This window comes from Massilia scottii (assembly GCF_030846495.1).
In the GTDB taxonomy this organism is placed as follows: Bacteria; Pseudomonadota; Gammaproteobacteria; order Burkholderiales; family Burkholderiaceae_D; genus Telluria_A; species Telluria_A violaceinigra.
Window position 1 is genome coordinate 57672 of record NZ_JAVCWM010000012.1, and the last position, 56529, is coordinate 114200.

The 56529-nt window shown below is 64.5% G+C and carries 52 protein-coding genes (2 of these 52 running past the window's edge); 17 read left to right on the plus strand and 35 right to left on the minus strand.

Annotated elements, in window-relative coordinates:
• Both RBA41_RS17895 and cobA read left to right on the plus strand, forming a co-directional pair.
• A protein-coding gene (locus tag RBA41_RS17895; protein ID WP_306625543.1) for a sulfate adenylyltransferase subunit 1 crosses the window boundary here: on the plus strand, positions 1-1016 show its 3' portion. 337 nt of this gene lie to the left of the window's left edge; 1016 of the gene's 1353 nt are visible here — the last part of the coding sequence; the start codon falls outside the window, past its left edge; it ends in the stop codon at positions 1014-1016.
• A gap of 44 nt (positions 1017-1060) precedes the next feature.
• A complete protein-coding gene (gene cobA, locus RBA41_RS17900; protein WP_306625545.1) occupies positions 1061-1831 on the plus strand; it encodes a uroporphyrinogen-III C-methyltransferase in 771 nt (256 codons plus the stop codon).
• Here cobA and RBA41_RS17905 read toward each other — a convergent pair.
• From RBA41_RS17905 to RBA41_RS17915, 3 genes are all read right to left on the minus strand, one after another.
• Positions 1820-2266 carry a hypothetical protein gene (locus tag RBA41_RS17905; protein WP_306625547.1) on the minus strand — a complete coding sequence of 149 codons (447 nt, stop codon included), beginning with the start codon at positions 2264-2266 and terminating at the stop codon, positions 1820-1822. The genes cobA and RBA41_RS17905 overlap by 12 nt on opposite strands.
• Positions 2267-2407: 141 nt before the next feature.
• The gene (locus tag RBA41_RS17910; protein ID WP_306625549.1) at positions 2408-3967 is read right to left on the minus strand and encodes a phytase; all 1560 of its coding nucleotides are present in this window, start codon (positions 3965-3967) and stop codon (positions 2408-2410) included.
• A gap of 19 nt (positions 3968-3986) precedes the next feature.
• Entirely contained in the window at positions 3987-6563 is a 2577-nt protein-coding gene (locus tag RBA41_RS17915; protein ID WP_306625550.1) for a TonB-dependent receptor, read from the minus strand.
• Between the two features lie 283 nt (positions 6564-6846).
• Between RBA41_RS17915 and RBA41_RS17920 the strand changes: the two genes are divergently transcribed.
• The 5 genes from RBA41_RS17920 (at position 6847) to RBA41_RS17940 (ending at position 10835) form a co-directional block, all read left to right on the plus strand.
• Entirely contained in the window at positions 6847-7773 is a 927-nt protein-coding gene (locus tag RBA41_RS17920) for a GGDEF domain-containing protein (RefSeq protein WP_306625551.1), read from the plus strand.
• Positions 7770-8837: an AraC family transcriptional regulator gene (locus RBA41_RS17925; RefSeq protein ID WP_306625553.1), complete on the plus strand. Its 1068-nt coding sequence runs from the start codon at positions 7770-7772 to the stop codon at positions 8835-8837. The genes RBA41_RS17920 and RBA41_RS17925 overlap by 4 nt, the downstream gene beginning before the upstream one ends.
• A gap of 33 nt (positions 8838-8870) precedes the next feature.
• The gene (gene hemP, locus RBA41_RS17930; protein ID WP_099881501.1) at positions 8871-9047 is read left to right on the plus strand and encodes a hemin uptake protein HemP; all 177 of its coding nucleotides are present in this window, start codon (positions 8871-8873) and stop codon (positions 9045-9047) included.
• Between the two features lie 68 nt (positions 9048-9115).
• On the plus strand, positions 9116-9433 hold the full coding sequence (locus tag RBA41_RS17935; protein ID WP_306625555.1) for a hypothetical protein: 318 nt from the start codon (positions 9116-9118) through the stop codon (positions 9431-9433).
• 382 nt (positions 9434-9815) lie between these two features.
• A complete protein-coding gene (locus tag RBA41_RS17940; protein ID WP_229413729.1) occupies positions 9816-10835 on the plus strand; it encodes a LacI family DNA-binding transcriptional regulator in 1020 nt (339 codons plus the stop codon).
• A gap of 21 nt (positions 10836-10856) precedes the next feature.
• Here RBA41_RS17940 and RBA41_RS17945 read toward each other — a convergent pair whose 3' ends face one another.
• Genes RBA41_RS17945 through lptF form a run of 3 tightly spaced genes read right to left on the minus strand, consistent with a single transcriptional unit; the run spans position 10857 to position 13554 of the window.
• On the minus strand, positions 10857-11222 hold the full coding sequence (locus RBA41_RS17945; RefSeq protein ID WP_306625556.1) for a sirohydrochlorin chelatase: 366 nt from the start codon (positions 11220-11222) through the stop codon (positions 10857-10859).
• A complete protein-coding gene (lptG, locus tag RBA41_RS17950; protein WP_306625557.1) occupies positions 11222-12415 on the minus strand; it encodes an LPS export ABC transporter permease LptG in 1194 nt (397 codons plus the stop codon). The genes RBA41_RS17945 and lptG overlap by 1 nt, the downstream gene beginning before the upstream one ends.
• Positions 12412-13554 carry an LPS export ABC transporter permease LptF gene (gene lptF, locus RBA41_RS17955; protein ID WP_306625558.1) on the minus strand — a complete coding sequence of 381 codons (1143 nt, stop codon included), beginning with the start codon at positions 13552-13554 and terminating at the stop codon, positions 12412-12414. Before lptF ends, lptG begins: the two co-directional genes overlap by 4 nt.
• A 59-nt stretch (positions 13555-13613) precedes the next feature.
• Here lptF and RBA41_RS17960 point away from each other — a divergent pair, with 59 nt between their 5' ends.
• Positions 13614-15107, plus strand: coding sequence for a leucyl aminopeptidase (locus RBA41_RS17960; protein WP_306625560.1), 1494 nt, complete (start codon positions 13614-13616; stop codon positions 15105-15107).
• A gap of 82 nt (positions 15108-15189) precedes the next feature.
• Here the strand turns inward: RBA41_RS17960 and RBA41_RS17965 are convergent, their stop codons facing one another.
• The 4 genes from RBA41_RS17965 to RBA41_RS17980 form a co-directional block, all read right to left on the minus strand.
• Positions 15190-15642 carry a hypothetical protein gene (locus RBA41_RS17965; RefSeq protein ID WP_306625561.1) on the minus strand — a complete coding sequence of 151 codons (453 nt, stop codon included), beginning with the start codon at positions 15640-15642 and terminating at the stop codon, positions 15190-15192.
• A gap of 86 nt (positions 15643-15728) precedes the next feature.
• The gene (locus RBA41_RS17970; protein ID WP_374709568.1) at positions 15729-16196 is read right to left on the minus strand and encodes a CreA family protein; all 468 of its coding nucleotides are present in this window, start codon (positions 16194-16196) and stop codon (positions 15729-15731) included.
• 76 nt (positions 16197-16272) lie between these two features.
• Positions 16273-16461, minus strand: a complete 189-nt coding sequence (locus RBA41_RS17975; protein WP_306625564.1) for a DUF1653 domain-containing protein — start codon at positions 16459-16461, stop codon at positions 16273-16275.
• Positions 16461-16838 (minus strand): phiTE_015 family protein, encoded by a 378-nt coding sequence (locus RBA41_RS17980; RefSeq protein ID WP_099881518.1) that lies wholly within the window; start codon positions 16836-16838, stop codon positions 16461-16463. Before RBA41_RS17980 ends, RBA41_RS17975 begins: the two co-directional genes overlap by 1 nt.
• A gap of 474 nt (positions 16839-17312) precedes the next feature.
• Here RBA41_RS17980 and xth point away from each other — a divergent pair, with 474 nt between their 5' ends.
• Complete coding sequence (gene xth, locus RBA41_RS17985; RefSeq protein ID WP_306625565.1) at positions 17313-18083, plus strand: exodeoxyribonuclease III; 771 nt, start codon at positions 17313-17315, stop codon at positions 18081-18083.
• Positions 18084-18191: 108 nt separating this feature from the next.
• Here the strand turns inward: xth and RBA41_RS17990 are convergent, their stop codons facing one another.
• The 5 genes from RBA41_RS17990 to prpB form a co-directional block, all read right to left on the minus strand.
• Positions 18192-21806 (minus strand): sensor domain-containing protein, encoded by a 3615-nt coding sequence (locus RBA41_RS17990; RefSeq protein WP_306625566.1) that lies wholly within the window; start codon positions 21804-21806, stop codon positions 18192-18194.
• Between the two features lie 177 nt (positions 21807-21983).
• Complete coding sequence (gene prpF, locus RBA41_RS17995) at positions 21984-23174, minus strand: 2-methylaconitate cis-trans isomerase PrpF (RefSeq protein WP_306625567.1); 1191 nt, start codon at positions 23172-23174, stop codon at positions 21984-21986.
• Positions 23174-25771, minus strand: coding sequence for a Fe/S-dependent 2-methylisocitrate dehydratase AcnD (acnD, locus tag RBA41_RS18000; RefSeq protein ID WP_306625568.1), 2598 nt, complete (start codon positions 25769-25771; stop codon positions 23174-23176). Before acnD ends, prpF begins: the two co-directional genes overlap by 1 nt.
• 20 nt (positions 25772-25791) lie before the next feature.
• Entirely contained in the window at positions 25792-26958 is a 1167-nt protein-coding gene (gene prpC / locus RBA41_RS18005; RefSeq protein WP_306625569.1) for a bifunctional 2-methylcitrate synthase/citrate synthase, read from the minus strand.
• Positions 26959-26990: 32 nt separating this feature from the next.
• On the minus strand, positions 26991-27875 hold the full coding sequence (gene prpB / locus RBA41_RS18010; protein ID WP_167085510.1) for a methylisocitrate lyase: 885 nt from the start codon (positions 27873-27875) through the stop codon (positions 26991-26993).
• A 228-nt stretch (positions 27876-28103) separates the two neighbouring features.
• Here prpB and prpR point away from each other — a divergent pair, with 228 nt between their 5' ends.
• The 3 genes from prpR (at position 28104) to RBA41_RS18025 (ending at position 32439) form a co-directional block, all read left to right on the plus strand.
• Entirely contained in the window at positions 28104-29708 is a 1605-nt protein-coding gene (gene prpR, locus RBA41_RS18015) for a propionate catabolism operon regulatory protein PrpR (protein ID WP_306625570.1), read from the plus strand.
• A 155-nt stretch (positions 29709-29863) separates the two neighbouring features.
• Positions 29864-31240: a pyridoxal-phosphate dependent enzyme gene (locus RBA41_RS18020; RefSeq protein ID WP_306625571.1), complete on the plus strand. Its 1377-nt coding sequence runs from the start codon at positions 29864-29866 to the stop codon at positions 31238-31240.
• Entirely contained in the window at positions 31237-32439 is a 1203-nt protein-coding gene (locus tag RBA41_RS18025) for a trans-sulfuration enzyme family protein (protein ID WP_306625573.1), read from the plus strand. Before RBA41_RS18020 ends, RBA41_RS18025 begins: the two co-directional genes overlap by 4 nt.
• Before the next feature lie 59 nt (positions 32440-32498).
• Here RBA41_RS18025 and RBA41_RS18030 read toward each other — a convergent pair whose 3' ends face one another.
• On the minus strand, positions 32499-34091 hold the full coding sequence (locus RBA41_RS18030) for a phage tail sheath family protein (RefSeq protein ID WP_306625575.1): 1593 nt from the start codon (positions 34089-34091) through the stop codon (positions 32499-32501).
• 360 nt (positions 34092-34451) lie between these two features.
• On the opposite strand from RBA41_RS18030, the gene RBA41_RS18035 reads away from it, so the two are divergent.
• Positions 34452-34781 carry a hypothetical protein gene (locus RBA41_RS18035; RefSeq protein WP_306625576.1) on the plus strand — a complete coding sequence of 110 codons (330 nt, stop codon included), beginning with the start codon at positions 34452-34454 and terminating at the stop codon, positions 34779-34781.
• Positions 34782-34825: 44 nt separating this feature from the next.
• Here the strand turns inward: RBA41_RS18035 and clpA are convergent, their stop codons facing one another.
• Both clpA and clpS read right to left on the minus strand, forming a co-directional pair.
• Positions 34826-37126: an ATP-dependent Clp protease ATP-binding subunit ClpA gene (gene clpA, locus RBA41_RS18040; protein WP_306625578.1), complete on the minus strand. Its 2301-nt coding sequence runs from the start codon at positions 37124-37126 to the stop codon at positions 34826-34828.
• On the minus strand, positions 37123-37425 hold the full coding sequence (gene clpS, locus RBA41_RS18045; protein WP_099881541.1) for an ATP-dependent Clp protease adapter ClpS: 303 nt from the start codon (positions 37423-37425) through the stop codon (positions 37123-37125). Before clpS ends, clpA begins: the two co-directional genes overlap by 4 nt.
• Positions 37426-37745: 320 nt before the next feature.
• Between clpS and cspE the strand changes: the two genes are divergently transcribed.
• Both cspE and RBA41_RS18055 read left to right on the plus strand, forming a co-directional pair.
• On the plus strand, positions 37746-37949 hold the full coding sequence (gene cspE / locus RBA41_RS18050) for a transcription antiterminator/RNA stability regulator CspE (protein WP_010395943.1): 204 nt from the start codon (positions 37746-37748) through the stop codon (positions 37947-37949).
• Positions 37950-38023: 74 nt separating this feature from the next.
• Positions 38024-38515, plus strand: coding sequence for a GNAT family N-acetyltransferase (locus RBA41_RS18055; RefSeq protein ID WP_306625579.1), 492 nt, complete (start codon positions 38024-38026; stop codon positions 38513-38515).
• Here the strand turns inward: RBA41_RS18055 and RBA41_RS18060 are convergent, their stop codons facing one another.
• The 3 genes from RBA41_RS18060 to icd form a co-directional block, all read right to left on the minus strand.
• Positions 38516-39154, minus strand: coding sequence for a glutathione S-transferase family protein (locus tag RBA41_RS18060; protein ID WP_306625580.1), 639 nt, complete (start codon positions 39152-39154; stop codon positions 38516-38518). It abuts the gene before it with no gap.
• A 130-nt stretch (positions 39155-39284) separates the two neighbouring features.
• Entirely contained in the window at positions 39285-41348 is a 2064-nt protein-coding gene (locus RBA41_RS18065) for a S8 family serine peptidase (protein WP_306625582.1), read from the minus strand.
• 233 nt (positions 41349-41581) lie between these two features.
• Entirely contained in the window at positions 41582-42835 is a 1254-nt protein-coding gene (gene icd / locus RBA41_RS18070) for an NADP-dependent isocitrate dehydrogenase (protein ID WP_099882967.1), read from the minus strand.
• Positions 42836-43068: 233 nt separating this feature from the next.
• Between icd and RBA41_RS18075 the strand changes: the two genes are divergently transcribed.
• Entirely contained in the window at positions 43069-43632 is a 564-nt protein-coding gene (locus tag RBA41_RS18075) for a pseudouridine synthase (RefSeq protein ID WP_306625584.1), read from the plus strand.
• A gap of 152 nt (positions 43633-43784) precedes the next feature.
• Here RBA41_RS18075 and rpsT read toward each other — a convergent pair whose 3' ends face one another.
• Complete coding sequence (gene rpsT, locus RBA41_RS18080; protein ID WP_054267030.1) at positions 43785-44048, minus strand: 30S ribosomal protein S20; 264 nt, start codon at positions 44046-44048, stop codon at positions 43785-43787.
• Between the two features lie 233 nt (positions 44049-44281).
• Between rpsT and murJ the strand changes: the two genes are divergently transcribed.
• On the plus strand, positions 44282-45832 hold the full coding sequence (gene murJ, locus RBA41_RS18085; RefSeq protein ID WP_306625587.1) for a murein biosynthesis integral membrane protein MurJ: 1551 nt from the start codon (positions 44282-44284) through the stop codon (positions 45830-45832).
• A 1-nt stretch (position 45833) separates the two neighbouring features.
• Here the strand turns inward: murJ and RBA41_RS18090 are convergent, their stop codons facing one another.
• From RBA41_RS18090 to RBA41_RS18150, 13 genes are all read right to left on the minus strand, one after another.
• The gene (locus RBA41_RS18090) at positions 45834-46694 is read right to left on the minus strand and encodes a type II secretion system protein (protein WP_306625589.1); all 861 of its coding nucleotides are present in this window, start codon (positions 46692-46694) and stop codon (positions 45834-45836) included.
• Positions 46660-47049: a type II secretion system protein gene (locus tag RBA41_RS18095; RefSeq protein ID WP_306625591.1), complete on the minus strand. Its 390-nt coding sequence runs from the start codon at positions 47047-47049 to the stop codon at positions 46660-46662. Before RBA41_RS18095 ends, RBA41_RS18090 begins: the two co-directional genes overlap by 35 nt.
• Before the next feature lie 5 nt (positions 47050-47054).
• Entirely contained in the window at positions 47055-47537 is a 483-nt protein-coding gene (locus RBA41_RS18100) for a type II secretion system protein (RefSeq protein WP_306625592.1), read from the minus strand.
• Positions 47534-49441 carry a secretin GspD/PilQ domain-containing protein gene (locus RBA41_RS18105; protein ID WP_306625593.1) on the minus strand — a complete coding sequence of 636 codons (1908 nt, stop codon included), beginning with the start codon at positions 49439-49441 and terminating at the stop codon, positions 47534-47536. Before RBA41_RS18105 ends, RBA41_RS18100 begins: the two co-directional genes overlap by 4 nt.
• A 56-nt stretch (positions 49442-49497) precedes the next feature.
• Positions 49498-50034 carry a hypothetical protein gene (locus tag RBA41_RS18110; RefSeq protein ID WP_306625594.1) on the minus strand — a complete coding sequence of 179 codons (537 nt, stop codon included), beginning with the start codon at positions 50032-50034 and terminating at the stop codon, positions 49498-49500.
• Positions 50031-50597 carry a hypothetical protein gene (locus tag RBA41_RS18115; protein ID WP_306625595.1) on the minus strand — a complete coding sequence of 189 codons (567 nt, stop codon included), beginning with the start codon at positions 50595-50597 and terminating at the stop codon, positions 50031-50033. Before RBA41_RS18115 ends, RBA41_RS18110 begins: the two co-directional genes overlap by 4 nt.
• Positions 50594-51139 (minus strand): hypothetical protein, encoded by a 546-nt coding sequence (locus tag RBA41_RS18120; RefSeq protein WP_306625596.1) that lies wholly within the window; start codon positions 51137-51139, stop codon positions 50594-50596. Before RBA41_RS18120 ends, RBA41_RS18115 begins: the two co-directional genes overlap by 4 nt.
• On the minus strand, positions 51136-51948 hold the full coding sequence (locus RBA41_RS18125; protein ID WP_306625598.1) for a hypothetical protein: 813 nt from the start codon (positions 51946-51948) through the stop codon (positions 51136-51138). Before RBA41_RS18125 ends, RBA41_RS18120 begins: the two co-directional genes overlap by 4 nt.
• Positions 51941-53614, minus strand: coding sequence for a GspE/PulE family protein (locus tag RBA41_RS18130; RefSeq protein WP_306625714.1), 1674 nt, complete (start codon positions 53612-53614; stop codon positions 51941-51943). Before RBA41_RS18130 ends, RBA41_RS18125 begins: the two co-directional genes overlap by 8 nt.
• A gap of 14 nt (positions 53615-53628) precedes the next feature.
• Entirely contained in the window at positions 53629-54816 is a 1188-nt protein-coding gene (locus RBA41_RS18135; RefSeq protein WP_306625600.1) for a type II secretion system F family protein, read from the minus strand.
• Positions 54817-54857: 41 nt separating this feature from the next.
• Positions 54858-55301 (minus strand): type II secretion system major pseudopilin GspG, encoded by a 444-nt coding sequence (gene gspG / locus RBA41_RS18140; protein ID WP_306625602.1) that lies wholly within the window; start codon positions 55299-55301, stop codon positions 54858-54860.
• 238 nt (positions 55302-55539) lie between these two features.
• Positions 55540-56145, minus strand: a complete 606-nt coding sequence (locus RBA41_RS18145; protein WP_306625603.1) for an NF038129 family PEP-CTERM protein — start codon at positions 56143-56145, stop codon at positions 55540-55542.
• A gap of 9 nt (positions 56146-56154) precedes the next feature.
• A protein-coding gene (locus tag RBA41_RS18150) for an ExeM/NucH family extracellular endonuclease (RefSeq protein ID WP_306625605.1) crosses the window boundary here: on the minus strand, positions 56155-56529 show its 3' end. Its footprint extends 2673 nt past the window's final position; 375 of the gene's 3048 nt are visible here — the last part of the coding sequence; its start codon lies off the right edge, out of view — the gene reads right to left on this strand; its stop codon occupies positions 56155-56157.

The window sequence follows — 56529 nt, forward strand, 5'->3', positions numbered from 1 at the left end:
AGCAGTACACCCGCAACATGGTCACCGGTGCCTCGACCGCGGACGCGGTGATCATTTTGATCGACGTCTCCAAGGTCAAGTTGCGTGAAGACGGCGGCGTGGACGGTAATGATGTTGAGCTGCTGATCCAGACCAAGCGCCATTCGACCATCGCCCACCTGCTGCAGATCGAGCACGTGGTCGTCGCCGTCAACAAGATGGACCTGGTGAACTACGACCAGGCCGTGTACGACCGCATCGTCAAGGCGTACAAGGAATTTGCCGCCACCCTGGGGCTGAAAGACATCACGCCGATTCCGCTGTCGGCCCTGACCGGCGACAACGTGGTCGAGCCGAGCGAGAAAATGGGCTGGTACCAGGGTCCAACCTTAATCTCGCTGCTCGAATCGCTGTCGGTCTACGACGAATCGCACGCGGCGCCGTTCCGCTTCCCGGTCCAGCTGGTGGCGCGCCACAACGGCCACGAAGCGAACGACTTCCGTGGCTACATGGGCCGCATCGAAGCGGGCAAGGTCAGCGTGGGCGACAAGCTGGTGGTGCAGCCCTCGGGCCAAAGCGCCACCGTCAAGGATATCCTCACCCTGGAAGGCTCGCACCAGTCGGCCGTGGTGGGCCAGTCGATTACCCTGCTGCTCAATGAATACCTGGACATCTCGCGCGGCGACCTGCTGGCCGGCGCCGACCAGCCAGCGACCCTGCTCAAGACGCTCAAGGCGGACGTGTGCTGGATGTCGGACGAGCCGCTCGACATGCGCCGCAAGTACTGGATCAAGCATGGCACCAAGCAGACCTCGGCCAAGATCACCGGCATCGATACCCTGCTCGACATCAATACCCAGCAGCGCCACGCGGCCGAAGGCCTGAAGCTGAACGACATCGCGCGCATCGGCCTGACCGTGCAGCAGCCGCTGGCCGCCGACGCGTACGCCGACATTCGTGCAACGGGCGCCTTCATCTTGATCGATGAAGTGACTCACCAGACGGTTGCCGCTGGTATGATCCGGCTGGACGCGTAAACAGGTAGCAGCCAGCGATCATCTGCCAGCAAAAGGAAACAGTTATGTCAGCACTCGGAAAAGTCTATCTGATCGGCGCCGGCCCCGGCGCCCAGGACCTCATCACCCTGCGTGGCGCACGCCTGCTGTCGCAGGCCGATGTGGTGCTGCACGATGCACTGGTGACCGACGAGATGCTGGCACTGTGTCCGCAGGCGGTGAAGATCGCGGTGGGCAAACGCTGCGGTCAGTTGTCGACCGCGCAAGCCTTCATCAACAAGCAGCTGGTCGACAGCGCGCATAAATATGCGCTGGTGGTGCGCCTGAAAGGCGGCGACCCGATGCTGTTCGGGCGCGCCGATGAAGAATTGCGTGCGCTGGAAGAAGCGGGCATCGAGGTCGACGTGGTGCCGGGCATTACCACCGCGGTCGCGGCGGCGGCGGCGACCAAGCAGCCGCTGACCAAACGTGGCGTGGCACGCAGCGTGGCGTTTTTCACGTCCAGCACCGCGCCCGAACACGGCGACCTGACGGTCGTTCCCGATTCGGACACGCTGGTGCAGTACATGGGTGGGCGCGAGGCGATCGTGACGGCCCAGCGCCTGCTGGACCAGGGCCGCCGGCCGGACACGCCGGTGGTGGTGATCGAAAACTGCAGTCGTCCGGAACAGCGCATCATGCGCCTGACCCTGGCGACCCTGGCCCACGGCCTCGGACCGGCACATGGCCCGGTGCTGGTGATGCTGGGCGAGGCCATGAGGCTGCGCGACAGCCAGCCGATCGATACCGCGCAAGGCGGCGACGCGGCACCCGACGCGACACAGCTAAGCGCTTAACTGCGCAGCGGACGGCGCCTGTTGCGCGCCGTCCATCTGGTCATGCGCATCGATTTCCCACTGAAGCTTGTCAGCCGCGGCATAGGTTTTTTCCGCGATAGCCGCCAGACGAGCGAACGCACGCTGCAGGCGTGGTGAACTGCGCGGCCCGCTCAGGGCGGACAGCTGGCAGCGCACCGTGCGGATATCTTCCTTCAGTCCCCGCAGTGCCTCACGCAGGCTGGCATCGGCGTCGAGCGGTTCGTCGAGCCGGCCGTCGCTCATGCGCTTGCGCAAGATGTCGATTTTGCATCCCATTCCGGCCAGGCGATCGGCCAGGCGGTCGAGACGCAGCGCGGTGCGGCGTTCTTCGGCCAGCGAGATGAGTGTATTGCGGCCGCGTCTGGCGATTTGGGAAACTTCGCGGAGCAGCAGTTTCAGGGTTGCACTGAGCATGATGGGCACCGGAGAGAGAATAGAGAATCAAGAAATTTTGAGCGCAAACGCCGGCTCAGTCAAACCCCTGCACACGTCTGGAACTGATCCAGAACAAACCAACTGCGAATTCCCTTCTCCCTCGTTGCCGCGCTGGGGTGACTACAACTTCAACGCCCTCGCCACATCCTCCCAACTGACGTACTTGAAGTTCTGCGGCCCATCGGGCATGCGCTTGTACCCATCCTGAATCACCAGCATGCCCTGTGCATAAGGACCACCCAGGTTCTTCGACGTCACATCCAGTCCATCGGTGTCCGACGTGCCATCGATGCCCTCGGCCAGGTTGAAGCCCACCTTGAAGCGCCCGCGCACCTTGTACGGCGCTGCCGCATCGAGCACCACATAACTGCTGTCGCCCTGGCTCGACACGATCAGATACGCGCCCCTGGCGCCTTCGTAGATCGCCATGCCTTCCACATCGGCGTGCAGGTCACGCCCGACAGCGAGCACCATCTTGCGCGCCACCGGCTGATCGGCACGCGCCGCCAGGGTCCACACGCCACGCTTTTCCTCGCCGATGAACAGGCGCTCGTTGCGGTCGTCGGCAACGCAGCCTTCCGGCTGGCTGTCCACCTTGAACTCGCGCGCCAGCTTGCTGCTCCACGCGTCGCCACTCCTCGCGATGCGGAACTGGCGGAACGCCCCACCCTTGTCGTTGACGATCACGTCCAGCCCACCACTGCGTGGCTGGAACAGGCAAATGCCGTACACCTCCGGAAAACCGGTCGCGAAGCGCGTCAATTCAGCCACCTTGCCGTCGGCGTCGAAACCGAACAGCACCACGCTGTTGTCGTCGCGCTGGCTGGCCACGGCCAGGTCGACCGCCTTGCCATCCATGTTCACCCCCTGGCGCACATCGACGTTGTTCAGGCGGCCCACATCGAGGAACTGCTGCTGCTTGCCCTGCAGGTCGTACACCATCAAGCCCTGCTTCTTGTTCGTGCCCAGCACGCGCGAGCGGGCCGCATCCTGCGGGTGAACCCAGATCGCCGGATCGTCCGCCACGTCGCCCAGGCGCGCCACTGGCATCGTCTGCGCGCGCGGTTCGACCACCACCGCCGGAGACGCCGCGGGTCCCACCGGCAGACGCGCACCGGCCTTGAGCAGCCGGCGCGCCGGCGCCGCCTCGCTGTTCGCTTCATACGCCCAGGTACCGATGCCCTCCTCGTTCGCATACAGCGTGTGGCGCGCGTCGTCGACCTTGCACTGGCCGGCGTCGAGCGGCATGCTCAGTTTGCGCACCAGTTGCGGGGTGGCGCCGTGCATCAGCCATTGCTCGGCCTGACCATCCTTGGCGGTGACGAACAGGAAGTCGAGCCCCTGCTGGTCGCGGAACAGGCACAGTCCTTCGACTCCGAAAGGCTGCTGCGGCAGGGGCGCAAGGCGGGTCAGTTCGCCGCGTTTGATATCGACGCGGATCGGCAGCGCGTGCTGGGTGTCCGCATCGAGCACCACGGCGATGCCGCTGCCGCCGGCGCTGCGTACGTCGAGCTGTTTGGCGCGCATCGGCAGGCGGGCCAGTTCCTTGCCGGCGGCGTCGGTCAGCTGCAAGGCGTGCTTGTCGAGCGAAAGCCAGCCACCGCCATCGAGCGCGATGCGCTCCGCGGACTGCGCCGCCGTGCTGGCGAGGATGCACAGCAAGGCGGCTGCGCGGGTCATGTGTTTTTTCATGGTCATATCAGAAGAAGTTCGCTTTCAGACTCAGTTTGAAGGTGCGGCCGTACTGCTCGTACTGCACGTTGTAAGGCTTGGTGCCCTGGTACACATAATAGGTTTCATTATTCAGGTTGATGCCCTCGAAGACCAGCTGCACACGCTTGTTGATCTGGTAAGCGAGCGAAAAATCCACCTGGCGCTGGGCATCGACATAGCGGTCCTGCGACGCATCGAGCAGGTCGCCGCCGACTTCGAGCAGATAGGCCGACTTGTGATTGAGCGCCAGGCGCGTGCTCACGGGACCGTTTTCGTAACCGAGCATCAGATTGACGATCTGCTTCGACTGCCCCGGCAGCCGGATCTCGCGCGTCAGCTGGCCGCCGCTGGCCTTGTCGAAGCGGCCGATGGTGGCCTTGGCATCGTTAAAACTGGCATTGGCGCCGACCAGAATACCGTTCCAGGGCGCCGGCAGCATGCGCAGCGACTGCGAATACGACAGTTCGATGCCGTTCACGCGCGCCTTTTCGCCGTTGGCGTAGCTGGTGGCGGTGGTGTAGCCGGCCCATGCCCCGCTGCCTGCAAGATCGGTGGTGTAGGTGAAGTTCTTGATGTCCTTCGAGTACAGGTAGGCGGACAGCGCGCCGTCGGCGCCCAGCATGCGCTCGATGCCCAGGTCGACGTTCGCCGCCTTCAGCGGTTTGAGGTCCGGATTGCCGATCACCGCTTCCGTATTGCTGGCCAGGCTGATGCCGGGCGCCAGCTGGCTGAAATTGGCGCGTACGACGGCGTTGGTCCAGGCGGCGCGCACGCTGGTATCCTTATCGATATCGAAGCGCGCCTGCAGGTTGGGCAGCCAGTTCGAATAATCGTTGCTGCGCGAGACCGTCTGCAGGCCCGTGCCGGATACCTGTTGGCCGCGCGCCGCAAAGCCGGTGCGCTCGTGGCGAACGCCGGCCAGCAGGCGCCAGTTGCCGATGTCGGCGCCGGCCTGCACGTAGGCGCTGTCGATATCTTCATCCATCGAAAAGTCGTTCAGGTTCGATTCCGGCACCAGCCGCGCGCCGGCACGGTCCAGACCTGCCACGCGTGCGCGGATCAGCGCCGGATCGAGGCCAGGCCCGAGGTTGGCGAACGGGTAGTCCAGCGCACCTTGTGTAAAGCCGCTCATCGACACGCTGCCCGCGCCCCAGTAATTGCCGCTGCCCGCCTTGTTGCTGGTATAGGCCCACTGCTCGGTATCGTTCTCCTTGGTGCGGCGGCTGGCCTTGACGCCGCCCTTGATGTCGGCGGAAGTGTCGCCCAGCGCCAGGCGCCGGCTCAGGTCCAGCTTGACGTGGCGCTCGGCGTCCTTGCTGTCGCGCGCCTGCAAGGTGATGCCCTGCAGCTTGTAGCTGGCCGGGTCGACCAGGCTGGCGGGCCCCGTCAGGCGTGGCACGTCGGTGCCGGCAAAGCGCAGGCCGGCCACGTTGGCGCTGGCGCGAAAGCGCCCGTCGTTGATGCTCTCAGGCGTGTCTTCGCCGGCGCGGCTGGCGCCAGCGGACGCGGCCAGTTTCCAGTCGCCGGCGCGCAGTTCGCCGCCGACGACGGCGGAACTGATCTGCTGCGTGTATTTGCGCTGGCGCAGGCGGCGTTCGGCACGCGCGGTGAACGCCGTGTCGGGCGACGCGGCCCCGCCGGCGATGTTACCGAGCGACAGGCGGTCGCGCACTTCCTCGTCCGAAAAGCGGCTGAGAAAGGTATGCAGATACAGCGACTGGCCGGCCTGCGGACGGTAATCGACGTTCAGCGCCAGCGCATTGCGTTCGCGCTCGGGCAGATAATCGCGCAGTTCGAGGCCGGACAGCTTGCCCTTGTTCCAGGCGCCGCCGGTCTCCACGTTATCCGAGCCAAACTTGCGGCGCTCGCCGCTGATGCCGGCCGCGACACCGAGTTTGCCGTCCAGGAAGCGCTCGGCCCACAAGGCGCCGGCGTTCGGGCTGGTCTTGCCGGTATTCTGATCGCGGCTGGCGCCAGCGTGGAATGACAGCGCCGTGCCCGGCAAATCGAAGGCCGACAGCGACTTGACGTCGACCGAGCCGCCCAGCGAATTGGCATCCTGGTCGGGCATCAAGGTTTTGCTCACCTCCAGCGAACGAATCAGGCCGGCCGGCAGCACGTCGAGTGCGACCGCGCGGCGGCCCGCTTCCGGCGACGGCACCGAAGCGCCGTTGATGGTGACGGCGTTGTAATCGGGTCCCATGCCGCGCACCACGATGTAGCGGCCTTCGCCCTGGTCGCGCTGCACCGCCACGCCGGGCAGGCGGGCCAGCGCCTCGGCGGCGTTCTTGTCGGGCAGGCCGCCGATATCGTCGCTGCTGACGATGCTGACGATATTGTCGGCCTTCTGCTGGGCCGCCAGCGCGCGCTTCATGCTCGAACGGTGGCCGGCGATGACGACGGTGTCCGCCGGGATCGCGCTTGCCTCGCTGCTGCCGGCGGCGTTGTCGGCGCCATGCGCGATGCCGCCGCACAGTTGCAGGATGCCGAACGCAATGAGGGACAGGCGCGGAAGGCCGCCCGCCGCTGCGCGCTGACGCTGTTGTTGTTTGTCGCTGTTCATAGGATCGCCGTGGGATGGGTGAAAAACAGGGCGAAGTCTAGAGACCGAATATGTCCATCTCGTGACACGGCCCCCGCCACCACGGGCGACACGGGCTTTTACGGCGGCACATGAGCTGAAATGACCCGGGGGTTTGCGGGCCGCCGCCCGGCGCGGCGGGCATGGTGAGCCGATCGGACTGGCGCCGCTGCGCTGTTTGCACCCCCGCCTGTCATCGTCCTGTCACGCGTGCAGGCTAGTATCGGCACGTATCACCCTCATGCAAGGCTTTGGCCTTTCGCCCATGCTCCACTCACACCGCACTCCGCTCGTCCTGGCCCTGCTGGCCCTTGTCGCCTGCTGCTTCCTGTTTGCGTTCGCCGGGGTATCCAAGCCGCCCGCCGACTGGAAGTGGATCGATATCGCCAGCGAGGCGAGCATCGCCCTGATGGCCGGCGTGTGGTTCGTGCTGGTGCTGAGCAGCCGTCCGCCCGGCCGCGTGACCGCGCTGCTGGCCGCGGGCCTGGCCGGCCTGATGCTGGGCGCCAGCGCCGATTGCCTCGACGAGTTTTTCAGCGTGCCCAAAGGCCAGCTGTGGAACCATGTGATCGAGAGCGGCCTGACGCTGGCCGGCATGGCCGCCCTCACCTGCGGCCTGCTCGACTGGCGCCGCGAACAGTTCATGCTCAACGAGCACCTGCACAAGCGCGAGCGCCTGTTCCGCGATCACCGCTCGTTCGACACCCTCACCCAGGTGGGCGACGCCGACTACCTGCGCGCCCAGCTGCGCATCGAGCATGAACGCGGCACCGGCCCGGATTGCTGCCTGCTGATGGTCGATATCGACAGCTTCCACCTGATTAACCGCGGCCACGGCCAGCGCGAAGGCGACCGCCTGCTGCAAGCCGTCACCCACACCCTGTTGCTGAACCTGCGCCGCACCGACCTGCTGTGCCGCTATGCGGGCGACCGCTTCGCGATCCTGCTGCCGGGGACCGATGCCGACACCGCGCGCGCACTGGCCGAGCAGCTGCGCCGCGCCGTGGCGACGCTGCGCCATCACACCCACAGCGGCGGCGACGCGCTGCAGGTGACGGTGCGCTACGCGGTGCGCCATGTCGACATCGAGCCGCGCCAGTTGCTCAAGGAAATCAACCGCGCGCTGGAACGGCGCATGCCGCAGCCGGCTCCCGCCGCGGAGGATGCCAGCAGCTTCGCCGCGCCCGCGTGAGCCGCTTCCTGCAAGCGGGCGACGCCTGCATCGTGGCGCAGCACCAGCCCGCGCTGGTGCTCGACTACGCGCGCAGCCGCGACCTGGCGCCGCGCGCGATCCTGGCCGGCACCGGCATGGACGACGTGCAGGCGCCCGACGCGCAGCAGGCCATCAGCCCCACCGAATACCTGCAATTGCTGGCCAACGTCGCCGCCGGCCTGAAAAGCCCGGAGACGAGTTTCATGCTGGGCCAGCAGATGCTGCCCGGGCACTTCGGGGCCCTGAGCCACGCGCTGATGCACGCGCACAGCCTGCGCGAGGCGATCGCGCTGCTGGTGCGCTTCCAGATGCAGCTGTGCCCCTTGCTGGCGCCGCGCTTTCGCGAGGAAGGCGGGCTCGGTGTGCTGTACTGGACCGACAGTTTCGGCGCCGGCCAGCAGCGCGGCTTCCTGGTGGAGATGCACATGACCGCCATGTCCGCGATGTGCCGCTGGCTGGGCGGCGAGCGCCTGCCGTGGCGCTACTGCTTCAACCGCACACCGCCGCGCTACACCGAGCAGCACGAGGTGCACCTGGGCGAACAGCTGCGCTTTCACTGCCACCTCGACGCCATGCTGATCGGCGCCGCCTGGCTCGACCGCCCCTGGCCGCGCGCCAATGCGATGGCGGCGGCAGTGGCGCGGCGCACTGTCGACGCGGCCAACGCCGGCAGCGGCCAAGCGGGCCAGCGCAGCCTGTTGTGCGCCCTGTACGATTACCTGCTGGAGCACATCCGCAGCGCGCCCACGCTGGAACAGTGCGCTATCCAGTTCGGCGTCAGCCCGGCGACCCTGAAACGCCACCTGGCGCGCCACGGCAGCCACTTCCAGGCCGAACTCGACCAGGTGCGGTCCCATGTCGCCCTGCATCTGTTCCATGGCGGACGGCACGACAACGATGCCGTCGCGCGCCACCTCGGTTTTCACGACGCCAACAACTTTCGCCGCTCCTTCAAGCGCTGGACCGGCATGACGCCCATGCTGTTGCGGCAAAGCCTCGACGCTTACCGCTTGCAATCGGGAGACACATCGGCCATAATCTAAATGAGAATTGTTCTCATTCACTGAAAGGCAGCGATGAATACTACCCAACAACCCGTGCGCGCGATCCCGGCGCCTGTCGCACCTGCGCTTCCGCTGCGCGTCAACAGCCAGGAACTGCTGCGCCAGGGCAAGTCGATCCAGATCGAACACGACGGCAAAATCTACGAATTGCGGGTCACCCGGCTCAACAAGCTGATCCTGACCGCCTGACCGACCAACCCCCAGCCAGCCAGCGTTGCACGCGCCAGCCAGCCATCCCTTTTTGACAGGAGCATCGCATGGCTATCGACATGGCAGGTCCCGCATTTACCGCATCGGCCAGCGCGCCGCCCCAGCCCGAGCTGCTGGTGTCTGCCGCGCTGCACCTGATGTCCCACTACAGCGCCAACGCGGCGCAGGCCGGGCCCTGCCTGAAGCTGGCGTCCGTGATCGAGCGCCATCTCAAGGCGCTGGCCAGTCATGCCGACCTCAATCCGGTACTGCGCGCCACGTGCCAGCAATTGTCGGAGCAATGGGCCGCGGTGGTCGACCAGGCGCTGCCGCGCCCGTCGCGCCCGACCTTGTTCAAGCGCTTCGTGGGCGGCACGCGCCAGTAGTGACAAGCGGCGGTCACGGCGGCCTGCCGGCCGGGCGGGCCAATACGTTCGCGCGGCGCGCAATCGCCCACCCGGCGTTGAAGATCGCGGCTACCAGCCCGCGTGGCGCCCGCCGCGCCGCTGACGGCGACGCGGACCCCTTGCCCGATACGGCGCGGTAACGGCGATGATCGGTGCGGGTGGGCCGGCGGATCCGGCGGGCGCGGTGCGAATATTCCGTGGTGCCGCGCGCACCGCCGGCGCCAGTCCAGCCAGCGCGCATGAAAACGTTTTCAAAGCCGCGCAACCTGTGTACACTCTGGCCGGCTGTTTATTTCGTGGGTCGTTCCACTTATGGTAATCTCGCGGTGACAGCCGTTCCGCCCCCTACCAGGACCTACCCTTGACCGACCACGACAACGCTGCCCCGCCCTCCACCCTGATCGACGTTGCACGTCATGCCGGCGTTTCGCCGAGCACCGTATCGCGCATCCTGAACGGCACCGCCAAGGTCTCCGACGACAAGCGTACGGCCGTCATGGCGGCGATCGAAAAGATGCACTTCGCTCCGAACCAGATGGCACAAGGCCTCAAGAAGGGGCGCTCGATGACCATCGGGATTGTGGTGCAGGATATTTCGAGCCCGTTCTTCGACGAGACGCTGCGCGGTGTCGACGATGGCTTGAAGGGTACGGGCTACGCGTCGGTGATCGTGAGCGGCCACTGGAACGCGGTGGAAGAAACGGAACGCATCCGCCTTCTGCTGGCGCGCAAGGTCGATGGCATCATCCTGCTGTCGGGCCACCTGGGCGACGACACCATTTTGCAGTTTGCGAACCACCGGCCGATCGTCTCCACCGGGCGCGAACTGCGCACCAAGAGCGCGCTGGGGTTCAAGCTCGATAACGAAAACGGCGCCTTCATGGCGGTGCGCCACCTGGTCGAACTGGGACACCGGCGCATCGCCTTCGTCACCGGGCCGCCGCACCACCGCGATGCCGACGAACGCCTGATCGGCTACAAGCGCGCGCTCGCCGAATCCGATATCGCGTACGACGACAAGCTGGTGGTGGGCGGCGACTTCCACGAATCCGGCGGCCTGCTGGCGGTAAACCATCTGTTCGAGACCAACCAGCAGTTCACGGCGGTATTCGCGGCCAATGACCTGAGCGCGTATGGGGTGAGATTGTGCCTGTACCGCAAGGGCATCCGGGTGCCGGAAGATATTTCGCTGGTCGGCTTCGATGATTTGCCGGGGTCCTCGTACACCACGCCGCCGCTGACCACGATCCGCCAGCCCCTGTACGACATGGGCCGCATCGCCACCAATGCCCTGCTGGCGCTGATCAACGGCGAACCGGTGGTGGCGCAGATTCCGCCGCTCGAACTGGTGGTGCGCGAAACCACGCGCCGGGTACGCTGACGCCGGGTTAAAGCGCGCCGCTTACAGCTGCGCCACGCAGAAATCGGTCATCGCGGCCAGTACGCTCGGGTCTTCCCCGACCGCACCGGTCACCTTGACGTCCATGCCCGGATGGTCGAGCCGCAACTGCTCGACGATCAGCGGCAGGTCGCGCAGCAAATGCCCGCCCTGCCCCAAAAATACCGGCACCACCGTCACCGCGGTGACGCCCTGCGCGGCCAGTTCGGCCACGCGTTCGGGCAGGCGCGGCTCCATCAGTTCGAGAAAGGCCAGCGACACCGGCACGCCCGGCGCGCGCGCCTGGGTCAGTTCGCGCAAGCGCTCGAAGGGCGCGGCCCAGGTGGCGGCGCGGGCGCCGTGGGCAAACAGGATCAGTGCGCGGGTCATCAGTGTCTCTCCACCCACCATAGCGCCGCAAGGGCCAATAGCAGGAACAGCAAACTCGGGGCGATCGCCACCAGGATGGCGGGCATGGAACTGAGCAGGCCGACGTGGGCGAACAGGTTATTGATCAAAATGAAGCCGACCCCGATCATGATGCCGACGAAAATCTTGAGGCTCACGCCGCCGCTGCGGGTATGCAGGTAGGCGAACGGCAGCGCCAGCGCCATCAGCACGAAAATGGCCAGCGGACCGAACAGCTTTTTCCAGAACGCGATCTTGAAGCGTTCGGTCTCCTGCTTGTTTTCGGACAGGTGGCGCGTGTAGATGGCCAGTTCGGTGGCCGACATGCGCACCGGGTCCGAGGCCGATACCGAAATGATCTTCGGCGTGATCTCGGACACCAGCTCCATGCTGGGAAGCTTGCGCGTGGCGACCATGCTGGTCTCCTGGCCGAAGGTGCCTGGCGCGCTGGCGCCGGCCGCAGTGGCGTTAGCCGCGCCGCCCGGCGGCGGCAGTTCGCGCGTGTTGGTGAAGCGCGTTTCGGTCACATCTTCCAGGCGCCAGGTGCTGTTGCCGGTGAAGACGGCGCGCGCCGCGGTGATCAGGGAGCGCATGCGGAAGCTGGTGTCGAATTCGTACAGCCGCACATCGAGCATCTGGCCGTCGGTGCGGAACTGGCGCACGTTGAAAAAGCGCGAGCCGGTCACGGTTCCCCTGGTGCCTTCGGTGCGCACGATATCCTTGGTCCACATCCCGGAACGGAACTCCTGCGACACGGTGGCGCCGCGCGCGCTCAGTTTCAGCTTTTCCGCCAGCGGCGCGGTGCGCGGCGCAATCAGCTCGCCGAACACGAAGGTGATGATGACGAACACGAAGCCGATCTTGAACAGCATCCATGCCGCCATCTGGGTCGACATGCTCGACGCGCGCATGATGGTGAACTCGGAAGTCGACGCGAACTGCGCCATCGTGTAGATGGTGCCGATCAGGGTCGCTACCGGCATCACCTCGTACACGTGGAAGGGCACGCGCAGCAGCACATACAAGAAGGCGTGCTGGATCGCGTAGCCTTCCTTGCCCACCGACGGCAGTTCGCCGGTCAGGTCCATGAAGGCGCTCAGCGCCAGGAAGGCGACCAGCACAAAGGCGACGGCCTGCGCGATCGAGACCGCGAAATAACGTTGAAGCACTTTCATTTTGCGGCTCCCGTCGACGCGGATTGCTCCACCCGGCCGCGCTTGAGCGCAGCCCACAACACCAGCGGGTGATAGCGATGGTTGACGTTCAGGCGCCATGCGAACATGCCGACGGTGAGGATCGCCACGAACAGATGCAGCGGCCACCAGGCCATGTTGAAATCGGACTTGCCCTGGCGGACATTGGCCTCGGCCAGCTTGGTCAGGTTAATGTAGGTGAAAAAGATCAGCAGCGCGATGATCAGGTTGGCCGCGCTGCCGGCGCGCGGATTGACGAAACCGAGCGGAATGGCCAGGAGGATCAGGAGCAGGCAGGTGATCGGCGCGGCGATGCGGTACAGCAGTTCGGACTGGGTAAAGCGGTTGGGCGTGGCCAGCAGCTCGCGGGTGGACATGGCGTCGGACGAGATATCGCCATTCATCGACGAACTCTTGGCGGCCACGCGCATGCTGTAGCGGCCGAACTCCATCGATTGAAAGTCGGCCTGGCCCGGCACGCCCTGGTAGCGCCGGCCGTTTTTAAGCACCAGGAACTGGCCGCCCTTGCCGTCGGACTCGATCACGCCTTCCTTGGCGACGATGACGGAATTGACGTTCTTCTCGATGGTATTGACGAACACATTTTGCACCACGGTCGATTCGCCGGTAACGGCTTCGACGAAAAACACGCGGTTGCTCGACGAGGATTCCTTGAACTGGCCGGGCGAGACCTTTTTCAGGTCTTCGCGCTTCTCGAAACGCTGGACGAATTCGGTGCTTTTCATCTTGGCCCAGGGCGTCACGAACAGGCTCAGGGCGCCGGTCAGGAGCATCATCGGAATGCCGAAAGTGAGGATGGGGCGAATCCAGCGCGTGAGCGACAGGCCCGATGCGAACCAGACCACCATCTCGGAATCGCGGTAGCTGCGCGTGACCACCGCCAGCACCGAAATAAAGCTGGTGAGAGTCAGGATAGTTGGCAGATAATTCAGCGTTGCGAAGGCGATCAATGCCAGCACGTCGCTCGACCCCACCTTTCCGCCTGCGGCCTTGCCGAGGATGGAGATCAGGGTCCACGTGGCGACGATGGAAAACAGCACCGTGAAAGTCGTCCCGGCCGAACTGGCTAATTCACGTTGCAGGGCGCGTTGAAAGATCATTCGAAAGTTATAATCACAGGTTAGGCAGTGCGCGTCACAAACACGAAACGGAGATTCAAATGGACTTTAGCATAAAAGCATTCGACACAAAGAACACCATCACGTCGGCCAAAACCGGATGCGTCGCGGTTGCGGTATTCGAAAACAAAAAACTGTCGCAGGCTGCAAAAGCCCTCGACCAGGGTGGTGAAATCACGGCTGCGCTCAAGTCCGGCGACATTACCGGCAAGGCTGGTTCGACCCTGCTGTTGCGCGGCATTTCCGGCACCGGCGCGGCGCGCGTACTGCTGGTCGGACTGGGCAACGACGAAACGGTCAGCGAAAAAAGCTTCACCTCCGCAGTGAACGCGACGCTCAAGGCTTTCGCCTCGCTCGGCGCCGCGGACGCCATTATCGCACTACCCATGACGGATGTGAAAGAGCGCGACGTCAGCTGGGCCGTGCGCACCATCGTCTGCGCCGCCCACGAGAGCGTTTTCCGCACCGATGGCCAGAAGAGCAAGAAGGACCCTGCCCCCGCCGGCGTGCGCAAGATCACCCTGGCCGCCGACGCCACGTCCGACGTCAAGACCGCGCTGGCGCAGGCGATTGCGATCGCCAACGGCATGGACCTGACCAAGGAACTGGGCAACCTGTCGGCCAACGTCTGCACCCCGACCTACCTGGCCGATACGGCGCGCAAGCTGGCCAAGGACTACAAGTTCGACGTCGAAGTGCTGGACCGCAAGCAGCTCCAGGCGCTCAAGATGGGCAGCTTCCTGTCGGTCACCAACGGCAGCGAAGAAGCACCCAAGTTCATCGTCCTCAAGCACATGGGCGGCAAGGCCAAGGATGCGCCGGTGGTATTGGTCGGCAAAGGCATCACCTTCGACACGGGCGGCATTTCGATCAAGGCCGGTCCCGGCATGGATGAAATGAAGTACGACATGTGCGGCGCCGCGTCGGTGCTGGGCACCTTCCGCGCGATCGGCGAAATGGGCCTGAAGCTGAACGTCATCGGCGTCATCGCCGCGTGCGAGAACATGCCGTCTGGCCGCGCCACCAAGCCGGGCGACATCGTCACGTCGATGAACGGCCTGACCATCGAAGTACTCAATACCGACGCCGAAGGCCGCCTGGTGCTGTGCGACGCGTTGACCTACTGCGAGCGTTTCAACCCGGCCGCGGTAATCGACATCGCCACCCTGACCGGCGCCTGCGTGGTGGCACTGGGCCATCACAACACGGGCCTGTTCACCCGCACCGACGACGCGCACGAGAAGCTCGCGGGCGAACTGCTCGCCGCCGGCAAGGCAGCGAGCGACACCGCGTGGCGCCTGCCGATCGAGGAAGTCTACAACGAACAGCTCAAGTCCAACTTCGCGGACCTGGCCAACATCGGCACGCCGGGCGGCGCCAGCGTGACGGCGGCCTGCTTCCTGGAGAACTTCACGCGCAAGTACACCTGGGCGCATCTGGACATCGCCGGCACCGCATGGAAATCGGGCGGCGCAAAAGGCGCCACCGGCCGTCCCGTGCCGCTGCTGTCGACCTTCCTGATCAATCGGGTTTAAGCGCGCGGGTTTAAGCGCGCCCGCAAGCGGCACATCGAGCAATAAAAAAGCGGCCTCGCGGGCCGCTTTTTTTGGTCGCGCGCTAGTGCAGCGCGGTGCCGGCCGTCTCCGGCGGGGCATGCCGATAGTCGGGCGCCCCGGTGCGGCGCATCAGCACCGTCAGCGTCTCGGGATAATCGAAACCGGCGCCGGTGCGTTTGTCGAGCAGATAACCGAGGCCCGCGGTCAGCACCGCATTGCCCACGGTGGCGCTGGCATTGGCCCTGGACGCAACCACATCCTGGCCGGCGCTCACGCCATCCTTTTTACAGTCGACGAACAGGTTGCCCGCGCTTTTTTGCACGGTCACGTGGCCGGGCGAAGTGACGAACCAGCGGCCCTTGTCGTTGGTCAGCACGCAGCCGGCGCCGCCGATTTCGCGGTTGTCGGCGATGGTGCGCACCATCAGCGTCTGCTGGTTCGATTCGCTGATCGTCGCGCAGCCGCCCAGGGCGGCCAGCAGCGCCAGCGCGCCTGTCCGTAAAAAAGTCGCCATCATCTCCATCCAAAATAGTTCTTCAACCTGTTTACGGCAGCTGCCCAGGGTTCCTGAATACCATATTGAATACTACCCGATGAATGCTACTTGAGCGGAATCGGCTGGCTGGTCGGCACCGGCACGGCGGTCACGCTGTTTTTCGGGCTGCCGTCGATCAGGCGGTCCGAATACACGAGGTAGACCAGCGCATTGCGCTTGGTGTCGACCATGCGCACCACGCGCACATGCTTGAAGAAGATCGAGGCGCGCTCGCTGAAGACTTCCTCCTGGCGTGGAATCTTGCCGTTGAAGGTGATCGTACCGACCTGGCGGCAGGCCACCGACGAGTCGGCCTTGTCTTCGGCCAGGCCCACGGCGCCCTTGATGCCGCCGGTCTTGGCGCGCGACAGGTAGCAGCTCACGCCGCGGACAGCCGGGTCGTCGAATACTTCGACCACGACCTTGTGGTCGGGGCCAATCAGCTTGAAAGCGGTATCGACCGAGCCCACGGTTTCCGCAGCGGCGCCGGCGGCGGCAGCGGACAGCGCGAGACTCAGTGCGAGTCGGGTCATTCGCATAGTTTGATTCCTGGAGGTAGGTGCTGGAGATGGGTGCTGGAGATGGATACGTCCCAAGGGGCAGGCAAGGCTAGGCAACCGGCGCAAAGCGCGGTACCAGGATGCCGTCGACATCGACCAGTTGAAAGAACACGTCTTTCGGCCGCGTCCATATAGAACCGTCCGCTGCGCGATACACGATCATCTCCGAGAGATCCGATTCAAGAGTGGCCACGCACACTAAGTCGTACAGGCCACCCTTGTAGTGCCGGTATTGCATCAACTCTCGGTCTTGTCTTCGGCCAGAGCTTTCTGCTTCTTCTTCAAGCCCTGGATGACCTTGAGAACACCTTCGATACCAGCGGTATCGTCGAGGTCACTGAAAGCATCAAGGACTTCATTGAGAACCCGGTTACGCACTGCGGTTTCATCCGACGCCGGTGCGCTTGCGCGTACCGGATCAGCCGACTCTTTCGAGGCGGCCTTTTGCGCCGAATATTTCGCTGTCGCCGCGGCTGTTTTGCCGTGCGCCAGCGCCGCTTGCCAGATTACCCAGCGACGTTGTGTTTCAAACACGAGATATTCATCGGGCTTATCTTCGCGGCGTCGAACGATATGACCATCGCGCTGCGCCCATGCTTCAAATGCACTTCGCATTTTAATCCTTTACAAATGCTGTCTTCGCATTTCTTCACTAATCAAAACAGAATTGTTTCAACTAGTACCACCTTGCCGTTTGTGTCATGAAACCGCCACAAACATTAAGGGCGTGTAACTCTTCACGCTACGGATTCGGACCGTTGGTTCTCACCACCACCGACCCGATAAACTACATATTACTCCGTGCGTTATAAGAATGCAATTTTTTATTCCCCATGAGTAACAATAGTCCAAAATCGTTGTTTTGTCTTCCTGTTGTTACATCTAATTACATCTTGCGAGCGGTTAAATCTCGGGGACAACAAAGTTTAACATCTCCACGGTATTTTTTCGATAAAAGTGTTGATAACACAAGCGTATGCTCACTGCATGAAAGGTCGATTTCGATAACTAAGAGCATGTTCTTGCATGAACGGCACATTTAACGCGATACTGCCTGTTTTTAGCCTCAATGGCCGTCCGAGACCCTCCATGAAAATAGCAACCTGGAATGTTAATTCCCTCAAAGTACGACTTGCTCACTTACTGCAATGGCTTGAAGCCAATCCCGTCGACGTACTTTGCCTACAAGAGACAAAACTCACGGACGATAAGTTCCCGTTTTCTGAAATTAATGCGGCGGGGTACGAAGTTGCCTTCAGTGGACAGAAAACCTATAACGGTGTCGCAATCTTGTCGAAGTTACCACTAACTAATGTCATCAGAAACAATCCCCTGTTTCCCGATGAGCAGCAGCGAATCCTTGCGGCAACCATCGGCGGCGTTCGTTTCATTTGCGCATACGTGCCCAATGGCCAGGCGGTGGACACCGACAAGTATGCGTACAAGCTGGCATGGCTGGCGTCGCTGCGCGACTGGCTGGCCGATGAAATGCGGGCGCACGCCGAGGGCGGCCTGGCCATTCTGGGCGACTACAACATCGCGCCGGAAGACCGCGACGTGCACGATCCGCTGGCCTGGGCTGGCCAGGTGCTATGTTCCGACAAGGAGCGGGCGGCGCTGACGGCGCTGGTCGATCTGGGGCTGACCGACGCGTTCCGCCTGTTCGAGCAAGCCGACAAATCGTTCAGCTGGTGGGATTACCGGCAGCTCGGTTATCAGAAAAACAAAGGGCTGCGCATCGACCACATCTTGCTCTCCGATGCGCTGGCCAAGCGCTGCACGGCGTGCGCGATCGACCGCGTTCCACGCAAATGGGAACAGCCATCCGACCACGCCCCCGTCATCGCCACCCTCGACTAAAAAAGTTTCCTAACCGGGGTCAGAGCTCCGACTCGAAACATTTCCTAACCGGGGTCAGACCTCCGACTCGAAACATTTCTTAATCGAGGTCTGACCCCGGTTGAGCAATTAGTTGCTGGTGAGGTGGCTGCGGGCCTGGGCGGCGGCGGCAGGTTGGGCGAACAGGTAGCCCTGGGCGTACTGGCAGCCGTGGCCGCTCAGCAGGGAGTACTGGGCTTCGGTTTCGACACCCTCGGCCACCACCGACAGCTGCAGGCTGTTCGACAGCGCCATGATGGCCGCCACGATCGCGCGGTCTTCGGTGCTCTCTTCCAGGTCCTTGATGAAGGCACGGTCGATCTTGATCTTCTTGACCGGGAAGCGCTTCAGGTACGCCAGGCTCGAATAGCCCGTGCCGAAATCGTCGATCGACAGGCGGATGCCCATGCCGTTGATCTGCCCCAGAATGTCCAGCGTCTGCTCGCCATGCTGCATCAGCGCCGTTTCGGTGATTTCGAATTCGATCAGCGCCGGGTCGATTCCGGTTTCGTCGAGCACGCGCCGGATCGATTCGATCAGCCCGCGGTGCATGAACTGGCGCGGCGACAGATTGACCGCCAGCGGCACCGCCGTCATCCCCTGCCGCTGCCACGCCATGCTTTGCTCGCACGCGCGCCGCATCACCCATTCGCCAATTGGCACGATCAAGCCATTTTCTTCGATGATGGGGATGAAGTGATCCGGCAGCACCAGCCCGTGCCCCGGACGGCGCCAGCGCAGCAGCACTTCCATCGTGTGCACCCGGCGCGTGCCGATGTCGATGATCGGCTGGTAAAACAGCTCGAATTCTTCCTGCGCCAGCGCGCCGCGCAGCGCGCTTTCGAGCTCGAAGTGCTGCGCCGCCGCGAGGTTCATGCGCTCGGTGAAGTACTGGTAGTTGTTGCGGCCATTGGCTTTGGCGTGATACATGGCAGCATCTGCATGCCGCATCAAGGTCGCGACATCGCCGCCATCGTCGGGATACATGCAGATGCCGATCGATGGCGTGATATGCAGCAGGCGTCCGTCGACCGGAAACGACTGCGCCAGCACGGCAATGATCTTTTCGGCCACCTGGGTGCTTTCGGCCGGACCGTCGATCCCCGGCACCAGCACCACGAATTCGTCGCCGCCCAGGCGCGCCACGGTGTCGCTGCCACGCACCGCGTTGCACAGGCGCCCGGCTACTTCCTTGAGCAGGCGGTCGCCCATCAGGTGGCCCAGCGAATCGTTGATGGTCTTGAAGCGGTCAAGGTCGATGAACATGACGGCCAGCTTGCTGCCGGAGCGCTTCACCCCGAGCATCGCATGGTCCAGCCGGTCGGACAGCAAGGCGCGGTTGGGCAGGCCGGTCAGGCTGTCGTGATAGGCCATGTGGTTGACCCGCGCTTCGGCCTGGCGCCGTTCGACGATCTCGCCCTGCAGCAGCGCATTGGCGCCCGCCAGTTCGGCGGTGCGCTCCAGCACCCGCACCTCCAGTTCGTCGCGCGCGCGCCGCACCGCTTCGCCGGCCTCGCGCCGCGCGGTCACGTCGTCGACCAGCCACACCGAGCGGCCGGTCGCATGCGCCAGGTCGAACGGACGCCCCGACAGGCGCGCCCAGAACGTGCTGCCATCCTTGCGCACCAGACGGTACTCGGCCATGTGGACCCGCCCCTCGCGGAAGTCGCGCGCGGTCTCGCCACGCGCCAGGTCCCAGCTTTCGCGGTCGGGGTACAGGGCGCGCACCGACATTCCCGCCACTTCGCCCGGCCCGTAGCCGAACAGTTCTTCCATCTTGGCGTTGCAGCGCAGGTTGGTGCCGTGTTCGATCACCGCGATGCCGAGCACCGCGCTGTCGAGGATGGCCTGGTTTTCCAGCAGCGCGTTGCGCAGCGATTCCTCGGCGCGCTTGGCGTCGGTGCGGTCTTCGATGATCCAGATCGTGCCCTGCCCCGGCTCGGACGGATTGACGACGTAGGCGATCAGCTGCGCCCACAGGGTGCTGCCGTCCTTGCGCGCCATCTCGACTTCGGTATGAAACGGTTTGCCGACCGAGAGCAGCGGTCCTGCCGCCGCGCCGATGGCGGCGTAGGCCTCGTCGCTGGGGTACAGCGCGCGGCCCGGCAGGCCGAGGCCTTCGTTGCCGGCATAGCCGAACATGTCGGCAAAGCCCCGGTTGTAGCGCGTGATGACGCGGTTCTTGGTGAACAGGATGCTGACCGAGGCATTGGTCATGATCGCCTGCACCTCGATCAGGGTCTGGCGCGCTTCGGTCACGTCTTCGAGAATCCAGATGGTGCCTTCCTCGCGCCGCTCGGCGTCGACCGTCTGCGCGCGCACGCGGCACCAGAACAGGGTGCCGTCGCGCTGGCGGAACTGGTATTCGGCCTTCTCGAACGGCAGCCCTTTGCCAAGCAGCGGCCCGGCTTCGTAGCCGAACTGCTGGTACGCCTCGGGCGACGGGAACACCTCCACCGCCGGCCTGCCCGTCATCTCGTCGCGCGAGTAGCCGAACATGTCGGCCATGCGCGGGTTACAGGACAACATGATGCCATTGCGGCTGAACAGGATGCCGACCGAGGCGTTGTCGAGAATCGCCTTCTGCTCCAGCAGCAGCTGGCGGGTCGCCTCGTCGGCCGCTTTTTGCGCACTGCGGTCGTCCACGATCCAGATGGTGTCCTGCTTGCCGCGCCCGGCGTTGATGGCGTAGATGTAGGCATGCGCCCAGAAGGTGCTGCCGTCCTGGCGCAGCATTTCGATGTCGCACTGGTAGGGACGGCCGGCGCGCAGCAGCGGCAGCGCCTCCTGCCGCATGGCCTCGTAGCCGGCGCCGGAGGCAAACAGTTCGGCGGCGCCGTGGCCGAGCCCCGTCTCGCCGGCAAAGCCGAAGTAGCGGCCGAACTGGTGATTGTAGCGCAGGATGCAGTTGTCGCGCTGGAAGGCGATACCCAGCGGGGCGTTGTCCATGATCGCCTGCATTTCGAGCAGCGCGCGGCGCAGGCGCGTTTCGTTCTGGTGCAGTTCGTCGATGTCTTCGACGATCCAGATCGTGCCGTGCGACTCGTCGCGCGGATCGACCGCGCGTCCGTACAGGCGGCACCAGAGCAGCACGCCATCCTTGCGGCGCAGGCGCACTTCGCCGGCGTAGGAGCCGCCGGCGGCAAGCCTCGGACCCGCCTCGCTGCTCATTTGCTCGTAGCTGTGCGGGCTGGGGAAAACGGTGATGGTGGCCAGGCCGATCAGGTCATCGGCGGTGTAGCCGAAAATCTCGGCGGCGCGGATATTGCATTCGCAGATCACGCGGTTTTTACTGAGGATGATGCCGACGGCGGCGTTGTCGAAAATCGCCTTCTGTTCGAGCAGCGTTGTGCGCAGAGCGGCCTGGTCGCGGTCGAAGCGGCGGATATCGGTGAACACGAAGGTGGCGCCGCCGGCCGGCAGCGGCTTGGTCAGCACCTGGACGGCGATGTCGTTGCCACCGGCGTGCAGCGCACTCTCCCACAGCTGGTCGGCGGCGCCGCGCATGCGCAGCGCGGCATCCTCGCGCATGGCAGGGGAAAAAAGACCAACCAGGGACTGGCCCGAGGGATTGATGCCGAGCAGGCCGCACAAGGCCGCGTTGCAGGCATGGACGATGCCGTGCGCATCGCATGCACAGGCGGGCGACGCGATCAGCTCGAGCGCTTCAGCGACGAAATCAGGTTTGGTGAATACGCGATCCATGTCCCCCACTACGGCATAGTTCCGGCGCCTCCGTGGCGGGCAGCGGACAGCCGATCATAAACCACAATTGGGCCGATTATTGGCGAAAACGCCAAAAAACAGACAGGCCCGCCACGCGGTGTGCGTGGCGGGCCTTGACAGATCGTCATCGCGGGCCGCGCAAGGGCGCCAGAGGCCTCAGAAGGCGTCGCCGGGTACCCGTACCCATCCTTCCATCAGCACACGCGCGCTGCGGCTCATGATGGCCTTGGCGACGCGCCAGTCGCCATCGACCTGGGTCGCTTCGGCGCCCACGCGCAGGGTGCCGGACGGATGGCCGAAACGCACGGCGCTGCGCTCGCCGCCACCGGCGGCCAGGCTGACCAGGGTGCCGGGAATGGCTGCCGCGGTACCGATGGCCACTGCGGCGGTGCCCATCATCGCGTGGTGCAGCTTCCCCATCGACATGGCGCGCACCAGCAGGTCGATATCGGCCGCGGCGACCTGCTTGCCGCTCGAGGACACGTAGGCCGCCGGCGGTGCCACGAACGCCACCTTGGGCGTGTGCTGGCGCGTGGCCGCTTCGTCCACGTGCCTGATGAGACCCATGCGCACAGCCCCGTGCGCGCGGATCGATTCGAACATGGCCAGCGCCTTCGGGTCGCCATTGATCGCGTCCTGCAGCTCGGTGCCGGTGTAGCCGATGGCCTGCGCATCGACGAAAATGGTCGGGATGCCGGCGTTGATCATGGTGGCCCTGAGGGTGCCCAATCCCGGCACGTCCAGGTCGTCGACCACGTGCCCGGTCGGGAACATGGCGCCGCCGGCGCCCTCTTCTTCCGCCGCCGGGTCCATGAATTCGAGCTGCACTTCGGCAGCCGGAAAAGTGACGCCATCGAGCTCGAAGGCGCCCGTTTCCTGCACCGCGCCGCCGGTCACCGGCACGTGCGCGATGATGGTCTTGCCGATGTTGGCCTGCCAGATGCGCACCACGGCCACGCCATCGTGCGGAATGCGGGCGGCGTCCACCAGCCCCGCGCCGATGGCGAACGAGCCGACGGCTGCCGACAGGTTGCCGCAGTTGCCGCTCCAGTCGACAAAGGCCTTGTCGATGGCGACCTGGCCGAACAGGTAGTCGACGTCGTGACCGGGTTTTTCGCTCTTCGACAAAATCACCGTCTTGCTGGTGCTCGACGTGGCGCCGCCCATGCCGTCGATCTGCTTGCCGTAGGGGTCGGGGCTGCCGATCACGCGCAGCAGCAGCGCGTCGCGCGCGGCGCCGGCCACCTGCGCCGCTTCGGGCAGGTCTTGCAGGCGGAAGAACACACCCTTGCTGGTGCCGCCGCGCATATACGTGGCGGGAATCCGGATTTGAGGTACGTGCGCCATCATGCCGCCTTTACGGTCGATTCGAGGAAGTCCTGGGCGAAGCGCTGCAGCACGCCGCCGGCTTCGTAGATCGCCACTTCCTCGGCGGTGTCCAGACGGCAGATGACCGGCACTTCGACCGTGTCGCCGGAGACGTGCGTGATCACCAGGGTGAGCGTGGCGCGCGGGGTGCGCTCGCCCAGCACGCTGAAGGTTTCGCTGCCGTCGATCGCCAGGGTGATGCGGTTCACGCCAGGTTCGAACTCCAGCGGCAGCACGCCCATGCCCACCAGGTTGGTGCGGTGGATGCGCTCGAAGCCTTCGGCCACGATGGCTTCCACGCCGGCCAGGCGCACGCCCTTGGCGGCCCAGTCGCGCGAGGAACCCTGGCCGTAGTCGGCGCCGGCAATGATGATCAGCGGCTGCTTGCGCTCCATGTAGGTCTGGATCGCTTCCCACATGCGGGTGACCGTGCCTTCCGGTTCGATGCGCGCCAGCGAGCCTGCCTTGACCTTACCGTCGACCACGACCATCTCGTTTTTCAGGGTCGGATTGGCGAAGGTGGCGCGCTGCGCGGTCAGGTGGTCGCCGCGGTGGGTGGCGTAGGAATTGAAGTCTTCCTCCGGCAGGCCCATCTTGGCCAGGTATTCGCCGGCTGCGGAATCGAGCATGATCGCGTTCGACGGCGACAGGTGGTCGGTGGTGATGTTGTCGCCCAGGACCGCGAGCGGACGCATGCCGGCCAGCGTGCGAACACCGGCCAGCGCGCCTTCCCAGTACGGCGGACGCCGGATGTAGGTGGTATTCGGACGCCAGTCGTACAGTGGGCTGACCTTGATGCCGTCGTCTTCCTGCTTGGCGAACATCGGAATGTAGACCTTGTGGAAGTGCGCCGGCTTGACGCTGGACGCCACCAGTGCGTCGATCTCCTCGTCGCTCGGCCAGATATCCTTGAGCGTGACCGGCTTGCCATCGGCGCCGACGCCCAGCACGTCCTTCTCGATGTCGAAGCGGATCGTGCCGGCGATCGCGTAGGCCACCACCAGCGGCGGCGACGCCAGGAATGCCTGTTTCGCGTACGGGTGGATGCGGCCGTCGAAGTTGCGGTTGCCCGACAGGACGGCGGTGGCGTACAGGTCGCGCTCCACCACTTCCTTTTGAATCACCGGATCGAGTGCCCCGGACATGCCGTTGCAGGTGGTGCAGGCGTAAGCGACGACACCGAAGCCGAGCGTTTCCAGTTCGCGCATCAGGCCCGCGTCTTCCAGGTACAGGGTGACGGCCTTGGAGCCCGGCGCCAGCGAACTCTTGACCCACGGCTTGCGCGTCAGGCCAAGCTTGTTGGCGTTACGCGCGATCAGGCCGGCGGCGATCATGTTGCGCGGGTTGTTGGTGTTGGTGCAGCTGGTAATGGCCGCGATGATGACGGCGCCGTCGGGCATCAGGCCCGGCTCGTTTTCGACCACGCCGCTGATGCCGCGCGCGGCCAGTTCCGATGTCGGCACGCGGTTGTGCGGATTGGACGGGCCGGCGATGGTACGCACCACCGACGACAGGTCGAAGCGCAGCACACGCTCGTACTCGGCGCTCTTGAGCGACTCGCCCCACAAACCGGTGTGCTTCGCATACAGCTCGACCAGCTTGACCAGTTCGTCGTCGCGGCCGGTGAGCTTGAGGTACTTGATGGTCTGCTCGTCGATGTAGAACATCGCGGCAGTCGACCCGTATTCCGGCGCCATGTTGGAGATCGTCGCGCGGTCGCCCAGGGTCAGGTGTGCGGCGCCTTCGCCGTAGAACTCGAGATAGGACGACACGACCTTCTGCTGGCGCAGGAATTCGGTCAGCGCCAGCACCGTGTCGGTGGCGGTGATGCCCGGCTGCGGTTTGCCGGTCAGCTCGACGCCGATGATGTCGGGCAGGCGCATCCACGAGGCGCGGCCCAGCATCACGCTTTCGGCTTCCAGGCCGCCAACGCCGATCGCGATCACGCCGAGCGCGTCGACCATCGGGGTGTGCGAATCGGTGCCGACCAGGGTGTCGGGGAAGGCCACGCCGCCCTGCACCTGGACCACCGGCGACATGCGCTCCAGATTGATCTGGTGCAGGATGCCGTTACCCGGCGGGATGACGTCGACATTCTTGAACGCCTTCTTGGTCCAGTTGATGAAGTCGAAACGGTCTTCATTGCGGCGATCCTCGATGGCGCGGTTCTTGTCGAACGCGTCGGGATCGAACCCGCCGCATTCGACCGCCAGCGAATGGTCGACCACCAGCTGGGTCGGCACCACCGGGTTGACCAGGGCCGGATCACCGCCCTGCAGGGCAATCGCGTCGCGCAGGCCGGCCAGGTCGACCAGCGCGGTCTGGCCGAGGATGTCGTGGCAGACCACGCGCGCCGGAAACCACGGGAAGTCCAGGTCGCGCTTGCGCTCGATCAGTTGACCCAGCGAGGCGTTCAAGGTCGGCGGGTCGCAACGGCGCACCAGGTTTTCGGCCAGCACGCGCGAGGTGTACGGCAGCTTGTCGTAGGCGCCAGGCGCGATGGCGTCGACCGCGGCGCGCGCGTCGAAGTAATCGAGTTTGGTGCCCGGCAGGTTTTTGCGGTGATTCGTGTTCATATCGATTCCTTGCTTACTGATTACTTGCGCTCGGCCAGCGGCACGAACGTCAGGTCGTCCGGGCCGACGTAGTTGGCGCTCGGGCGGATGATCTTGTTGTCGATGCGCTGCTCGATCACGTGGGCGGCCCAGCCGGAGGTGCGCGAAATCACGAACAGCGGCGTGAACATCGCGGTCGGCACGCCCATCATGTGGTACGACACGGCGGAGAACCAGTCCAGGTTCGGGAACATCTTCTTGACTTCCCACATGACGGTTTCCAGTCGCTCGGCGATGTCGAACATCTTGGTCGAACCGGCGCTTTCGGACAGCGAGCGCGCCACTTCCTTGATGACTTTATTGCGCGGGTCGGACACGGTGTAGACCGGGTGGCCGAAACCGATCACCACTTCCTTGTTGGCGACGCGGTTGCGGATGTCGGCTTCGGCTTCGTCCGGGTTCTCGTAGCGCTTCTGGATATCGAGCGCGACTTCGTTGGCGCCGCCGTGTTTCGGACCGCGCAGCGCGCCGATCGCGCCGGTGATGGCCGAGTGGATATCGGAACCGGTGCCGGCGATCACGCGCGCGGTGAAGGTCGAGGCATTGAACTCGTGCTCCGCATACAAGATCAGCGAGGTGTGCATCGCCTTGACCCAGGCCTCGGGCGGCTTGAAGCCGTGCAGCAGGTGCAGGAAGTGGCCGCCGATCGAGTCGTCGTCGGTTTCGGTTTCGATGCGGCGGCCGTTGTGGCTGAAGTGGTACCAGTACAGCAGCATCGAGCCGAAGGACGCCATCAGGCGGTCGGCGATCGAGCGCGCGCCGGGCACGTTGTGGTCGTCTTTTTCAGGCAGCACGCAGCCGAGGGTCGAGACGCCGGTGCGCATCACGTCCATCGGATGGCTCGATGCCGGCAGCGCTTCGAGCGCGCTCTTGACCGCCTGCGGCAGGCCGCGCATCGATTTCAGGTGCGCCTTGTAGCCACGCAGTTCGCCGTCGTTCGGCAGTTTGCCGTGCACCAGCAGGTAGGCGATTTCTTCGAATTCGCAGCTGTCGGCGACATCGAGGATGTCGTAGCCGCGATAGTGCAGGTCGTTGCCGGTTTTGCCGACCGAGCACAGTGCGGTGTTACCGGCGGTGACGCCGGACAACGCGACCGATTTTTTCGGCTTGAATGGAACGGCTTCGGCCGGGGTGGTGATGTCAGTCATGTGAACTCCGCGATTCTTCTTAATTAGTGTGATTACTTTTCTTTACCCTGGGCGAACAGCGAGTCGAGCTTTTGCTCGTACTCGTGGTAGCCGAGGTAGTCGTACAGCTCCATGCGGCTTTGCATGGTCGATACGACGTTTTTCTGGGTGCCTTCGGCGCGCAGCGTCTTGTAGAAATTCAGGGCCGCCGCGTTCATGGCGCGGTAGGCGCCGCAGCAGTACAGGGCGATATCGACCTTGGCCGAGCGCAGTTCGTCGAGCGTGAACAGCGGCGTCGCGCCGAATTCGGTCAGGTTGGCGAGGATCGGCACCTTGACCGCGTCGCGCACCTGGCTGTACATCTCCAGTTTGGTGATCGCTTCCGGGAAGATCATGTCGGCGCCGGCTTCGACGTACGCGCAGGCGCGGTCGATGGCGGCGTTCAGCCCTTCGACGGCAAGCGAATCGGTGCGCGCCATGATGACGAAGCTTTCGTCATGGCGGGCGTCCACGGCGGCCTTGATGCGGTCGACCATTTCTTCCTTGCTGACGATCTCCTTGCCCGGGCGGTGGCCGCAGCGCTTGGCCGAAACCTGGTCTTCCATGTGTACCGCCGCCACGTCGGCGCGGATCATGTGGCGGATCGTGCGCGCGATGTTGAAGGCGCCGCCCCAGCCGGTGTCGATATCGACCATCAGCGGCAGGCCGCAGGTGTCGGTGATGCGCTGGGCATCGGTGATCACGTCGTCCATGGTGCTGATGCCGAGGTCCGGCATGCCGAGCGAGTTGGCGGCCACGCCGCCACCGGACAGGTACACGGCCTTGTAGCCGGTTTGTTCGGCCATGCGCGCGGTGTAGGCGGTGATGGTGCCGACGACCTGCAATGGGGACTCTTCCTGGACTGCGCGGCGGAACATCGCGCCTCGTGATTCTCTCATTACGTTTCTCCTGGGGATGATGCGTTAAACAGACGACCCTGACAGCATTGCAAGCGGCGTGCCACCGATGCTGAAGGCCGATGGACAGGGAGGGAATGCCGGAAACGGCTTTACATTCAATAGCTTGCGCTAAATCAAAACGAGCTTGTCGGAAATAGTGCTGGGCAAGCATGTTTCATCCATGTTTCATCGTGAAACGTCGAAACACCAATACGGTACAATTGAAACATGCCCTATTCTTCCCGCACTGCTGGCGACGCCCACGACAAACCGGTCATCTGGACCGTTTCCGTATCGCGCCTGTCCGACCTGTTCCGCGACATCACGCTCGAATACGACCACCTGGCGGCGATCGAGCCGGTCAACCTTGGCTTCGACGACGCCGCCCGCCATATCCGCGAGCGCATGGCCAACGAACGCTGCGACGTGGTGATCGCGGCCGGCTCGAACGCGGCTTACCTGAAAGGCCGCGTGTCGGTGCCGGTGGTGATCGCCAAGGCCAGCGGCTTCGACATGATGCAGGCGCTGGCGCGCGCGCGCCGCGTATCGGCGCGCATCGGCGTCATCACTTACCAGCAGCAGCTGCCCGAACTGGCCGAATTTGCCGGCACGTTCGGCTTTTCCATCGCGCAGCGCACCTACGTCACCGAAGAAGACGCACGCGCCCAGATCAACGACCTGAAAGCGGCCGGGATCGAGGCGATCGTCGGTGCGGGCCTGATCACCGACCTGGCCGAAGAAGCGGGACTGACCGGCGTCTTCGTGTATTCGGCCGCGTCGATCCGCCAGGCCTTCGACGATGCGCTGGAACTGGCGCGCCTGACCCAGCTCGAATCGAACAGCGGCCGGCGCCCGGTGGTCGCCGACACCTTGCGCACACGGCATGGGCTGAACGATTTGCGTGGCGAATCGCAAGCCATGGAGACCCTGCGCCAGGCGGTGGTGCTGTATGCGCGCTCGCCCGCCACGGTGCTGATCCAGGGCGAAACCGGCACCGGCAAGGAGTTGGTGGCGCAAGCGATTCACCCCGAAAGCCCGCGCAGCCTGGGCGCAAACCGGCCGTTCGTGGCCGTCAACTGCGGCGCGGTGGCCGAGTCGCTGCTGGAATCGGAACTGTTCGGACACGAGGAAGGCGCGTTCACCGGCGCGCGCCGCGGCGGCCATGCGGGCTTGTTCGAAGCCGCCAACCGCGGCACGCTGTTTCTCGACGAGATCGGCGAAATGCCGCTGCCGCTGCAAACGCGCCTGCTGCGCGTGCTGGAAGAGCGCGAGGTGGTGCGGGTCGGCGGTACGCGCCCGATTGCGATCAATGTACGCGTGGTCAGCGCCACCCACTGCGACCTGGAACAGCGGGTGCGCGAGGGACGCTTTCGGGCCGATCTGTTTTACCGTCTTGCCGTGCTGCGCCTGGCGTTGCCGCCGCTGCGCGAGCGCGTGGGCGATGTGGTGGCGCTGGCCGAGTGGTCGCTCAAGAATGCGCTGGCGGCGCTGGGCGCGCGGCCGCATCCGAACCTGCATGCCGAAATGGCGGGCTGCGCGCCGCTGCTGGAGCGCTACGGCTGGCCGGGCAATGTGCGCGAACTGCGCAACCTGATGGAACGGGTGGCGCTGTTCTTGGCGGCCGAGCCTTTGCAGGCATTGACGCCGGCGTTTGTGCTGTCGGTTGCGCCGGAATTGGGCCGCGATGGTCAGGCGGCGCTGGCCGTGCCGGTGCCGGCGGCTGAAACGGTGGAACAGGTGCTGGCGCGCTTCGGCGGCCGGCGCGAGGAGGCGGCTGCGCATCTGGGCATCAGCCGGACGACGTTGTGGCGCAAGTTGAAATCGGGCGGCTGACAGGAATGCCGACTTTTGCGCAAATCGCATCAGAATTCGTATATCGAAGCATAAAATCATTCGTTCCAATGCCGTAAAGACGCGCCTATGATCCGCCCTTTTTCCGCCGGAGCGGCTGCCCACGAGGCTGCCGGAACCGGCTTTCGGAGGTTCTCATGTCATCCGCACCGCAGCCCGCCCTGTTTTCCCTGATCGGCAACACCCCGCTGATCGAAGTGACCCGCATCGACACCGGCCCGTGCCGCCTGTTCCTCAAACTCGAATCGCAAAACCCCGGCGGCTCCATCAAGGACCGCATCGGCCGCGCCATGATCGAAGCGGCTGAAGCCGATGGCAGCCTGAAACCGGGCGGTGTCGTGGTCGAAGCGACCGCCGGCAATACGGGCCTCGGCCTGGCCCTGGTCGCGCGCCTGAAAGGCTACCGCGTGGTGCTGGTCGTGCCCGACAAAATGGCGATCGAAAAAATCCTGCACCTCAAAGCCCTGGGCGCCGAAATCCACCTGACCCGCTCCGACGTGGGCAAGGGTCATCCGGAGTACTACCAGGATGTCGCGGCGCGCCTGGCGCGCGAGATTCCCGGCTCGTGGTTTGCCGACCAGTTCAACAACCCGGCCAACCCGCTGGCGCACCAGCGCACCACCGGTCCGGAGCTGTGGGAGCAGACCGGCCACGATCTCGACGCCATCGTGGTCGGCGTCGGCTCGTCCGGCACCCTGAGCGGCCTGTCGCGTTATTTTGAAACGGTGCAGCCCAAGCTGGAATTCGTGCTGGCCGATCCCGAGGGTTCCATCCTGGCCGACTATATCAACACCGGCGTGCTGCGCGACGACGCCGGTTCGTGGGCGGTGGAAGGCATCGGCGAAGACTTCATTCCCGCCATCGCCGACCTGTCGCGCGTGAAAAGCGCCTACACCATCAGCGATGAAGACAGCTTCGGCAGCGCGCGCATGCTGCTGCGCGAAGAAGGCATTTTGGCCGGTTCGTCGAGCGGCACCCTGCTGGCCGCCGCGCTGCGCTACTGCCGCGCGCAGACCACGCCGAAAAACGTGATGACTTTTGTCTGCGACACCGGCACGCGCTACCTGACCAAGGTGTACAGCGACGGCTGGATGGTCGACCAGGGCCTGCTGCAGCGCCCTGCCCTGGGCGACCTGCGCGACCTGATCGGCCGCCGCTTCGACGATGGCGAGGTGGTCACCGTGGCGCCGTCCGACACGCTGCTCACGGCATTCAACCGCATGCGCAGCGCCGACCTGGCGCAGTTGCCGGTGACCGACAATGGCCGCCTGGCCGGCATTCTCGACGAGTCGGACCTGCTGCTGCATGTGACAGGCGACGCCACCCGCTTTCGCGACCAGGTCGGCAGCACCATGACATCGGAACTGCAGACATTGCGCCCATCCGCCAGCATGGCCGAACTGCGCGATATACTCGACCGCGGCCTGACCGCCGTGATCAGCGACGAAGGCCATTTCTATGGCCTGATTACCCGCTTCGACCTTCTTAACCACTTGCGCAGGACACTATCGTGAGCAACTCTGTGAGCAAACCCGTGACCGACTCCACCAGCAAAAAACATCTCTCCACGCGCGTGATCCACGGCGGCCAGTCGCCCGATCCGTCAACCGGCGCGGTCATGCCGCCGATTTACGCCACCTCCACCTACGTGCAGGAAAGCCCGGGCGTGCACAAGGGACTCGATTACGGCCGTTCGCACAACCCGACCCGCTGGGCGCTGGAGCGCTGCGTGGCCGACCTGGAAGGCGGCGCGCAGGCGTTCGCCTTCGCTTCCGGACTGGCCGCCATTTCGACGGTGCTGGAACTGGCCGATGCCGGCTCGCACATCATCGCCGGCGACGATATGTACGGCGGCACCTACCGCCTGTTCGAGCGCGTGCGGCGGCGCAGCGCGGGCCACGATTTTACCTATGTCGACCTGACCGATCCGGCCGCCCTGCTGGCGGCGCTGCGTCCGGAAACGCGCATGGTGTGGGTCGAAACGCCGACCAACCCGATGCTCAAGCTGGCCGACCTGAAAGCCATCGGCGACATCTGCCGCGCACGCGGCATCATTTCGGTGTGCGACAACACCTTCGCCAGCCCGATCGTCCAGCGTCCGCTGGAACTGGGCATGGACATCGTGGTGCACTCGACAACCAAATACATGAACGGCCATTCGGACGTCATCGGCGGCATCGCCGTGGTGGGCGCGGGCGAGCATCAGGCGGCATGGGCCGAGCAGTTGGGCTTTTTGCAAAATTCGGTGGGGGCGATCCAGGGTCCGTTCGACAGCTTCCTGGTCCTGCGCGGGATCAAAACACTGGCGCTGCGCCTGGAGCGCCACTGCGCCAGCGCGCTGGACCTGGCCGAATGGCTGGAAAAAGAGCCGAAGGTCGGGCGGGTGTACTACCCGGGCCTGGCATCGCATCCGCAGCACGCACTGGCCAAGCGCCAGATGAACGGCTTCGGCGGCATCATCTCGCTGCAGCTCAATACCGACCTGGCCGGAGCGCGCCGCTTCCTGGAACGCTGCGACGTGTTCACCCTGGCCGAGAGCCTGGGCGGCGTCGAAAGCCTGATCGAGCACCCTGCCCTGATGACGCATGCGACCATTCCGCCAGCGCAGCGCGCACTGCTCGGCATCAGCGATGGGCTGGTGCGCCTGTCGGTCGGCGTGGAGCACGTGGAAGACCTGCGCGACGACTTGCGCGCCGCGCTCGCGGCAATCTGAGGTCTCTCAGCTGCCGGCATCGCCGTCGCAGATGAAGGCGGTGCCGGGCATGCACCGGATCAGTGGCTGCGCACCTGGCCGGCGGCCTGCTGGACGTGCACCAGTACGAACTGGCCGGCCTTGAGCGGCGCGAAGCCGACGGTGATGTTGACCACCCCGTGCTCGACATCGTCCTGCGTGGTCGTCTCCGGTCCGCAGCTGACAAAAAAGGCTTCGTGCGGCGCCTTGCCCTGGAAGGCGCCCTGGCGGAACAGGCCGACCATGAAGGCGTGGATGCTCAGGCGGACCTGGGCCCATAACTGGTCGTCGTTCGGCTCGAACATCACCCAGCGCGTACCGCGCACCAGACTCTCTTCGATAAACAGCGCGGTGCGCCGCACCGGCATGCATTTGCACTGCGCGCCATCGGGGTCGTCGTCGTGCAGGGTGCGCGCGCCCCACACAATGCGCCCCGCCCCCGGCATGCTGCGCAGGCAGTTGATGCCGAGCGGGTTGAGCATGGCGCTGTCGCTGTCGTTGACGGGCACGCTCAGTGCCGGCACGCCCACCAGGGTCGTATCCATGCCGACCGGCGCCTTCCACACGCCGCGCTGGTGATCGGTGCGGGCGATGATGCCGGCCACCGCGCCGCACGGGACCAGGCGCGTAAGCCGGCCGCCGCGCTGGTCGACCGGCTGCAGCAGGCGCGGGAAGAACAGCGCGGCATTGCGGCTGCTGGTGCCAAGCGCGGCGACGCCTTCGACGGCGTTGTCGACGTTGTTCCAGGCGGGCGGCGGATCGACCAGGAACATGGCGCGGCGCCGCTCGCAGTAGGCGGCCGCTTCGGCCACCAGGGCATTGTCGACGCCGCCGTCGAGCAGGTCGCCGCCGTTGTCCAGGTACGGCGGAATGCACAGCAGATTGAACAGGTCGGCCCGCGCCAGCGCATACAGCCCGGCCCGGGCGGCCAGCTTGCCGCTGCCGATGAACTCCGCCAGGGTAAGCGGCAGTTCGTCGCCGGCGCGGTCGGCCGCGGTCACGCGGGTATTGCTGGTCGCGCCGCTGTCCCAGGCGTCGCCGTGCTCGCCCGCCGGGCGCGGATCGCAGGCCGGGCGTTCGGCGGGCAGGATGCCGTTCATCGTGACCAGACGCGAAATGCTGCGCAGGACCAGGTCGACCCGGCGCGGGTGGGACGCGCCCACCGATACGTTGCGAAATACCTCCACATGGCCGGTGACGCTGTCGCGCACCGACAGGTTGAAGCTGTGCGGGTCGCCCGAGAGCAGCTCGTGGTCGACGCGCGCCTGCAGCGCATTGCCCCAGGCGCCGGGATCGCGTGCCTGCAGCGTCAGGGCGCCGACGCGCAGGATGGCGTGGCTGCGCACGACGCCATCGACCGGCGCCGGCGCGCGGTACAGGCGCACGATGACGGCTTTGCCGCCGCCATTCAAGAAGAAATCGCGCACGGCGTAGCCCAGGGAACTGTCGCCCCACAGGCCGCCGAACTGGCGCTCGAATTCGGCGAAACTGGCGATGGCGACCGGTTCGTCGACCGGACCGCGCAAGGCGCGTCCGACAAAGGCGGTGACCGACGTGGCCACACCGGCAATCGGATGCAGCGCGGCGGATAGCTGCTCGGGAGCGGCGCTGGCGTAGCTCAGTGCGGCATGCATGAAGACCTCCTGTTTCGTATTTACATTTACAGCGGCAGTAATCCGCCGCGACCTAGCTATTAGATGCTTCTTGAAAACGATACCTTTGACATTTATCAAGAGAGCTAGCGGACTCGGCAATAGTCTTGCGCTACAGGCTTGACAACGCTGCAAGCGGAATCAAAAACCGGCGTATTAATGAAACTTATGCAAGGTTTTAGTGCACACCCGGTGTGCGTATATGTAAGGCTGCGGTGCAAACCCTATGCAAAGCGGGTCGATCCGGCGGTGTTGGTGTGGATAAACTGGCATGTAATATGCAGACAAGTTGTTTATCCGACAAATTATCCAGTCATGCATAGCACATAAAGGATTGGCTTGATGAGCACGATCGCGCAGATCACCCTCGCCAACGTTGAGAACCAGGCTTTTGCACTGATGTCGCGCTTGCATGTGATATTGCGCCGCGGGCAAGGCCGCGTGACCGATATCGAATATATGCACATCGATCCGGCATATTGCCGCCATGTGCCGGGATTGGCCAACGCCACGGGAAACGACGACGTGCGGCAGATCAGCGCTTGCAAGACGTCTATTTTGGCGAGAGTGGCTTGTCCGTGGCGCCGCTCAAAACGCCGCTGCTGGCGCGCGCCGCCACGGTGCAAAGCCATGCCGGGCGCCTGCGCTGAGGGCCATTCGCCGCAGCCATAAAAAAAGCCCGCATCGTCTGCGGGCTTTTTGCTTGCTGCCGGTGCTTATTCGATTTCGACCGTTTCCGGTGCCGCCGGTGGAGGCGCGGCGTCGGACTCGGGGAATTCGAGCGTGACCGCATCTTTCTCGTCCATGTCGACCGTGACCCGGCCGCCGCTGACCAGGCGGCCGAACAGCAGTTCGTCGGCCAGCGCCTTGCGGATCATGTCCTGAATCAGGCGCGCCATCGGCCGTGCGCCCATCAGCGGATCGAATCCTTTCTTCGCGAGGAACTTGCGCAGTTTCTCGGTGAAGATGGCTTCGACCTTCTTCTCGTGCAGCTGTTCTTCCAGCTGCATGAGGAACTTGTCGACCACGCGCAGGATGATTTCTTCGTCCAGAGCGCGGAAACTGATGGTGGCGTCGATCCGGTTGCGGAACTCCGGCGTGAACATGCGCTTGATGTCGGCCATCTCGTCGCCCGCCGCCTTGGAGTCGGTAAAGCCCATCGACCGCTTGGTCAGGCTCTCGGCGCCGGCATTGGTCGTCATGATGATGATCACGTTGCGGAAGTCCGCCTTGCGGCCGTTGTTATCGGTCAAGGTGCCATGGTCCATCACCTGCAGCAGGATATTGAAGATATCCGGATGCGCTTTTTCGATCTCGTCGAGCAGCAGCACCGCGTGCGGCTTCTTGGTGATCGCTTCGGTCAGCAAACCGCCCTGGTCGAAACCGACGTAGCCCGGCGGCGCGCCGATCAGGCGGCTGACGGCGTGGCGCTCCATGTACTCCGACATGTCGAAGCGAATCAGCTCGATGCCGAGGATGAAGGCCAGCTGCTTGGCCACCTCGGTCTTGCCGACGCCCGTGGGGCCGGAGAACAGGAAGGAACCGATCGGCTTGTCGGTCTTGCCCAGCCCGGCGCGCGCCATCTTGATCGCCGACGACAGCGCATCGATGGCAGGCTCCTGGCCGAACACGACGTTGCGCAGGTCGCGGTCGATGGTCTGCAGCTTGCTGCGGTCGTCCTGGTTGACGGTTTGCGGCGGGATGCGCGCGATCTTGGCGATGATGTCCTCGATCTCGGCCTTGCCGATGGTTTTCTTTTGCTTCGACTTCGGCAAGATCCGTTGCGCCGCACCGGCTTCGTCGATGACGTCGATCGCCTTGTCGGGCAGATGACGGTCGTTGATGAAGCGCGCCGCCAGTTCGGCCGCAGTCGACAGCGCCGACGACGAATACTTCACGCCGTGGTGCTCTTCGAAGCGCGACTTGAGGCCGCGCAGGATCTGCACGGTCTGTTCGACGGTCGGCTCGTTGACGTCGACCTTCTGGAAGCGGCGCGACAGCGCGTGGTCTTTCTCGAACACGCCGCGAAATTCCGTATACGTGGTCGCGCCGATGCACTTGAGCTGGCCATTGGCGAGCGCCGGTTTGAGCAGGTTGGACGCGTCGAGCGTGCCGCCCGATGCGGAACCGGCGCCGATGATCGTGTGGATCTCGTCGATGAACAGGATGCCGTGCGGCGTTTCCTTGAGCTGCTTGAGCACGGCCTTGAGGCGCTGCTCGAAGTCGCCGCGGTACTTGGTGCCGGCCAGCAGCGCGCCCATGTCGAGCGAATACACGATGGCATTCTGCAAGATCTCGGGCACTTCTTCCTGCGTGATGCGCCAGGCCAGGCCTTCGGCGATCGCGGTCTTGCCGACCCCGGCTTCGCCGACGAGCAGCGGATTGTTCTTGCGGCGGCGGCAGAGAATCTGGATGACGCGGTCCACTTCGTCCTCGCGGCCGATCAGCGGATCGATCTTGCCCTCGGCAGCGGCCTTGTTCAGGTTCTGCGTGAACTGGTCGAGCGGGCTTTCCTTGGCCTGCCCTTCGACCTGCGCCTCTTCCACGCCTTCGGACGTTTTTTGCGAGTCGACCTGCTGGTCCTTGCGCACGCCGTGCGAGATGAAATTGACCACGTCGAGGCGGGTCACGCCCTGCTGGTGCAGGTAGTAGACCGCGTGCGAGTCTTTTTCGCCGAAGATCGCCACCAGCACGTTGGCGCCGGTGACTTCCTTCTTGCCGTTCGATGCAGACTGAACGTGCATGATGGCGCGTTGAATCACGCGCTGGAAGCCCAGGGTCGGCTGCGTGTCCACCTCGCCCGTGCCAGGCACGGTCGGGGTGTTGTCGCCGATGAAGTTGGTCAGCGTTTTGCGCAGGTCTTCAATGTTGACAGCACAGGCGCGCAGCACTTCCGCGGCCGATGGATTGTCCAGAAGCGCCAGCAGCAAATGCTCAACGGTGATGAATTCATGCCGTGCTTGCCGAGCTTCGACAAAGGCCATGTGTAAAGAGACTTCCAATTCCTGCGCAATCATACTTCCTCCATCACGCACTGCAGGGGGTGCCCCGCCTTGCGCGCATGCGTTAATACAAACTCCACTTTGGTACACGCTATATCTTTGGAAAACACGCCACACACTCCCTTGCCATGACGATGAACGGACAGCATGATCTGCGTGGCCGTCTCTCGGTCCTTGTTGAAGTATTCCTGGATGACGGCGACCACAAACTCCATGGGCGTGTAGTCATCGTTCAGTAGTGCTACCTGGTACAGCGGCGGCGGCTTGACCGTCTGCCGCTCCAGCAGTTGTTCGGTATCTTGCTTAGTGGCCATACGCTTATTCTAATGCTTTCAACGATGATGCTATGGGTAAATATCAGGGCATTTACATTTGTTTTCCATCTTACGCGTTTTCCGATCTATGCGCAGATGGCGACCCGATTCGGTAAATCAAGAGTTGCTTTTTCGCAGAGTGTGAGGAATTTGGCAATTCCGACGCAAAAGCGCTTGACTTGGATATTTTTTCAACCAACAATGCGGTTATCGACTTGTACTTATGTACTTGTTGATAAGAAGTGAGCAGGCTGAGGAGGGGGCAGAAGCTTCTTGCTTTTATGGCTCGTGTGATTGGTTATAATTTTGAAAGTTCTTTTATGGCAACAGGTACAGTTAAGTGGTTCAATGATTCCAAAGGTTTTGGCTTCATCACTCCAGATGACGGCGGCGAAGATTTGTTCGCGCACTTTTCCGCAATCAACATGAACGGTTTCAAGACCCTCAAAGAAGGTCAAAAAGTTCAATTCGAAGTCACGCAAGGCCCTAAAGGCAAGCAAGCTTCCAACATCCAGGCTGCATAAGCAATCCCCGATGTGAAAAACCCCGCTTGCGAGCGGGGTTTTTTTATCCCCGATTCTTCCCAGATTCTTCCCGCATGACGATCATCTTACAGCTTCTCGGCGTTGCCGACCTGCGCACGCTTGCCGCGTCGCGCATTCCCGGCCGCCTGGCCGGCCGCGCGGCCGCCGGCGCCCTGCCGCCCGCCTTTGTTGCGCAGCGCGCGCTCGGCCTGCTGGAAGCGGGCAAGAGCGCCGCCTGGTGCGCCAGCTTCCTGATACTGCGCGCCCACGACGCAATGGTGCTGGGCGCCTGCGGATTCAAGGACATTCCCGTCGCCGGCCAGGTCGAGATCGGCTACGGCGTCGCGCCCGCGTGCCGCGGCCAGGGCATCGCCACGGCTGCCGTGCGCGAACTGGCGCGCATCGCCTTTGCCGACAGCGCGGTAGAACGGGTGCTGGCGCAGATCGATCAGGACAATACGCCATCGGCGCGCGTTGCCGCCCGGCTCGGCTTCGCCGCCGGCGCCACGCTGACCGATGCCGACGGCGATCGCCTGGTGCAGTGGGTGCTCGGCAAACCTGCCTGATCAGGCTTTTTCAAACGCCGCCATCTGGTCGCGCAAGGCTTTCTGGAACGCCGGACGCGCCTCGCAGCGCAGCTGGTAGGCCTTGAGCGTGGGATAGTCGTCGACAATGGTGGTGTGGCGCAAGAGGCGCAGCACCGTGGTCATCATCAGGTCGCCCGCGCTGAACGCGCCGTCCAGGTATTCGCGCTGGCCCAGCCACGCGGCCAGCTGCGCCAGGCGCTTGCGCACCTCCTCCAGCGCGCCCGCGCGGCGCAGTCTGGCCCACTCTTCATCGGGGAAAAACAGGTCGATCGCGGCCAGTTGCTGCAGTGGTATCTCGACGGTATTGAGCGCCGCGAAAATCCAGGTGGTCGCCCGGGCCCTGCCGGCTTCATCCTTGGGAAACAGGGCGCCGCTGCGCTGCGCGATGTGCAGCACGATGGCGCCCGACTCGAACATCGTCAGATCGCCATCCTGCATCATCGGCACCTGCCCGAAGGGCTGCAGCGCGAGGTAGTCCGGCGATTGCTGGTCTGGCGGACCGATCAGGCGGGTTTCATACAGCAGGCCGGCTTCTTCAAGCGCCCAGCGCACGCGCAAATCGCGCACCACGCCCTGGGCAAACGGCGGAACGTAGTGAAAAGCACTGATCGTCAGCATGGCGGCATTCTCCGAAAATATGATCTTGTTCAAGATCATAAACCGTTCCGCGCCGCCATGCGCCACCGTTGCATGGCGGTGCCGCTTGCGGGCGCGCCGCCGCCCGCAAGCGGCGCGCCCGAGCTGCTCCTTAATTCACATAGATGGACTGAATCGCGCGTGTCTCGGGCGCGCCCGGCGCATTGCGATTGACGCAAACGACACTCCAGTGGTGTTCGCCGGTCCCCAGTTTCAGCGGGCCCCAGCGCATGAAGGTGGGCGCGCTCTTGTTCACATACCACGTTTCAAAGAACTCCGCCCGCAGCCGGCGGTACGCCTCCACCGTGCATCCGGTCGCGCTCGTGGCCTGATACGACACGGTGACCGGGACATTCGCTTCCAGCACTTCGCTGCCGCCGGAAGGCAAGACCACGCCATTGACGTTGAAGGTGATGAACGGCTCCAGTCCCCGTGCGACCCGGGCCGAGGCGCTGGCGGTATTGCTTTCTCCGTTGGCGCCACGGCATTCCACATCCCAGCGGTACAGGCCCGGTTCGCGCGTCAAGGTACCCCAGTAGAAGGAAGTCGGGCCAGCGAGCTTCTGCTCGACCAGATTGCCGTCGGCATAGGCGCGCATGTCGCAGCTTTGCGCACCCACCGCATCGTAGCTCAGGTCGAATCCCGTGGCGGCGGTGAGCACCGGGTTGGGCGCCACGCCGAGCGCGGGCGGATTGGCCGCCGATGCCTGGCCGCCGATCTTGAATTCGACGGTCGGCTTGGCCTTGTGCGCCGCGCCGGCGATGCTCGCCACCCGCAGCGGCGTGCCCTGGGTCAGCGCGCCGCCGCTGACCAGGCGCGCGCGGATCGCGTTTTCCACCTCGCCCGGCGTGCGCAGGGTGGGCGTGGTTTCGATCAGGCGCGCGGCCAGCGCGGTGACGTGGGGCGCTGCCCACGAAGTGCCGGAACTGACCACATAGGTCGAGGCGTAGCTGTTCATCCAGGTCGACCTGACGTACTTGCCAGGCGCCCAGGCATCGACGCAGTTGCCGAAATTCGAACCCATCTCGGCCACCCCCTTGGGGTCGAGCGGCGGGAAGGCGCCAGTGCCATTCAAGGGCTGCGCCGGCTGCCCATTGCTATCGATCGCGCCGACCACCAGCGCGCCGTCCGACGGCAAATGATCGTTGAAGCTGTAATGGCAGGCGTCGCGGTAGCGGTTGCCGGCCGACTGCACGAACACCGCGCCACGGTAGCCGGTGGCGCTGTCCGGCGCGATCAGTGCGCGCACACTCTTCTGGAACGCGGCGACCAGGGGCATGCGGTCGGGCGCGAGGTTGACCATCTGGAAGTTACTCGACAGGTTGACCACGCCCATGCGGCCCTCGGCCTGGATCCGGCGCTTGGCTTCGTCCAGCGCGGCAATCACATTGGCGAAGCTGTTGCTGCCCACAGCGCAGGTCGGGTCGCCGTAAGCGAGCGAGACCAGCTTGGCGCCGGCGTTGACCCCGGTGACGCCGACATTATCGTTCTTGGCCGCGATGATGCCGGCAACGAAGGTCGCGTGCGGATATTTGCCGATCGAGCAGGCGCCAGGGGCATTCCAGCGCGCGCTGACCGGCACGTCCACATGGTTGCCGATGCCGCTGTCGATCACATACACGGTGGCGGCGCCGTTACTGGCCGCGCTGCCGCCAACGGCCTGTACGCCCCACGGCAGGGTGCTGGCGCCGACCGGCACGTCCGCCCACACGGAATTCGCGCTCGCGTCAGCCTGCATGTTGGGCGAGACCGCCTTGATGCGCGGATCGCGCCGCAGCGCCGCCACTTGCTGTTCGGTCAGATAGGCGGCGAAGCCCTGCAGGGTGTGGCTGTAGGCATGGGTGGCGGCGACCCGGTGCGCCGCTTCGACCTCGTGCAGCAGGCGCATCACCTTGCCGTCGTGCTCGGCCCCGAAGCGCGGGTCGCTGACCGCCTTGGCCGAATAGCGCTGCGCAGCCGTGTCCGCGAACAGGACGATGTAATGGGTGGTGCCGGCTTCGTTGCGGATCGGTGCCCGCTGCGCCGCTTCCGCTTTCTGCAGCGCCGCAACGCTGGTGGCCAGCTTGCCTGGCGCAGCGCCGCCGTTCTGGGCGCTGGCGACCGCGGGCAGCACGGCCGCGCCGATCACACCGCTCACCACCATTGCACACACACGTTTGCCAATTACTTTTGTCATTTTTTTCCTTGTATTGGTCAGCAGATTCGGTCAGGTGAATCATGCAGGTTGAGTTGTTTAAATATCAACAACAAGGAGAGTATAAACCGATTGTCTTTCCAATATTCTTACATTTTTGAAAATATATTATCCACGCGGCGGCAAGTATCGCGAAGCCGGACCCGGCAACAAAAAAAGCCCCGTCCTCTTGCGAGAACGGGGCCATCGCGCCGCGCCTGAGCGCAGCGGCAATCTTACATCTGCTCGATCATCACATCGCCGAAACCGGAGCACGACACCTGGGTCGCGCCTTCCATCAGGCGGGCGAAGTCGTAGGTGACCTTTTTCGAGGCGATCGATTTCTGCATCGACGAGATGATCAGGTCAGCCGCTTCCAGCCAGCCCATGTGACGCAGCATCATTTCAGCGGACAGGATCAGCGAACCCGGGTTCACATAGTCCTTGCCAGCGTACTTCGGCGCGGTGCCGTGGGTCGCTTCGAACATGGCCACCGAGTCCGACAGGTTGGCGCCGGGAGCGATACCGATACCGCCCACTTGTGCTGCCAGCGCGTCGGAAATGTAGTCGCCGTTCAGGTTCAGGGTCGCGATGACGCTGTACTCGGCCGGACGCAACAGGATCTGCTGCAGGAACGCATCGGCGATCGAATCCTTGACGATGATATCCTTGCCGGTCTTCGGATTCTTGAACTTGCACCATGGGCCGCCATCGATCAGCTCAGCGCCGAACTCTTTCTGTGCCAGTGCGTACGCCCAGTCGCGGAAGCCGCCTTCGGTGTACTTCATGATGTTACCTTTGTGAACGATCGTCACGGAAGGCTTGTCGTTGTCGACCGCGTACTGGATCGCCTTGCGCACCAGGCGCTCGGTGCCTTCGATCGACACTGGCTTGATGCCCAGGCCCGAGGTTTCAGGGAAGCGGATCTTGGTGACGCCCATTTCCTTGATCAGGAAATCCATCAGTTTCTTGGCGCCTTCGGAACCTTGCTGGTATTCGATACCGGCGTAGATGTCTTCCGAGTTTTCGCGGAAGATGACCATGTCGGTCTTCTCCGGCTCACGCACTGGCGAAGGCACGCCGGTGAAGTAGCGCACTGGACGCAGGCAGACATACAGGTCGAGCTGCTGGCGCAGGGCGACGTTGAGCGAACGGATGCCGCCGCCGACCGGCGTCGTCAGCGGACCCTTGATCGAGACAACGTAGTCCTTCAGCACTTGCAGGGTTTCTTCCGGCAGCCACACATCCGGGCCGTACACGGTGGTCGATTTCTCGCCCGCATAGATTTCCATCCAGCTGATCTTGCGCTTGCCGCCGTAGGCCTTGGCCACGGCTGCGTCGATGACCTTGATCATGACCGGGCTGATATCGACCCCGGTGCCATCGCCTTCGATGTAGGGAATGACTGGATTATCTGGTACATTCAGCGAAAAATCGGCATTGACCGAGATTTTTTGGCCGTCAGCAGGTACTTTGATATGTTGATACATCGTGATCTCCGAAGTGGACGCATAGCAGGCAGCAACATTGTTGCGTCTGTCAGGCATGGTCTGCAATCTGAATTGGTTACTATAAATACGACGAGAGTTGTAGTCTTCTATAAGACATAAGACGCGCGTTTCATATTATGCACCAGTATTTTACTAGGTGCTACGGTTTTACGACACTAACAAATGGCTCTCCAACCGAACGGCGAGCTTACCACCTTCCCAGCGATTGAATTATGCCCCTCATTCTCTTTAACAAGCCGTTCCAGGTGCTGTGCCAGTTCTCCCCCCAGCCGGGACGCGAATCGCTGGCCGACTACCTGCGCACGCCCGACATCTACCCGGCCGGCCGGCTCGACGCCGACAGCGAAGGACTGATGCTGCTCACCGACGACGGCCGCCTGCAGCACAGCATCGCCCATCCCGATCACAAGGAAGCGAAGACCTATCTGGTGCAGGTCGACGGCGCGCTCGATGCCGGCGCGCTGGCGCGGCTGCAGGCGCCGCTCGACCTGGGCGACTTCGTGACCAAGCCGTGCCGCGCGGTGCAGATTGCCGAACCGGGCTGGCTGTGGCCGCGCACGCCGCCGATCCGGGTGCGCGCCGACAAGCCGACCAGCTGGATCGCGATCACATTACAGGAGGGGAAAAATCGCCAGGTGCGGCGCATGACGGCGGCGGTGGGATTGCCGACCTTGCGCCTGGTACGCAGCAGCATCGGGCCGTTTTCGCTGGCGACCCATCCCTTGATGCCCGGGGAATGGGTGGAAGTGCCGGCCGGCGACATGAAGAAGATCTGAAAAGTTTCCTAACCGGGGTCAGACCTCGGTTAGGAAACATTGTGCAAGTAAAGCGCACACGAAAAAAACCCGCCGGACCGAAGCCAGGCGGGTTTTTTGACATGCTCACAAGCTCAACCGGCAGACCGAAGTCCGCGCGGCGGCACAGGCTATTAAGCCAGCGCTTTCAGAGCGGCAGCCAGACGGCTCTTGTGACGCGCTGCCTTGTTCTTGTGGATGATTTTCTTGTCGGCGATGCTGTCGATGGTCGACACGGATGCCTGGAAGATCGACGCTGCAGCAGCTTTGTCGCCAGCCTGGATAGCCTTGCGCACTGCCTTGATAGCGGTACGCAGGGTCGAACGCTGCGACGAATTGTGAGCGTTTTGCTTAACTGCTTGACGAGCGCGCTTGCGTGCTTGTGCGGTATTTGCCATGGAATTTCCTAAATCGGGGTCAAGTTGCGTTTGCAAACAATAGCGTCTGTCAAACCAGTGTTTTTTCTACACCTTGTGTGTCAAACCAGTGCCTGCCAAACATTAGTGTCTGCGTAACAGAATTCTGTACAGCCTTCGATTATAGCGAAAACTTCCGGCAAGGGCAATTCAAAAATCAACATTTGTCCGACGCACCCGTCGGCCCCACTCTTGCCGGGCTATAATCCCGGCCCATGAACTTGCTCAAAACCCTGGCTGCCATCTCCAGCATGACCATGCTGTCCCGCGTCACCGGCCTGCTGCGCGAAAGCCTTTTCGCGCGCGCTTTCGGCGCTTCGGAATTTACCGACGCCTTCAACGTCGCCTTCCGCATTCCCAACCTGCTGCGCCGCATGTTCGCCGAGGGCGCCTTCGCCCAGGCCTTCGTGCCGATCCTGGCCGACGTCAAGAGCCAGCACGGCGACGAGGGCACCCGTCCGCTGGTCGACAGCGTGGCCACGGTGCTGATCTGGTCGACCCTCCTGATCACCATCGCCGGCATCGTCGCCACGCCGCTGCTGATCATGTGGATCATGGACACGTCCAGGCAGACGGCGCAGGCCGGCGAAGCGGCCATCTTCATGACGCGCGTGATGTTCCCTTATATTATCTGCATGGCCTTCGTCTCGCTGGCCAGCGGCATCCTCAATACCTGGCGCCAGTTCAAGATTCCCGCGTTCACCCCGGTACTGCTGAATATTTCCTTCATCCTGGCCTCGCTGTTCCTGGCCGAGCGCCTCGAGCAACCGATCTACGCGATGGCCATCGCGGTGGTGGTCGGCGGCCTGCTGCAGGTGGGCATCCAGATTCCCTCGCTGATGAAAATCGGCATGCTGCCGCGCATTTCGCTCAATCCCATCGGCGCCCTGCGCGACCCGGGCGTGCACCGCATGCTCAAGAAGATGGGACCGGCCGTGTTCGCCGTCTCCGCCGCCCAGATCAGCCTGCTGATAAATACCGGCATCGCCTCGCGCCTGGGCGCCGGCAGCGTCTCGGCCCTGACCTACGCCGACCGCCTGATGGAATTTCCCACGGCGATGCTGGGCGTGGCGCTGGGCACCATCTTGCTGCCCAGCCTGGCCAAGGCGAATGCCGAAGGCGACACCACCGAATACTCGGCCCTGCTCAACTGGGGCCTGCGCCTGACCCTCCTGCTGGCCCTGCCCGCCTCGATCGGCCTGGCCGCGCTGGCCGAACCGATGATCGCCACCCTGTTCCACTACGGCGCCTTCAACGTCAAGGCCATCCACGCGGCGGCCATGCCGCTGATGGCCTACAGCGCCGGCCTGGTCGGCATCATCCTGGTCAAGACGCTCACGCCGGCCTTTTACGCGCGCCAGGACGTGCGCACGCCGGTGCGCATCGCCATCGGGGTGCTGGTGGCGGTGCAGCTGATGAACCTGCTGTTCGTGCCGCTGCTGGGCGTGGCCGGACTGGCCCTGTCGATCGGCATGGGCGCCTGCCTCAACGCGGCCGTGCTGTACACCATGCTGCGCAAGCGCGGCATCTATGTGCCGCAGCCGGGCTGGCTCATGTTCTTCGCCAAGCTGGTCATCGCCGTGAGCGTGATGGGCTTGATCGCCTACTACTGCAAGATCCAGTTCGACTGGGCCGAATTGCAGGCCCGTCCATGGCTGCGCGCCGGCGCCCTGTTCGCCATCGTCGCCGGCAGCGCCATGGCGTATTTCGTGGTGCTGTTCGCTCTGGGGTTCCGCTTCAGGGACTTCAAGCGCAGCGGCCGCTGAACTACCTCTCGCGCCGGGGCTCGTTGCGGCGGCCCTCGTCGCGCTGGCGTTCGTCGCGCCGCCGCTCCTCTTCCTCGGCTTCAGCCTTGTCCTTGTCCTTATCAGTGTCCTGATCCTGCGTGCTCCGGCCCGCAGGATCGTCCGCGGCTGGCGGTTCCTCCGGTCTTGCCTCGCCGGCCGCTGGCTCAGGCGGTGCAGCCGCGTCCGGCTCCGGCGCTTCGGCAGGCGGCGGCATGGCCGCGGCCGGCTCCTCGGGCGGCTTCATGGCCCCTTCCGGCGGCGGCGCGGCCGGCGGAAACAAGGGCGGCGCCTGATTCTGCCCGGGCGCGGCGGACGGCTCCTGCGGCAGCAGCAGGGTCTGGGACGACAGCGTGAACTTCCAGTCCGACAGCTTGCTCTTGTTTTCCATGTTCAGGAAGCGCGCATCGAAATTGCCGATCTTGAGCGGCGGCGCATCCGACAGGCTGTACACGCCGAGCACGCCCTGCTTGTCGCTGATATACATGATGCCCCACTCGGCCTTGCCGGTGATCGGATCGACGAAAATCTTGCGCAGGTGGCGCCGCGGATTGGGAAAGCGCGGGTCCTTGAGCAATTCCTGCAAGGAGGGCGGCTGCTGCGGCTGGCCCTGCGGGGTCGCTGCGGCGTAACTGCGCAGCGCGTCGCTGAAGGCGGCGCCGATATCGAGCAATTCTTCCTCGGCGGCGGCGCGCTGCATGAGCGAACCGACCTTGAGGCTGGCCGCGCCGACCAGCCCGATCACGGTGACCAGGATGATCAGCCCCAAATAGGTAAAGCCGCCGGCGCGCGTCCTGCGCGGCGGCGCCTTACCAGTCGCTATACGGTTTGCCGTTGCGGTCATTGCCGGGTGCCCCACTCTTGATGCTGTACAGGTTGCCCTTGGTGGTGTCTTCGGGCGGCACCAGAATCCAGCTGGTGCTGCTGTCGGCCACCGGGTCGACCGGAATCGTGCGCAGGTATTTTTTCTCGACCAGCTGTTCCAGCGAATCGGGATAGCGTCCGGTGTCGGCGTAGAACTGGTCGATCACGGCGCGTACATTGCGCAGGTTGTCGGCCAAAATGGTGTCCTTGGTGCTGTCGATGCTGGGAAAAAAGCGCGGCACTGCCAAGGTCAGCAGCAAGGCGATAATGCCCAGCACCACCAGCAATTCGATCAGGGTGAAGCCGCGCGCTGGGCGGCCTGGTTTCGCTTGCATCTTGTTCACCATTTGCGGTACGGCACATCATTGAGGCCAACCCGGTCCGAGGTCGAATACACATCGTACACATCCTCGCCTTCGCGCGGGTCGGTAGCCTCGCTGGCGTAGCTGCGCTTGCCCCAGGTCTGGGCCCCGCTCAAGTCGCTGTTGGGATTGAAGGGATCGCGCGGCACGCGGCGCAGGAAAAAAATCTTGGCGCGCTTGGGGCTGCGCATGTCGGGCGCCCCTTCGACCAGCTGTTCGAGCGACTTGGGATAGCCGTTGCTGTTGAGCGAGCGCGCGATGCGCCCTTCATCGTAGGCACGCTTGTAGGCGTCGATGCCGTGGCGGATTTCGCGCAGCGAGCGGCGCAGTTCCTGCTCCTGCTGGCGTTGCATGGTCACTTGCGTCACCGGCACCACCAGGGTGCCGAGCAGGGCCAGAATCGCCAGTGTCACCAGCAATTCGATCAGCGTGAAGCCGCGGCCCTGCCCTTGCGCCATCATTGCTGCGGCGCGGGCGTGGTTTCCGGGACCGGGATCGGGGTCACGGCGGCGCCAGGCGCCTCGGGTACGGCCGGCACCGGCGCCGGGGCGGGAACCGCAGCCGGGACCGGTGCACGGGCGCCCGGCGACGGCGGCATCACCACCGGCGCGCGCGCCGCACTGTCGGGACGGCGCCGGAAGCTGGTCTCGGTGCCGGCGCTGAACTCGGAAGCGCTGGCGGGCGGACGCTGCAGGTTGCGGATCAGGTGCGGCGTAATCGACAGCACGATCTCGCTGCGGTCGGCGCCGTCGGCGGTGCGGCCGAACAGGCGGCCCACGATCGGCAGGTTGCCCAGGCCGGGAATCTTGGTGCCGTTGCTGCGGTCTTCGTTGTTGATCAGGCCCGCCAGCACCTGGTTTTCGCCATCCTTCAACTGCAGCAGGGTGGTCGCTTCGCGGTTGCCGATGCGGTAGGCGATATTGCCCGAGGCGGTGGTGATCGCCTCGCCCAGGGAGCTGACGGTCAGGCCGACGCGGATGCCGATTTCGTTATTCAGGTAGATGGTCGGTTCCACGTTCAGGGTCAGGCCCACATCGAGATAGGTGATCGATTCCTGCGACAAGCCGCCGCCCACCCCGCCCGCTCCCAGGGTGGTGGTGATGTTCGGGATTTTCTCGCCGATGACGATCTTGGCCTTTTCCTTGTTGCGCACGCGGATGCGCGGATTGGCCAGGGTGTTCGAGTCGCCATCGGTCTTTTTGGCGGTAATGCTGGTCGACAGCGACGACAGGCCGATATCGGCGCGTCCCAGGCCGCGCACCGTATCGAGGGTGAGCTGCCCGCCGTTGCTGCCGACCAGCGGCGCCAGGGTCACCGAGGTGGGCCAGGCAACGCCCAGTTCCAGCAGGCGGCTGCGCTTGATCTCCAGGATCTCCACTTCCAGCATCACTTCCGGCTCGGCCACGTCCTGCAGCGCCACCAGCTTGGCGGCCAGCTTGATCGCTTCCGGGTTGTCGCGCACGATCACGAGGTTGAGCTTTTCGTCGATCACCACGTCGCGCGACTTGAGGATGGTCTTGAGCGTGTTGGCGACCACCTTCGCTTCGGCGTTGGCCAGGAAGAAGGTCTTGACCGTCATCTCCTGGTATTCCTTGAGCTTGGAGGCGACGTTCTGGTACACCAGCAGGGTATTGCCGTCCATGACCTGGTAATCCATCTGGTTCGACACCATCAGGTAGTAGATGGCCGCTTCGACCGTGCTGTTCTTCAGGAAGATCGAGGTCTTCTGGTCGGTCTTGACGTCCTTGTCGAAGATGAAGTTCAGGTTCGAGCGGCGCGCGATCACGTCGAGCACCTGCTTGAGCGGGGCGTCGCGGAACTCGATGCTGATCGGCGTCTTGTAGGCGGCGGCCAGGCCCGTTTCGGCCACCGGCGCCGCGGTCTTCTCGGCCACCTGCAGCAGCAGCTGGCGCGCCGGCTCGTACTGCGGCCGCTCGATCAGGATCGCGGCGGCGCGCGCGCGCGCCACTTCGTACTCCTTGCGCTCGAAGGCGGCGCCGGCCTCTTCCATCACCTTGATATGACGTTCGTCCATCTCGATCAGGCGCAGGCCGGCACGGGCGCGCTCGTTGGCCGGCTCGAACGCCAGCACGCGCTGGTAATCCTGCAGCGCCAGCGCGGCCTTGCCGGCCCCCAGGTTACGTTCGGCCTGGTCGAGCAGGCGCGTGGCGGCGCGGTCGCGCGCGCGCAGGTAAGCGGCGCGGTAGACCGGGTTTTCGGGCTTGGCGTCGATTGCCTCGCGGTACTTGAGCAGGCTCGCCTCGACCTGGTCCTTCTCGATCAGCGAGTTGCCCTCGAGGTAGGCGGCCTGCCCGGCGCAGCCGGCCAGCGCCAGCGCCATGAGCGGCAGGGCCGCGCCGCGCACAAGACGGCTCCAAAGTGGCAAATACAGGCAGCGTGTGCCAATCCGGTGGCTAGCCATCAGTCGAAGACTCCAATGTTGAGCTGTTGAACCTGGTTCAAAGGCAGATAGGTGAGGGTCAGCGTGGGCGGCGCGATAGCGTCCACCCGGTAAATGCCGTCGATCACCATCTTGTTACGTACGATATACGTCTTGTCGCCGCGCGCGAGGAATACTTCCCACGCGCCCTCGCCGACCGCCTTGCCGATATAGACAAACGGCAGCGGCGGCGCGCTTGGCGGCGGCGGCGGCGGCGGCGGCGTGTTGTCGACCGGCGGCGGGGGCGGCGGCGGATTCAGATTCTGGCTGCCGAAGACGGTGTTGGCGCCGAAGGCGTCGTCGTCGTCGCCGATCAGCGTGTCGCGCGCGACCAGGCGCAGGATGGCCGGTTCGGCCGGGGCGGCGCTGACGACCGCATTCGCGCGGACGCTGGACGCCTTGGGCGCGCTGCGTTCGACCGCTTCGGTCACGCCGGAATCGGGGCTGTTGTCGCCGAAGACCAGCAGGCCGGCGGCAAGCAGCACGGCCACGCCCATCGCGAGGTGGCGCGGCGTCATTGCGCCACTCCCGGCTGGTCGGCCAGATAGAAGGTCATGCGCACGCGCGCTTCCAGCGCCGGCTCGCCGATGCTGTCGCGCTTGAAGCTGATTTCGTCGAGCGAGGCGAAGGGAATCGCGCGCAGCGACAGCATGGTGAACTTCCAGATGGCGTTGTAGCTGCCCTTGACCGGCAAGGTCACCTGATAGGTATGCACACGCGCATTGCGGTCAAAACCGCCCTTGTAGTCGCCCTGCGAGAGCGACAGGCCGCTCTTGGCGGCGATCCCGAACAGGGTCTTGACCTGCTGCTCGGCGTAGCGTTTCTCGCCCAGGGTGGCGTAGAACAGGGCCAGGTTTTCGTTGGCGATCACCGGGGCCGGCTTGTCGACCGGCGCCGGCATGCGCGCCAGCCCCAGGGCCACGGCGTGATTCTTCGATTGCAGCGCGGCCTGCGGCAACAGCCACGCCACGGCCGCCGCGGCGGCGACCAGCAGCACGCAGGCGCCGCACAACAGCGGCCCGCGCGCCACCACGGCCAGGCGCGCGCGCAATAGCAGCGCGGAGAAGGCGGGCGCGTTCATGGCGCCACCCATTCGGCTTCGAGCTGGAAACGGATCGGCTTGGCCGGGTCTTGTTCGTTGATTTCGTGACGGATCAGGGTTACTCCGGAAAACAGTTCCTCGCGCTTGAGCAGCTCGACGTATTCGATCATGGCGTCGCTGTTTTTCGCTTCGGCGGTGATTTTCATGGTGCGCTTGCGCGCGTCCGGTTCCAGCGCCAGCATGCCGATGGTGGCCGGCGTGGCCGCGGCTATGGCGTCGTACAAGGCGCGCCACGGCAGGTTCAGTTGCAGCACGGCGGCGTTCACGCCGGCGGCCTGTCCTTCCGAAATGCGCGGTCCGAGGGCGACCGGCGCCAGCACCACCGGCACGCGTGCGCGCAGTTGCGCGGCATGCAGTTCGGCGGCCTGGGCGCGCTGCTGCGCCATCAGGCGCCAGCCCAGGGTGGCCGCGGTGGCGCACAGCGCCAGCGCGAGCACGGCGACGATCCAGGTGGCGGGACCGGCGCGGTACAGGGTGCGCTGCAGGCTTGGCGGCGCAAAATCGATGCGCACCGGCTTCATGGACGGCTCCCGGTGGCGGCCAGGCGCGCGCAGTCGGACCAGCCGCTGCCCTGCCCCTGCCCCAACAGATGGCAGGCCAATGGCGCGTGGGTGGCGCCCTTGCTCCAGGCGGCCGGCGCATGGCCGGACACCGCAACGCGCGCCGGCGCGGCTAGGTTCAGGCGCAGCGCTTCGCGCGCCACGTGGGCGGCCAGCCAGTCCAGATCGGCGCCTTCGGGCAGTGCGGCGGCGCGCACGGCGCGGATGGCGCCGCCGTCGATCATGCCCAGGGTGAGCACGCGCTGCTGCACCAGGCCATACCAGGCGCCGGCCTTGAGCGCGCCGCGCCACTGGTTGAAGCCGGCGACGAATTGCGGCACCAGTTCGACGATGGGCGCGCGCTGGGCGGCGCACACCTGTTCGATCAGCGCCAGCAAGTGGCGCGGCAGCGCGGCGGCCAGGAACGGTTGCGCCGGATCCCAGCCGGCGGACAGCTTCCAGGCGCCGGTCGGTTCGCCGAACAGGGTCTGGAAGCGCAGCGCGGCGGCCGCTTCCAGGTCGGCCAGGCGCGCGCTTCCCGCAGGCGGCGCGACCTGCCAGATGCGCACCAGTTCATCGGCCAGCACGATGCTCACGGGCCAGCTGGCGCAGCCGGCGCCTTCCAGCAGCTGGCGCAGGGCCACGCCGATCGCCTCGGGGTGGCTGCCGCCTTCGAAAGCGACTTCGCCCACCAGTTCGGGCGCGGCGCCGCCCCAGCGGCTGGTCTTGAGCAGCGCGAGCGCGCCGGGCGCGACGCCGACCCGCAGCGATTGTCCGAAACGTCTACGCATGCAAGGTCACCCGCTTGATCTCGCCGAGGGTGGTGGCGCCGCGCTTGACCAGGTCGAGCGCGGCCAGGCGCAGGCTGCGGGTACCGTTGGCGTGGGCCGCCGCCTTGATCTGGCGGATCGGGCGCTTGTCGACGATCAGTTCGCGGATTTCGTCGTTCAGGGTGAGGATCTCGGCGATCGAACGCCGTCCCTTGTAGCCGGTGCCGCGGCAGTCGCCGCAGCCCTTGCCCTGCATGAAAAGGTAGTCGTGCACGTCCTTGCGTTCCAGGTTGACCGCATCGAGGTCGGCGTCGCTCGGGGTGAACTGCTCGGCGCAATGCGGACAGTTCATGCGCACCAGGCGCTGGGCCCAGATGCCGTTGAGCGCCGACACGAAGGCGTAGGGGTCGATCCCCATGTGGGTAAAGCGGCCGAACACGTCGAACACGTTGTTGGCGTGGACGGTGGTGAGCACCAGGTGGCCGGTGAGGGCCGACTGCACGGCGATTTCGGCGGTTTCGCGGTCGCGGATTTCGCCGACCATGATCTTGTCGGGATCGTGGCGCAGGATCGAGCGCAAGCCCTTGGCGAAGGTCAGGCCCTTCTTTTCGTTGACCGGGATTTGCAGGATGCCGGGCAGCTGGTATTCGACCGGGTCTTCGATGGTGATGATCTTTTCGCGCCCGTTGTGAATTTCCGTCAGGGCCGCGTACAGGGTGGTGGTCTTGCCCGAGCCGGTCGGCCCGGTCACCAGCAGCATGCCGTAGGCTTCCTGCGCCAGCATGCGCAGCGACACCAGCGAGGGCGCGTCGAAGCCGAGCGCTTCGAGCGTGAGCGCGCCGTAGGCTTCGATCATGGCGCGCTTGTCGAGAATCCGGATGACCGCGTCCTCGCCGTGAATGCTGGGCATGATGGAGACGCGCAAGTCGATTTCGCGCCCGCCCGATTCGACCCGGAAGCTGCCGTCCTGCGGCACGCGGCGCTCGGCGATATCGAGTTCGGCCAGCACCTTGAGGCGCGAGATGATGTGCTCCGCCACTTCGATGCCGTTGACCGAGGTGGCGTGATCGAGCACGCCGTCGACCCGGTACTTGACGGCCAGGCCGCTGGCGGTGCTCTCCAGGTGAATGTCGGAGGCGCCGGCCTTGAGCGCGTCGTACAGGGTCGAGTTGACCAGCTTGACGGCGGGACTGGCCGCTTCCGAGACCGAGGCGAACGACAGCACGGCGGCGGTCTTGCCGTCGCGCCGGGCCTCGCCCACGTTGGCCACCAGGGTGTCGACCGCGCGCGCCGACTCCTCCTGCTTGGACAGGTAAGCCTGGATATCCGCTTGCAGCGCCAGGCGCAGGTGCAGCGGCGCGCCCGGGGTGGCGCGCGCGCGGGTGGTGAGCCAGGTTTGCAGGTCGACGTCGAACGGGTCGGCGATCACGCCGGTGACCTGGCCGCCGGGGGCGCGCAGCAGCACGCAGTGGCGCGCCAGGGCCTGGGCCAGCGGCAGCAGGTCGAAGGCGGTGGCGCAGCTGAGCATTTCGGCCGTTTCCATCACCGTCAGGCCGAACGGTTCGGCCAGGGCCTGGACGATCTGGCGCGCATCGAGCCCGCTGACCGCTTCCAGTTCGGCCACCAGCGGACGCTGCGACTGCAGGCTCTGGGCGCGCGCGCGCGCCAGCAGGGCCGGGTCGAGCATGACGGCAGAAGTACTCAAGACATGTCTCCGGCCAGATCGAAAATCGGCATATACAGCAGCACCACAATGGCGCCGACGACCAGCCCGATGGCGGCCATCAGCAGGGGTTCAAAAGTACGCGTGAAGCGGTCGATCCAGCGGCTGATTTCGCCGTCGTAGAACGCGGCCGACTGGGTCAGCATCGGCCCCATGTCGCCGGTACGCTCGCCCACGCGCAGCATGCGCAGCGAAATCGGGGTGGTCAGGCTGTTCGCCTCGAACGCGCTCGACAGCGGCAAGCCCGATTCGATGCTGGTGCGCGCCGCCGCCAGCGAGGCGCGCATCGAGGTCGAGACCATGGCCTGCACGGTATCGATGGCGTTGACGATGGTGATGCCGCCTTCGCTGAGCATGCCGAGCGTCAGGTACAGGCGCGACAGTTCGTAGATGCGCACGCGCTCGCCGATGCCGGGCAAACGCGTGATCAGGCGCGTCAGGCCGCCGTTGCGGGTCAGGTGGCGCCACAGCAGCACCAGCGCGCCGGCCAGCACGGCGGCGCCGCCCAGCAGCAGGCTGGTGTGGCCGCTGGCGAACTGGCCCCAGCCGAGCAGCATCTGCGACATCCACGGCAGGTTGCGCCCGGCGCCCTGGTAGACCTCGGCGAAGCGCGGCACCACGTAGGTAATCAGGAACATGCTCACGCCGCCGCCGACCAGCAGCAGGATCACCGGATAGATGGCGGCGCTGACGATCTTGCTGCGCACCACGTCGATGCGCTGCTGGTAATCGATGTAGCGCGCCAGCGAACGCGGCAGGTCGCTGGTGCCTTCGGCGGCGCGCACGATGCCGATGTAGAGCGGTGAAAACAGGTCGGGCTGGTCGGCCAGCACGCTGGAAAAGCGCTTGCCTTCGCGCAAGCCGCCGAGCAGGCGTTCCAGCACGCTGCGGGTGGAAAGATTGGTTTCTTTTTCGAGCAGGGCTTCGAGCGCTTCGACGATCCCCAGGCCTGCCGTCAGCAGGGCCAGCAATTCCTGGCTGAACAGCACCAGCGACAGGCTGGCGCCCCGGCTGCGGCGCAGGCCGGCCGCGCGCACCGGCTCGACCGCGCTGACGAACAGGCCGCGGGCTTCGCACTGGCGGCGGGCATCGGCCTCATCCTGGGCGTCGACCACCTGGCTGCCAATGCTCAGGTCAGGCGCGAGGGTACGGACAGCAAACTGCATGAGGCCTTTGCGGGGAAACGGACAACTGCGGGGTCAGGAAACTATTGCGACGTGATGTCGGCGTTTTCGCCGGTGCCGCCGGGCTGGCCATCCTTGCCGGTCGAGACGATTTCATACTCGCCCTTGCTGCCCGGTGCGCGGTACTGGTACGGGCGGCCCCATGGATCTTGCGGCACGGCCTTTTTCAGGTAGGGACCGTTCCATTTGACGCCGGCGGTGGCGGGCGCGACCAGCAGCGCGGCCATGCCTTCTTCGGTGGTCGGATAGCGGCCGACGTCGAGGCGGTAGGTGTCGAGCGACTTTTCGAACGCTTCGATCTGGGCCTTGGCGACGGTCACTTCCGACTTGCCCAACTGGGCGAAATACTTCGGTCCCACGTAGGCCGCGAGCAAGCCGATGATGACGATAACGACGAGCAATTCGAGCAAGGTAAAGCCGGCGTGGCGATCACGTCGGGTGCTGGTGATTTTCGTTGCTGCAAACATCCGTTCGGCTCCTCAATGCTGAATTTGGCGTGCAAGGCTACCATGCCGCCGACGGTTGCGACAACTATTCTTTCATAGCGGACGCAGCGATATTTAGCATGCTTTTGGGCAAGTTTTTTTGGCGCGCTGACGGATCGATGACAGTCATGCGGCGTGGGCAAAAAAAAGCACATTTGCGGTTGCCCGACAAATGTGCGATCAATGCCGGCGGGCCGCGAGCGGCCCGCCGCGGAACTGCTTAGCGTGGCGCCTTGGTGGCGCGGCGGCGCATGAAGCCGACCAGGCCCAGGCCGGTCATCACGAGCAGCATGTCGGACGGCTCGGGCACCGACACGCGCACGTTGCGGGCGGCCGAGTAGGTCACGCTGGCGGCGTCGTCGACGGTCACCGGATTCAGGCTGAACTCGACCAGGTAGTCAGGCACCAGGTAGTTGCCCAGCGCATCGAACATCGCGACGCTGAAGGTCGATGCAAAGCCGGGCACGGTCAGGAAATCGCCGCTGAAGTTCACGTCGAAACCGAACTTGCTGCCCAGGACCACATCATGCGTTACCGCGCTGAAGGACTCGCTGTTGTCGAACGTGGTCGACCCAGGCAAGGCGCCGTTAACGCTTCCGAAACGGTAGGTTTCAGCGCCCAGGCTGCCGGTGAAGTTGCTCACCGTGGCGATGGTACCGGTGGCGCCGTTGAAACTGGACAGCCAAAAATCGATCGAACCGGCGCCAGAGTAGTTGGTGGTATCGATATCGACATGGTACGTCGGCCCTGCCGTCGCGTTACCGATGCCGAAAGCAAGGGTGGCCGCGAGTAAAGCTTGTTTTACGAAAGTCTTAAAATTGAACATGTTGCTCCCTTAGAGTGAACCACTTAAAATTTTACTGACGAAACCAATGCCTCGTCGTGCCGGGTTGCTGAAGACAACTTTCAGTGTGATTTTTTCCCCGGCTTGAATTGTAGCATTGTTAACACTCACATAAGGTTCATTTCCGACAACACCAGACTTATTCTCCAGGGTGACGCCGTCGGTCAGGCCGGTCAGCACCAGGTGCACCGGGCCGGTGATGGCCGCGCCCGAGGTATTGGTCAGGGTGATGGTGGCGCTGAACCTGTTGGCCAGGCGGTCCACGCTCAGGCCGGAGCGCTGTTCGCGGAACGCACTGGTCACGTCGGCGTAGGTCGGGGCCAGGTTCAGGGCCACCACCACCGGATCGTGGTCCGACGAGCGGAA

Bases quoted from the DNA above. Each gene is read 5' to 3' on its own strand.
- lptF (WP_306625558.1), bottom strand. From the start codon at position 13,554: ATGATCTTTCAACGCGCCCTGCAACGTGAATTAGCCAGTTCGGCCGGG.
- RBA41_RS17910 (WP_306625549.1), bottom strand. From the start codon at position 3,967: ATGACCCGCGCAGCCGCCTTGCTGTGCATCCTCGCCAGCACGGCGGCG.
- cobA (WP_306625545.1), top strand. From the start codon at position 1,061: ATGTCAGCACTCGGAAAAGTCTATCTGATCGGCGCCGGCCCCGGCGCC.
- RBA41_RS17905 (WP_306625547.1), bottom strand. From the start codon at position 2,266: ATGCTCAGTGCAACCCTGAAACTGCTGCTCCGCGAAGTTTCCCAAATC.
- RBA41_RS18030 (WP_306625575.1), bottom strand. From the start codon at position 34,091: ATGCATGCCGCACTGAGCTACGCCAGCGCCGCTCCCGAGCAGCTATCC.
- RBA41_RS18120 (WP_306625596.1), bottom strand. From the start codon at position 51,139: ATGAAGCCGGTGCGCATCGATTTTGCGCCGCCAAGCCTGCAGCGCACC.
- RBA41_RS17945 (WP_306625556.1), bottom strand. From the start codon at position 11,222: ATGACCCGCGCACTGATCCTGTTTGCCCACGGCGCCCGCGCCGCCACC.
- RBA41_RS17975 (WP_306625564.1), bottom strand. From the start codon at position 16,461: ATGCAATACCGGCACTACAAGGGTGGCCTGTACGACTTAGTGTGCGTG.
- RBA41_RS18115 (WP_306625595.1), bottom strand. From the start codon at position 50,597: ATGAACGCGCCCGCCTTCTCCGCGCTGCTATTGCGCGCGCGCCTGGCC.
- RBA41_RS18135 (WP_306625600.1), bottom strand. From the start codon at position 54,816: ATGCAGTTTGCTGTCCGTACCCTCGCGCCTGACCTGAGCATTGGCAGC.
- RBA41_RS18090 (WP_306625589.1), bottom strand. From the start codon at position 46,694: ATGACCGCAACGGCAAACCGTATAGCGACTGGTAAGGCGCCGCCGCGC.
- prpR (WP_306625570.1), top strand. From the start codon at position 28,104: ATGCCCTATTCTTCCCGCACTGCTGGCGACGCCCACGACAAACCGGTC.
- RBA41_RS18055 (WP_306625579.1), top strand. From the start codon at position 38,024: ATGACGATCATCTTACAGCTTCTCGGCGTTGCCGACCTGCGCACGCTT.
- RBA41_RS18110 (WP_306625594.1), bottom strand. From the start codon at position 50,034: ATGACGCCGCGCCACCTCGCGATGGGCGTGGCCGTGCTGCTTGCCGCC.
- RBA41_RS17935 (WP_306625555.1), top strand. From the start codon at position 9,116: ATGGCTATCGACATGGCAGGTCCCGCATTTACCGCATCGGCCAGCGCG.
- RBA41_RS18145 (WP_306625603.1), bottom strand. From the start codon at position 56,145: ATGTTCAATTTTAAGACTTTCGTAAAACAAGCTTTACTCGCGGCCACC.
- RBA41_RS18125 (WP_306625598.1), bottom strand. From the start codon at position 51,948: ATGCGTAGACGTTTCGGACAATCGCTGCGGGTCGGCGTCGCGCCCGGC.
- RBA41_RS17920 (WP_306625551.1), top strand. From the start codon at position 6,847: ATGCTCCACTCACACCGCACTCCGCTCGTCCTGGCCCTGCTGGCCCTT.
- prpC (WP_306625569.1), bottom strand. From the start codon at position 26,958: ATGACTGACATCACCACCCCGGCCGAAGCCGTTCCATTCAAGCCGAAA.
- RBA41_RS17990 (WP_306625566.1), bottom strand. From the start codon at position 21,806: ATGGATCGCGTATTCACCAAACCTGATTTCGTCGCTGAAGCGCTCGAG.
- acnD (WP_306625568.1), bottom strand. From the start codon at position 25,771: ATGAACACGAATCACCGCAAAAACCTGCCGGGCACCAAACTCGATTAC.
- RBA41_RS17970 (WP_374709568.1), bottom strand. From the start codon at position 16,196: ATGACCCGACTCGCACTGAGTCTCGCGCTGTCCGCTGCCGCCGCCGGC.
- xth (WP_306625565.1), top strand. From the start codon at position 17,313: ATGAAAATAGCAACCTGGAATGTTAATTCCCTCAAAGTACGACTTGCT.
- RBA41_RS18130 (WP_306625714.1), bottom strand. From the start codon at position 53,614: ATGCTCGACCCGGCCCTGCTGGCGCGCGCGCGCGCCCAGAGCCTGCAG.
- RBA41_RS18060 (WP_306625580.1), bottom strand. From the start codon at position 39,154: ATGCTGACGATCAGTGCTTTTCACTACGTTCCGCCGTTTGCCCAGGGC.
- RBA41_RS17915 (WP_306625550.1), bottom strand. From the start codon at position 6,563: ATGAACAGCGACAAACAACAACAGCGTCAGCGCGCAGCGGCGGGCGGC.
- RBA41_RS17965 (WP_306625561.1), bottom strand. From the start codon at position 15,642: ATGGCGACTTTTTTACGGACAGGCGCGCTGGCGCTGCTGGCCGCCCTG.
- clpA (WP_306625578.1), bottom strand. From the start codon at position 37,126: ATGATTGCGCAGGAATTGGAAGTCTCTTTACACATGGCCTTTGTCGAA.
- RBA41_RS18100 (WP_306625592.1), bottom strand. From the start codon at position 47,537: ATGATGGCGCAAGGGCAGGGCCGCGGCTTCACGCTGATCGAATTGCTG.
- icd (WP_099882967.1), bottom strand. From the start codon at position 42,835: ATGTATCAACATATCAAAGTACCTGCTGACGGCCAAAAAATCTCGGTC.
- prpB (WP_167085510.1), bottom strand. From the start codon at position 27,875: ATGAGAGAATCACGAGGCGCGATGTTCCGCCGCGCAGTCCAGGAAGAG.
- cspE (WP_010395943.1), top strand. From the start codon at position 37,746: ATGGCAACAGGTACAGTTAAGTGGTTCAATGATTCCAAAGGTTTTGGC.
- RBA41_RS18075 (WP_306625584.1), top strand. From the start codon at position 43,069: ATGCCCCTCATTCTCTTTAACAAGCCGTTCCAGGTGCTGTGCCAGTTC.
- RBA41_RS18065 (WP_306625582.1), bottom strand. From the start codon at position 41,348: ATGACAAAAGTAATTGGCAAACGTGTGTGTGCAATGGTGGTGAGCGGT.
- clpS (WP_099881541.1), bottom strand. From the start codon at position 37,425: ATGGCCACTAAGCAAGATACCGAACAACTGCTGGAGCGGCAGACGGTC.
- hemP (WP_099881501.1), top strand. From the start codon at position 8,871: ATGAATACTACCCAACAACCCGTGCGCGCGATCCCGGCGCCTGTCGCA.
- lptG (WP_306625557.1), bottom strand. From the start codon at position 12,415: ATGAAAGTGCTTCAACGTTATTTCGCGGTCTCGATCGCGCAGGCCGTC.
- rpsT (WP_054267030.1), bottom strand. From the start codon at position 44,048: ATGGCAAATACCGCACAAGCACGCAAGCGCGCTCGTCAAGCAGTTAAG.
- RBA41_RS18020 (WP_306625571.1), top strand. From the start codon at position 29,864: ATGTCATCCGCACCGCAGCCCGCCCTGTTTTCCCTGATCGGCAACACC.
- gspG (WP_306625602.1), bottom strand. From the start codon at position 55,301: ATGTTTGCAGCAACGAAAATCACCAGCACCCGACGTGATCGCCACGCC.
- RBA41_RS17980 (WP_099881518.1), bottom strand. From the start codon at position 16,838: ATGCGAAGTGCATTTGAAGCATGGGCGCAGCGCGATGGTCATATCGTT.
- murJ (WP_306625587.1), top strand. From the start codon at position 44,282: ATGAACTTGCTCAAAACCCTGGCTGCCATCTCCAGCATGACCATGCTG.
- RBA41_RS18035 (WP_306625576.1), top strand. From the start codon at position 34,452: ATGAGCACGATCGCGCAGATCACCCTCGCCAACGTTGAGAACCAGGCT.
- RBA41_RS18095 (WP_306625591.1), bottom strand. From the start codon at position 47,049: ATGCAAGCGAAACCAGGCCGCCCAGCGCGCGGCTTCACCCTGATCGAA.
- prpF (WP_306625567.1), bottom strand. From the start codon at position 23,174: ATGGCGCACGTACCTCAAATCCGGATTCCCGCCACGTATATGCGCGGC.
- RBA41_RS17960 (WP_306625560.1), top strand. From the start codon at position 13,614: ATGGACTTTAGCATAAAAGCATTCGACACAAAGAACACCATCACGTCG.